Below are 56,364 nucleotides of genomic sequence, written 5' to 3' on the forward strand. Positions count from 1 at the left end.
CAGCACGGTCTGCCGACGGCTATCGTGCAGGCGATTGAAAATCCGGATCGCGAGCTGGTGAATCAGCTGCTGAAGCTGGATCGCTACGTCGATATGCTCATCCCGCGTGGCGGAGCCGGGCTGCACAAGCTGTGCCGGGAAAACTCCACTATCCCGGTGATTACCGGCGGCATCGGCGTCTGTCACATCTACATTGATGAGACGATGGAGATTGAACCGGCGCTTGATCTGATCGTCAACGCCAAAAAACAGCGTCCCAGCGCCTGTAACTCGCTGGAAACGCTGCTGGTGGATCAGGCGATGGCCGAACGTTTCCTGCCCGCTTTCAGCGCGCGTATGGCGCAGGAAGGCATCGCGCTGCATGCTGACAGCAACGTGCTGGCGCAGCTGCAGCAGAGCCCGGCTTCGGTCATCCAGGTTAATCCTCAGCAGTACAATGATGAGTGGCTGTCGCTGGACCTTAACGTCAAATTAGTGGCGGATATGGATGAGGCGATCGATCACATCCGTACGCACGGCACGCAGCACTCGGATGCCATCCTGACCCGCGATACCCGCAACGCCGCGCGGTTTGTTCGTCAGGTCGACTCCTCAGCAGTCTATGTTAACGCCAGCACCCGCTTCACCGATGGCGGGCAGTTTGGCCTGGGTGCCGAAGTGGCGGTCAGTACCCAGAAGCTGCATGCACGCGGCCCAATGGGATTAGAGGCGCTGACCACCTATAAATGGATTGCCTGGGGCGACGACACGCTCCGGTCATAGCTACGATAATTTTTAACAAAACGGGAGTCTTTCAGAGACTCCCGTTTTTTTTAGCCCGGCTTTCCGGTCCAGTGAAAGATAGAGTTTTCTGCCCATCTGATCAATTTTCATTCCGATCCTGTCACCGTTGCCCGTTATGCTGGCTGAATTTCACGCAATTTCTTACGGAACATTCCTGAAAGGCGGGGCTGTATGCGGCCTGAGGCAATATTTTTTGTTCAGCTGCAGGCCGAAGCGGATAATGATAATTAGAAATGCTTGATAAAGCGGTTAGGTAGTAAACGAGCGGTAATATAAAATGAACTGGTAGCAATAATGAAAATAACATCCAGTATCTCTTCTATGGCTGATTATTAACTAATGGTTAAAAAAGAAAGTACAAGACAAGCTTTCACCACCAGGCTGATAGCGGCCTGTGAGAGTGCCGGCATTGTCGGACATGGACGAAACAAACAGGTTGCCAGAGCCCTGCAGCAGCAGGGCTGTAAGATTTCAACACCAGGAGTGTGGAAGTGGTTTAACGCGCAGTCAGTGCCTGATGGCGGCAATTTACTGGCGCTCAGCCAGCTGCTGGGAGTCAGGGTAGAGTGGCTGCAATACGGTATGGAACAACCCACAGACCCGGTAACGCTGAGTACGTTTACCGGCCATAAGAATGTGTTTCGGGTGGATAGCCTTGATATCGGGCAGCGAAGCGCTGCGGGTCTGCCCGCGCGTGATGAGTTTGTAGAGACCATCCAGGCGATCGAATATGGTCTGGATGAGGCGCGGGTGCTATTCAACGGGCGGCCGGCGGAGAACATCCGGTTAATTGCCATCAATAGCGACTCTATGGCTGACACCTTTGCACCGCGCGATCAGCTGTTTGTGGATATCAGCGTGCGGATGTTCGACGGGGATGGCATCTATATTTTTACCCTCGATGAGCAACTCTATCTCAAGCGTCTGCAGCTGCAGCATAAGAAAATTGCTGTAATTTCAGATAATAAACGCTATGAAACCTGGTATCTCAATCACGACGACGTTACCAGCCTGAAGGTCCTGGCAAAAGTGATCATGAGTCAGGCGCGTCACTATCAGATCCTTGGCTAAGGCCGCTTTTGCCGCCTTTCTCAGACAGGCTGCAAAAAAATAATCGGCATAAATTCATAAATTTAACCAGCAGTAAATAAAAAATTAACCAACAGTGTTTGATAAAGCATAAGAACCTGTTAATAATTTGGATATGGATGAACGAAGCAGTTCTTTCACGGATGAGCCGCTCTTAAACAATTGAGGCGCTGCACAAGCGCGAATCATACCACCCAAAAGTCAGTGAACTTTGGGATGGGGTGGATGCGCAAAATGCAGCGTCGTCAGATGCCGTTTATTTCCCCTCGCTTACTTTCCACCTGGCTGCTAACGCAGCCGGGCGGCGAGCGTGCGAGCGCGATACACGTCATTCGGGCCCGTTCGGATCACCGAAAGCTCGCGCCTGCCACCCCATCGCCAAAGACTCATTCACAGGAGGAGTTATGGCGATAATTCACTATGGCAAAAGCGTTTTTGTGGGCAACGCACGTACTCGTCGCCATCGGCGGCGCCAACCTCTCAGCAGCCTGACTCAGAGCATCGACCAGGCCCTGAACTTCCCAACTGAACCCCCCGTCCTGAGACGTGCAGAGCAAATCTGCCAGCGTCAGGTCGCCCCGCGCGTTGATCGCGCAATCACTGCACCCCGCGTCACCAGTCAGGAAACACCCAGTTTCGACAATTGCTGTCTTCCGCATGTTCACCTCTACGCCGTGAGCTGAAGCGCGAAGAAAGCGTGCATTTCCGTTCCGGCTAACTCTTCGTTATCTCCAGCTCTCACTGGACGCAATTTGCTGAATTACTGTTCAGTTTTGCTGCAGGGTCAGTCAGGCCTCTTGCCGCGCCTGAACGGGTAATGATCAGCAGGCGTTATGTATTTCTTTTCACAATGGTGAATTGCTTTAACCCGTCATTAAGGAGTCGTTATGAGCCAGATAATTGCAGTACTGAATTTTGAAGAGGGATATGTCGACACGCCTTATCTCGACACGCTGGGCTTTCCCACGGTCGCGGGCGGTATCCGCATCGGGCCTAAGGGGGCATCGCTGAGTAATTACACTTTCCGCGTGCCACGGCGCGTCGGGGATGTCTGGAAGCAGTGCATTCTTGAAAACAAAGTTCAGGAGATGCAGGGCAGGGATCTGCTGCGTAACGCGCTGGCAAAGTGCAATGACGCCCGCACGGATGTGTTGCTGAGCATGACCTATCAGCTGGGCGTCGAAGGCGTTATGCAGTTCAAAAACATGCTCACCGCCATCGCTGCTGAACAATTCAATGAGGCAGCTGACGCGATGATGAACAGCCTCTGGGCCCGCCAGACACCGGGCCGCGCCCGGCGTCATGCGGAGATGATGCGCAGCGGAACCTATGCGGTTTACAGGGGGCTGCTATGAGATGGCTCATGTTTCTCGTCGCCGTACTGACGGCGATCATCATCCTGCTGCTGTTGCAGCGCTTCACCACCCTGCAATTTGTCTCTCATGCTCGCCTGCTCTTCAAAACCTGGTCCGTCTGGCTCGCGTCGCTGGGATCCATGCTCAGCGCCTGGGCACAGTCATTCCCTTCTGCCGCCGTTGATGCCTGGAACGTGCTGCCGGAGGACGTGAAATCGATTCTGCCACACAACTACCTGGGGTTTGTGGGGGCGTTCATGGTGGCGATGGGCGTGATTGCACAATTTGTTCGTCAGAAAAATCTGCTTAACGCGAAAGAGCAAACGGAAGGAGCGAAACCATGACGCTGATTACCACTTTACTGGGCGGCAGCTGGCACTGGCTTGCTGCACTGGCCGGCATCATTGCGGCACTGGGCGCCAGTTATTTCGGCGGCAGGAAAATCGGCAAAGTGCAGCAAAAAGCGCGATCTGACGTCGCAAACGCGCAACAGGAGGCGTCCCGCGTCAGCGCAGTGGCGCAACAACAACAACATAACCGCGAGGAGGCTAACCGTGTGGCGACTGACAACCATAGCCTTGATGACGCTGCTGCTCGCGACAAGCTGCAGCAGTCGAAATACCACAAACCCTGAGCCGGTGGCGATCACCGACTCTGCCTGCGTACTTTTTTCCCCTCTTTATACCTACGGCGATGACGCGCAAAAAATGGACGTCAGGACAGTGCGCGCCATCAACACCCACAACGACATGTGGGACACCCTTTGCGGCCATCCGGCTGCGGCTAAGTAGTGCGCTGATGGTCAGCGCGATATCTCAATGATCCTGAGGAGGATTCTATGATCGAAGTTAACTCTTTTGCTGAACTGCGCACCACTGTTCCACCAAAATCAGGTGAAGTCGCGAGCCTGAAACGCTATTACGACAAAGACTCCAGCTTCCGTGGCGGCGCAGACTTTGTCGGTTTCCTCACCACCACGCCGCTGAAAGATGATGGCGGTACAGTGGCGGTGGGTAACGGTTTCTACTGGAAGCGCACCATCAACGATCCCGCCGAAGTGAATATCCTGCACTTTGGCGCGAAAGGGGATGGCGTCACCGATGACACTGATGCCTTTAAGCGCATGCTGGCATGGACGCAGAGCTACAACACCTATGCGAAAGCAATTCCGGTACGTTTTCCGGGTGGTCGCTTCCTGATTTCACCTATCGATATCAGCGATACAGAGTTGCCGTTCTTTGGTCTGGCAGGTGACGATATCGAACTCGGCTCGTCACCGCGCACCACTATTATTTCTGACAAAAGTGCTACTCCGGTGTTTAAGGTTAATGCGCGTAAAATCGCCATCAAAGGCATTTGCTGGCACGGACAGGCTAATGCCGGGACTGTCGACACCACACTCAAAGTCACCGTCACGCCTGAACAGTGCAGCAACGTTCAGCCGTTCTTCGAAAACACGATTGTCGGCGGCCAGATCGTCAATATCTTCTGCTTCAAGGCGCAAAGTACCGGGGGAACCGTCTTTAAGCTGCAGGATACGCTCGACAGTAAGTTCGATCAGATCTACACCTCCACGACCTATTCACGCGTGTTTGATGTCGGCTGGTCAAACACACCGAAGGGGAACTGGGACCACTCAACCGCCATTGAGCTCTGTAATGCCAACTTCCAGTCGGGCTACGGCGACGCCACGCTCTACATGCCGCGCGTTACGCAGGGCGTCATGCGCAACGTCTGGATTGAGCACACGACTAACCCGGGGGATCTGTCGGACGGCGGCTGGAACATTGAGACGCTCAACATTGAAGATTGCGCCACGCCGCTCAATCTCAACAATGCCCGCGTGGTAATGCGTCATATTAACCTGCAGGCGGGGGCGAAAATTACTAATGATCTGGCCGGGAGTAAGTGGTTATCGACCTTTGAATATGGCTATCGTCGGGATGAGAACTACGGCACGTTCATGACCGGTTCGCTGCGTGCTGGCTATTACAGCGGCTATAAAGTGGTGAATAACACTGCGACTGACAACTGGTATCGGCTGGGGCAGCTCTATTTCCCGGCGCCTAACCAGCAATGGGTGATGGAACTGATCAGTAAAGCGGATGCCACCACGCCGTCCGGCACCGCCGGTTCACCGGTCAATATGCCTGCCACTGGTAAAACCCTGATCAACCTGCAGCGACTGGAGACGGTCTGGGCCGATGCTTACCACATGGGACAGCCTTCCGTGCTGGACATTCGTTATGGCCGGGTAGGGACCACCTATGCCGTCATCTGGGTCAAGCTGAAAGCCAACAGCGGCGAGACCATGTTCAACCTGAAGACCACCGGTCCGACCCGTTTCGACACCGGTTCCTGCTCGCTGTTCCAGTCGGATATGTCGGTGGTGACGGACATCACCAATATCAGCAACCTGAAACCTGCGGCACGCTTCGGCATGCACAATGGACTGGCAGGTATTGGTGCTAACGAGAAGGGCGTGGTGACGCTCGCGACCGCTGCGGGTACACCGACCAATAAAACCGCGCCAACCGGTTTTGTGCTGATCAATATCAACGGCGTTGACCGCAAGGTTCCTTACTACGATTGATGATCGGCATGTTTTGGGCGAGGCTCCGGCCTCGCCCTTTTTTAACCGGTAACAAAAGTCAGGTGAAAATATCATTGTCATATGGGGAAATATGAATGCTTTTCAAACAAGTGCACTTGACGTAATAACGGCTCTTTTTTACCGTAGCACCCGTACTTCTCACCCTTGCCGGTGTAGCTCAGTTGGCAGAGCAGCGCATTCGTAATGCGAAGGTCGCAGGTTCGACTCCTGTTTCCGGCACCACTCCGCTCTTTTTCAGCCTCACGCCGGAATAAATTTCTGCAGGCCATTCTTAAGCCTTCATTCTGATTAAAGAACCCACACTGAGAATTTACCGTCGCCAGCCGCTATCTGCTGGTGCGGCAGGGTTTGTCTGCCATAAACAATGCGCGCTCTGGCCAGGTTGTCAGTCCGGAACGCTGAACCGTTCACTCATCGCCGCTAAGTTCAGGCCACGCTATTTGCGTTTAATTTGAATAACGGCTTGCGTCGCCTGGTGAAGTGTGGCCTAATGAATCGTCGGTTTGATTAACAGACACTATCAAAGTAAGTAACCAAAGCAGTTCTCATCTCTAAGTTTGTCGCGAGACATCCCTTCTTTTTGAGTCTTCTCTTACGTTCTGATTAAAATCTGTTCTCAGGCCATTATGCCGGAAGGCTCGATATATTAAGGATTTAAGCATGTCTAACAAAATTCGCGGTACCGTTAAATGGTTTAACGCAGAGAAAGGCTTCGGTTTCATCTCTCCTGCAGACGGCAGCAAAGATGTATTCGTACATTTCTCTGCAATCCAGGGCACCGATTTCCGTTCATTAGACGAAGGTCAGCAAGTTGAATTCACAGTAGAAAATGGCGCTAAAGGCCCAGCTGCTGCGAACGTTGTTGGTCTCTAAGGACTGAAAATTACTTTTAAATGTCCTCACTGTAATGGCTCACAGTTTCGTACATCACATTTTGATGTTACAAGAGCCAATCCGCATGGAGCGAAATGCATTTTCTGCAAATCTGTCGTTGTTCAGGTGAACGCGGCGAGGATTGCAATTCAGAGCCAGCTTCGCGCTCTCTGATAAAGGCTAGTGAGCTTTATAGCGTTGTTGCATTTACAGTAATAAAAGGCTGCCTCTGGCAGCCTTTTTTGTTTTCTGCTGTTTCCCCTCCGCCATCCCTCATCCTTTCTTCTGTACCCGCCGGAATACCTTAGCTTCCCTGCGTAACTTTTTGCTCAACCACCTGTAACCTGTTCGTTTACTGTCACCGATCTGAAACAGGCCCGCCGGAGCAGGCCATTAAAGGGAATCAGCGAAGCACGGGTTGCAGTGCGAGCTTGCCGGTATTAAACACGCTCATCGCCTGCGCCATACGCTCAGCCTGATCCTGCAGTGCCTGTGAAGCAGCTGATGCTTCCTGAACCAGCGCGGCGTTCTGCTGCGTTACCGCTTCCATCTGAGTAATCGCCTGATTGATCTCATTGATGCCGCTGCTCTGCTCGCTGCTGGCAATGGTGATTTCGCTCATGATGTTCGCCACGCTCTGCACGCTGTTTACCACCTCACCGATGGTCGAACCCGCATGAGTGACCAGTTTGCTGCCTTCATCGACTTTAGCGACCGAATCTTCAATCAGTACCTTAATCTCTTTGGCCGCGGAGGCTGAGCGCTGTGCCAGATTACGCACTTCACTTGCAACCACCGCAAAGCCGCGACCCTGTTCACCCGCCCGCGCCGCTTCAACGGCGGCGTTCAGTGACAGAATATTGGTCTGGAAGGCGATGGAGTCGATAACGCTGATGATATCGACAATTTTGCGTGAGGAGAGGGCGATCGCTTCCATCTTCTCGATCACTTTTTCCATGACCACGCCACCTTCACGCGCTACGCTGGAAGTCGTCGATACCAGGTGATTAGCTTCACGCGCGTTGTCGGCATTGTGTTTCACGGTCGACGTCATCTGCTCCATGGCAGAGGCGGTCTCTTCCAGTGAACTGGCCTGCTGCTCAGTGCGGGTCGAGAGGTCAAGGTTACCACTGGATATTTGATTAGAGGCGACTGCGATAGTGTCGGAGCCGGTGCGTACTTCAGTCACAATCGACAGCAGGTTATCGTTCATGCGCTGCAGCGCCTGCATCAGGACGCCGGTTTCATCGCGCGAGGTGACCTGCATCTGGGTACTCAGATCGCCCGCGGCAACGCGTTCAGCGACGTCAACCGCAGCAACCAGCGGACGGACAATAGAGCGGGTCAGGAAGTAGCCCAGCATAATCGCGGCCAGAATCGCCAGAGCGGAGAAAATCAGCGTGATGGTGATGGCAGACTGACCATTTTCCACAATACCCTGACCTTCGCTGCGCAGCTGCGAGTCCTGAGAGTTGGCAAAATTTACCGCATCCTGCAGGAATTTGTTCTGGGTGGCGGTCATCGATTTCAGGACATAGGCGCTGGCTGCATCAAAATTGCCCGCTTTGATCAGGCCGATCAATTCAGTTTTGACCTGCTCAAATGCCTGAGACGAGGCCAGCAGACCGGCGATCTTTTTCTTACCGACGGGTGTAACCTGGATGTCCTCAATCTTTTTCATCGCGATGTTAGTGCGTTGCGTGGCTTCATCCAGCTGCCCATAACGTTTCACATTCATTTCCGGACGGTTTGTGTCGATCACCATGCCGCGCAGGTATTTGATCTGATCGTTGACGCCATCGCGCACATCAAATGCCAGTCGTACTTTCACATAGCGATCGTCAACGATCGATGAGATCGCGGTATTAATACTGTTAATTCTGGTAATGGATGTTACGCCAATCACTATCAGTAACGTCACAATAATACCGAAGGCTGCTGCGAGCCGCATTCCCACCTTCATATTCTTGATACTGAACATGTTCTCTTCCCCGTTTTATTATTAATCAGTTTGTTAGCAACACTCAGGTTCTCTGCTGTTGTGCGCAGTGCCTTGCTGATGTCTGTGGTCACAGCCGCAGGCAAAAAGGTGATCTCGCGCATACAGTTATCGGAGCACAAACATGTACCTTTAATAATTTTTAAGTAATAACGGTGCGTGAATAAATAGTCACTGAAAAGCTTCAGAAAGGGTTAACAAATAAACAAAGGGGAAACTCAGGCAAAAAAAAGGGCCGTCAGCAGGAATGCTGACGGCCCGATCCAGACAAGCATGACCGGATTCAGAAAACTAAGAAGTAGAGGCCTACCCAGAATGCGACACTTAACATGACGGCGGTAATCCAGGCCAGCTGGCGTAAACGGCCACGCAGCACTTTCTGAGGAGAAGGGGTAGCAGGTGCCGGTGTAACAGGTAAAGTTTCAATATGCATAGTCGGTTCCTGATCAGGCCAGCCATTCTGCTGGCTAAAAAGTAAAAACATACCGGGCATTCTTCGCGGCCCGGATTTGTTTAGCGGGCAGTGTCGAGAACGTTGAAAATCACGTCTGACAGCTCATTCAGTTCAAACTTCGCCACATAACCGTCGGCACCCACTTTGCGCACATGATCTTCGTTGGCGCTGCCAGAGAGTGAGGAGTGAATGACGACCGGCAGAACCTTGAGAATCGGGTCCCGCTTAATGTTGCGGGTCAGCGTAAAGCCATCCATCTCTGGCATCTCCAGATCGGTCAGGACCAGCGCAATTTTGTCTTGAATCGACTCGCCCGCAGCCTGTGCTTCCTGGCTCATCTGCTTAATTTTTTCCCACGCTTCCAGACCGGTGTTAAACATCAGCGCCGGAATGCCCATGCTCTTCAGGCCCTGCTCCAGCAGCTGACGCGCCACTTTAGAATCTTCTGCCACAATGGCCACCGCCCCAGGGCGATAGTTGAAGGCACGCGGTCTGGCCGCTTCCGGTTCAACGCCGCGCACTGAAGGAATGATGTCATACAGAATCTGCTCAACATCCAGCACCATCGCCAGCTCGTTGCTCTGCTTGTCGCTGTCCAGGCAGGCGATGCTGGTAATATTGCGGCCGCCGATACCGGCTTCAGCGGTATGCACCTGGCTCCAGTCGAGACGCACGATGTTCTCAACTGACTCCACGGCAAACGCCTGGGTGTTACGGGCATATTCGGTCACCAGCAGCAGGTTAAGACCGGTTTCCGGCACACAGCCCGCTACTGCAGGCAGGTCGATCACCGGAATGAACTGACCACGAATACTCGCCATCCCCAGCAGCGGCGAACGCATGCCCGCGGCTTTAGTGATGGTCGGCATCGGTACAATTTCACGCAGCTTGAAGACGTTAATGCCAAACAGTTCAGACTTGCCTTTCAGCTGATCGGAACCTAAGCGAAACAGCAGCAGCTCAAACTTGTTCGATAACGCGAGGTTCGCTCTTTCATCGATCTCTTTTTGAAAATTATCCATGGTTGCCTCTGCATTAACGCAGCTGGTGAAATAGGGTGTTAACAGGTTATCGGCAGCAAACGGAAAAAGGTGAGAAGAGAAGGGTGAAATAAAACGGATGCCAATTATTGTGCCAGGCTTAACCCTGAAGGTTCAACATGGACACCTTTCCAATAAAGGAGTGTGAAATGAAAAAAGTGATTTTAGCGTCGTTGCTGGTGATGATGAGCGCGGGCGTTTCAGCTGAAGAGGGCGGATACAAAGCAGGCGATACGCCGCCGCCGCAACACAAGCAGGATGCCGGCTATAAAGGGTCAGAAGATACCGGCCAGACCCACATCGATCAGATCCGCGATTTCCGTCAGGGCGGGTATGTCACGCTGGAAGGTTACATCGTGAAGAAAGAGCAGGGTGAGCGGTATCAGTTCCGAGACAACACCGGGACATTACCGATTATTGCCCCGAAGAAGACCTTTGATGGTAAAACCTACACCGCTGAGGACAAAGTACGCGTCAGTGGCAAGGTACAGGGTAAAGGCGATAAAACCACGCTGCATGTGTCACGCATCGAAGAGCCATAACAGACCGGGCGAGGTCATGACCTCGCCCTTTTTTATTTAGTCTTTCAGCAGAATCGCCCGGCAGGTTTTGCCTTTGATTTTGCCCTGCTTAAGTTTCACCAGCGCCGCTTTGGCCTGATTTGCCTCAATCGCTACGTAAGCATGGGTCGGGGTCAGGACAATTTTCCCAATCTGCTCAGCGCGATAACCCGCTTCACCCGTCAGCGCACCCAGAATATCTCCCGGACGTATCTTGGCTTTACGGCCACCATCAATGCACAACGTCATCATGGCGGCAGGCAGTGGCTTACTGCTGCCCTTTTTCAGCGTGCTGGCCGAGACCCACGGCAGTTTCTGCTGCAGGAAATCTTCCAGCGCATGCGCACGTGCCATCTCATCGGCCGCGACCAGGCTGACGGCAACACCATGCTCGCCTGCACGCGCCGTACGACCAATGCGGTGCAGGTGAACTTCAGGGTCCCAGGCGAGCTGATAGTTGACCACCATCGCCAGCGATTTGATGTCGAGTCCGCGCGCGGCGACATCGGTGGCGACCAGCACACGACCGCTGCCGTTCGCGAAGCGAATCAGCACGCGTTCACGATCGCGCTGCTCAAGGTCGCCATGCAGTGGCAGGGCGCTGATATCACGCGCGTTAAGTGCTGCAGCAACATCATCACACTCACGTTTAGTGTTGCAGAAGACCACGCAGGATGAAGGCTGACGATCGCTGAGCAGGGCTATCAGCAGGCCCAGTTTTTCATTGTGGCTGGCTTCAAAGAACTGCTGGTCGATTGACGGCAGCTCGCTGACATCTTCAGTGACAACGCTCAGTGCATCACGCTGAAAGCGGGTGCTGATAGCGGTGATGCCGTCGGGCCAGGTAGCGGAAAAGAGCAGCGTCTGACGCGAGGCGGGCGTCGCTTCAATGATCGTTTCCATATCATTGAGAAAGCCCATCTCCAGCATCCGATCCGCCTCATCCAGCACCAGCGTGCTGAGCTGGTCCAGCTTGAGGTTTTCGCGGTTGATGTGGTCGAGGATACGACCCGGCGTGCCGACCACAATATGCGGTGGATGCACCAGTGAATCACGCTGTGCGCTCATCGGCTGTCCGCCACACAGGGTGAGCACTTTGATGTTGCGGGTGAAGCGTGCCAGCTGGCGCAGCACGTTACCCACCTGATCCGCCAGTTCACGGGTCGGACAGAGGATCAGTGCCTGCGTCTGAAAGCGGGTGCTGTCGATATGGTGCAGTAAACCAATACCAAAGGCAGCCGTTTTACCGCTGCCGGTTTTCGCCTGCGCGCGCACGTCGCGTCCCTGCAGAATGGCGGGCAGCGTAGCGGCCTGCACGGGCGTCATGCTGGTGTAGCCCATCTCGCGCAGGTTATCGAGCTGGCTGTCGGGAAGCGAATTGAGGGTAGAAAAAGCGGTCACGGGCGCGGCCTCTGAGGCTGAAAGTGTCGGGCATTATTGCGGGGCAAGTCTGGCAGAAAGCACGCCTGACAGCAACGGGAACCTCGATGGTTAGCGGTATGAAACTAAATCTGCCGGTGCGCTTAGGAATAAGCTGAAGTTTACTGAAAAAAGGTGGTTTATTTTTATAGATTAACGCCGGCTTAACGTGGTTGTTCCAGAGTGACGATCGGTTAATACCAGTAATTATTTTATAAGTGACCGTTTTTAAAAAAATATTTCATTGTTAATCAGATAAATCCTCAACTAAGACTCCAGTAATAGAATTAATCATTAAAAAATATCACCACTGGTGCCGATAAAAATCCTGATCTAATTGCTTTATATTTATCGCGCCATATTCCTGGTACAACGACCGGTAGAGGGTATTTGCATTGAGTAATAGCATCCAGGGACCACATGAAAATGTGCTTAAAATAGTAGGCCGCGCCGTACTGACACTGCATGTTCATGGCGAGAGTTTATCTGCGGATAAAATCGCATCCATGATCGGCTGTTATGCGGAAGATGAGCCCTGTGATCAGGAAGATCGTCGCTTATACGCGCTGGCAATGGAATTAATGTCGAATGATCAATGGGCCAAAAGCGCGTAACCCGCACTCCGCTCAGGTAAATGCAGAGCCTCCCGTGTGGAGGCTCTGTTGTTTTTAGGGGGCGTATGAGGGGGACAGGTTCAGGCAGTAAGGTCGCTGCTGGCAAATCCTGAGCAGGTATGTGTTAGCCGCAGCACAGGCTTCAGGGAGCATACGCCCTCCGCAAAGACGCTAAACCGCCATCCCTGCCAGGCTCAGCGCGGGCGATTACGCACCTCATCCCTGAGGTGCACCCGTAGCCGGGCCAACGCTTTGCATTGTTCAAAAACGATCCCGGCGTTTTTGTCCGCAGCCCTGCTGTGTCAGGCCGAGGCCAGCGCAAAGACCGGCTTACCGCGTGAGAAGGTCGCCACTACCGGTGAAATGCGCGCCACGGCTTCAGCGGAACAGCTCGCTGCTACCAGTATCATGCTCGCATCATCGCCCGGCGCAGGCCACTGACGATCGCCCTGAGCAGAGAGCGGCAGCCGATCGTCTGTGGCGATGGCCAGCGCTCGCGACAGCGAGAACTCGTCCGAACCACGATAGAGCTGTGCATAGAGATTCGCTTTTTCCAGCATGCTGCCGGTGCCAAACGGGGACCAGTGATCGATCACGCTGTCGGTGCCGGTCATCACCTTTATGCCCGCCGCCTGCAATTGAGGAATCGGCATAGTGAGCCTGCCAATCGGCAACGTGGAAGCGACGCTGAACTGCTGCTCCGCCAGCCCTTCGATCATGTTATCCAGCGCACTGCCGGTAAGCGTCGCCAGCGCAAAACCGTGGCTCAGCGTCACTTTACCTTTCAGCACCGGATTCTGCGCAACTGTGTCAATCATGTACTGAATCGCCGCCACGCCAGCCGGTGAGGTTTCATGCAGATGAATATCCACGCCGCGCTGATAATCGAGCGCAATCTGAAACATGGCATCCAGCGACTTCTCCATCGCGCCATCCACGTTAGTGGGATCCAGCCCGCCGACATACTCAACGCCGTTCTGCATCGCCTCACGCATCAGGCCATCAACCTGCGAATGCAGCAGGCCGTGCTGCGGGAAGGCAACAATTTCACAGGAAAAAGCAGGATGACGGGCTAATGCCGCCTGCAGATGTTCCAGACTTTTCAGGCCGCTGACCGGATCGATATTGCAATGGCTGCGGGCGCGGGTAGTACCTTTGGCGTGCAGCAGGGCGATCAATCCTTCGGCACGGGCCTGGGAGTGCGGCAGTAGCTGCGGAATCAGCACCTGCTCGCGCGCAATCATATCCATGATGGTTTTGCCCTGACGTGGACGTGGAGCCTGCCACGGACCGCCGTAGAAGGTTTTATCAAGATGGATATGCATATCCTGCGTCGCGGGCAGCAGCAGCGCCTCCTGCGCATCCCACGACGATAGCGTGCTGTCACCCTGGCCCGCCGAGGTCAGTTGGTCAATTTTGCCGTCGCGCACGCTGATGTCGTAAAGACCGGTCCGGGTCGCGACGACGTCGTCACCCTCGCGGATAAAACTCTCTTCCAGTCGCACATTGCGCAGCAGATAGTGGTCCTGTCGGGGCAGGGCGGCGGGCTGGTCGGGATTGATGGCGGACAACGATGAGCGGGTGGCGGCACTGGCCTGACCGAGACCGGCGGCCAGCAAGCCGCCTGCGGCGGTCCAGCGAACGCTTTGCCCCAGGAAATCACGGCGGCTCGGCGAAGAGGAAATAGGCATCAGAGGCTCCTGCAAAGTGAACAAGGTCTTAATCTGACAAACGACGCGTCACCCTGCTGCGTTATTTTCCACTGACGGCTATTCGATATTTCACTGCCAGCGCAGCTTGCCGAATGCCGCCAGTGACGCCGCCAGTTCGCGCTGCAGCGGATCCTGCGGATGACGGCAGAACAGCGCCAGTTCAAAGGTATTAATCACCGGCAGACCCTGTTCAGGACCCAGAACCCGGTGCTCCGGCAGACGGCAGCTGGCAGGCAGTAACGTCAGCCCCAGCCCCTGTGCACTGGCGGCGGCCAGCGCGACCAGGCTGGCGCTGCTGTAGCTGATGCGCCAGCTTCGGCCCAGCGCATCAAGCGTCTGACAGACCTCATCGCGATAGAGCCCCTGCTGGGGAAACAGCACCAGCGGCACCGGCGTCTGCTCAAAGCAGGGCCACTCTGCGCTGTCGAGCCACAGCAGCGGTTCAGGACGCGACGCCAGCGGACGGTCGCCAGCGGGCTGTTTAATCAGCATGATGTCCAGCTCTTCACGCTTCCAGGCACGACGAAGCTCCACCTGCATACCGCTCATCACATCCAGCCGCAGTTGCGGATGATCACGACTGAAGTGCGCCAGCAGACCGGCCGTGGGGGCGGCAAAATCTTCCGGCACGCCAAGGCGCAGCACGCCATCGCGCCACTGGTCACTCAGTACATCGTGCGCTTCCCCGTTCAGGGCAATAATCCGCCGGGCGTAACCTAAAAGTTTTTCGCCTTCTTCGGTGATCTTTACCTGATGCGAGGAGCGGACCAGCAGTTCTTTACCGACCATCTCCTCCAGCCGCCGCACCTGCTGGCTGACGGTAGACTGCGACAGGTGCACTCTGTCGGCGGCGCGGGTAAAGCTGGCGGTTTCGCACACCGCCACAAAGCTGAGCAGCTGTTGCGGAGTGAACATCGGCTGACGATTCATTTTTCCACTACCTGGCAGAGTAATATTTCATTTCCAGATAGTAGCGACTGCTGTCAGGCTGGCAACTTTTAATGGCGTAGATTTCATATGAAGAGAGAGAACAACCTGCTGCTGGCGGCGCTGGTGCTGGCCGGGCTGAATATGCGGCCACTGATGACCTCGGTCAGTCCGTTACTCGGTGAGCTGCGGCAGAGCATCGGTCTGTCGCCATTGGCGGCCTCGCTGCTGCCTGCGGTGCCGATGATGATGATGGGTGCCATTGCCCTGGTCAGTGCGCCGCTGATGCAGCGCTTTGCGGTGCGCAAATTACTGCTGGGCGGGCTGTTACTGCTGTTGCTGGCGCTGGTGAGTCGATGGTTTGTGACTGACGGACGCGAGCTGGTGCTGACTGCCGTGCCGGGTGGGGCGGGCATTGGTATCGTCCAGATGGCGATGCCGGGATTGATCCGTCAGCGCTTTGGCAGCCGCAGTGCGGGCGTGACCGGACTATGGGCAGCGGCGCTGATGGGCGGCGGCGGGATTGGCGCGGCGATCTCGCCGTGGCTGAGTGCACATGCTGGCTGGCAGGGGGCACTGAGCAGCTGGGCGCTGCCGGTGGTGCTGGCTATCCTGCTCTGGCTGTTGATCACCACCATGCCACCCGCAGCCCGCACGCAGGCTGACGCAGTGCCTTCGCTGTGGCGAAAAACCCGCGCCTGGACGCTGGCGCTGAGCTTCGGGCTGGTGAACGGTGGTTACGCCATTTGTGTTGCCTGGCTGCCCGATTTTTACCATCAGCATGGCTGGAGTGCGCAGGCGGGCGGTTCACTGCTCGGCATGATGATCGGCTGTCAGGTTACCGGTGCGCTGCTGCTGCCTTTGCTGGTGCGGGGCCGCGATCGTCGTCCATTGCTGCTGCTGACCCTGGCCATGCAGTTCTGCGGCATGCTCGGCTTCCTGTTTGCACCACAGCTGGCACCGTGGTTCTGGGCGGGGATGGCGGGCTTCGGGCTGGGCGGGGCGTTTCCGCTGGCACTGGTGCTGGCGCTGGATCATCTGGAGCAGCCCCAGGCTGGCGCGCGGCTGGTGGCCTTTATGCAGGGCGTCGGCTTTATTATTGCGGGCAGCATGCCGTTTATCGCCGGTCAGCTGCATGCGCTCACCGGAAATTTCACCAGCGTCTGGATTCTGCAGGCGACGGTCACGCTGCTGCTGATTGTGCTTAATCTGCGTTTTCATCCGCACAGCTATCAGCGCGCCTTCCCGGAGATAAATCGCTGATTTTGGTCCGACCAATTCCGGTAATATTTTTCTCTGGTTCACACTCCGGGAAAATTCGCCCAACTTCTGTTGCCATAGATTAACAATGCATTAACTATCTGTTGCCATAAGCCCCAATACAGTGGTTTGGTCTGACCAATCCGGGGGCAGATGGCATACAGTACTGCATCTGCATGCCACATCACCTTTTCCTCTGGAGATACTGGCATGCAGATCTGGCAACAAAACTACGATCCGCTGGGTAATATCTGGCTCTCAAGCCTGGTCGCGCTGATCCCGATTCTGTTTTTCTTCTTTGCACTGATTAAGCTGAAGATGAAAGGCTATCTGGCCGCCACCACCACCGTGGTGCTGGCGCTGCTGGTGGCGCTGTTTCTCTATCAGATGCCCGTTGCCCAGGCGCTGGCCGCCGTGGTGTACGGTTTTCTCTATGGGCTGTGGCCGATTGCCTGGATTATTGTCGCCGCCGTGTTCGTCTACAAAATCTCGGTCAAAACCGGTCAGTTCGATATTATCCGTGCCTCTATCCTCTCCATTACCCCCGATCAGCGTCTGCAGATGCTGATTGTCGGCTTCTCGTTCGGGGCGTTTCTGGAAGGCGCGGCAGGCTTTGGAGCGCCGGTGGCGATTACCGCGGCGTTGCTGGTGGGGCTGGGATTTAATCCGCTCTACGCTGCCGGGCTCTGCCTGATTGTGAATACCGCGCCGGTCGCTTTTGGCGCAATGGGCATTCCGATTATCGTTGCGGGTCAGGTCACCGGACTGGATAGCTTCGCCATCGGCCAGATGGCCGGACGCCAGTTGCCGCTGCTGACGCTGATTGTGCTGTTCTGGATTATGGCGATTATGGATGGCTGGCGCGGCGTGAAAGAGACCTGGCCAGCGGTCGTTGTGGCGGGTGGATCCTTTGCCCTTGCCCAGTTCCTCAGCTCCAACTTCCTGGGGCCGGAGCTGCCCGATATTATCTCGTCGCTCGCCTCGCTGATTTCGCTGACGCTGTTCCTGCGGGTCTGGAAACCGGTGCGCATCTTTCGTTTTGCCGATGCAGAGGCGAAGAACGGCGATGTGCTGCAACCGCCACAGAAGTATCGGCTGGGGCAGGTGATCCGCGCGTGGATGCCGTTCCTGTTTCTCACCGCCACCGTCACGCTATGGAGCATCCCGCCTTTTAAAGCGCTGTTCGCCAAAGGTGGTGCACTCTATGAGTGGGTGCTGGCGGTGCCGGTGCCGATGCTGAATGAGCTGGTGGCGCGGATGCCGCCCGTGGTCGGCAGTGCAACGCCTTATCCGGCGATCTTTAAGCTGGATCTGGTTTCCGCCACCGGCACCGCCATTTTAATTGCGGCGATTATGGCGATGCTGTTCCTGCGCATGAAGCCAAAGGCAGCGCTGCAGACCTTTGGTGAAACGCTGAGAGAGCTGGCGCTGCCGATCTACTCCATCGGGATGGTGCTGGCCTTTGCGTTTATCTCCAACTATTCCGGTCTCTCTGCCACGCTTGCTCTGGCACTGGCGCACACCGGCCATGCATTTACTTTCTTCTCGCCGTTCCTGGGCTGGCTGGGCGTCTTCCTGACCGGATCCGATACCTCATCGAATGCGCTGTTTGCCGCGTTACAGGCGACTACCGCCCAGCAGATCGGCGTTTCCGATGTTCTGTTGGTGGCGGCTAATACTACCGGCGGTGTGACGGGTAAGATGATCTCGCCGCAGTCGATCGCCATCGCCTGTGCGGCGGTCGGGCTGGTGGGAAAAGAGTCCGATCTGTTCCGGTTTACGGTTAAACACAGCCTGATTTTCACCTGTATGGTGGGGGGGATTACCACACTTCAGGCCTACGTCTTCCCCTGGATGATCCCATGAGCAACACTGCCGATCCGCTGGTGACACGCCTGCGGGCCTATATCACCGAACATCAGCTCGAGCCGGGCATGCGCCTGCCCGCCGAGCGCCAGCTCTCTGCTGAACTCGGCGTCTCACGTTCCTCGCTGCGTGAAGCGATACAGCAGCTGATCAGCAGCGGCATACTCATCAGCCGGCGCGGCGGCGGCACCTGGATTCGTCAGCAGCTGGCACCCTGGTCGGAACAGCGCATCGTCGAACCGATTCGCCAGCTGCTGCGCGACGATCCCGACTACCGCTACGACATTCTGGAAGCGCGCCATGCCATCGAGGCCAGTACTGCCTGGCATGCGGCACTGCGCGCCACCGATGCCGACAAAGAGAAGCTGCAGTACGCCTTTGACGCCACCCTGAAGCTGAAAGAGAGTGACGATCCCGACCTCGCTGCCCAGGCGGATGTGCGCTTCCATCTTGCGATTGCCGAGGCGTCACACAATGTAGTTCTGCTGCAGACCATGCGCGGCTTTTTCGAGCTGCTGCAGTCGTCGGTGATGCAGAGCCGTCAGCGCATGTACACCCAGCCAGCCATTTTTGCCCGCCTGACGGAACAGCATCGGGCACTGCTGGATGCGATCCTCGCGGGCGACGCCGACGCGGCCCGTCAGGCGGCGATGCAGCATCTGGGCTTTGTCCACACCACGCTGAAAAGTCTCCATGAAGATGAAGCGCGCCAGGCGCGCATCACCCGCTTACCGGATAACGACACACGCAACCCAAAGGAATCTGACTGATGATTATCTCAGCTGCCAGTGACTATCGCGCCGCCGCGCAACGTATCCTGCCGCCGTTCCTGTTTCACTACCTTGATGGCGGGGCTTACGCCGAGCACACCCTGCGACGTAACGTAGAGGACCTTTCTGACGTGGCGCTGCGCCAGCGCATTCTGAAGAACATGTCGGAACTTAGCCTCGAAACGAAATTATTTAATGAAACCCTGTCGATGCCGGTTGCGCTGGCACCGGTCGGCCTGTGCGGCATGTATGCCCGTCGCGGCGAAGTGCAGGCGGCGCGTGCGGCAGCCCTGAAAGGCATTCCGTTTACCCTGTCGACAGTCTCGGTCTGCCCGATTGAAGAGGTGGCCCCGCAGATCAATCGTCCGATGTGGTTCCAGCTTTACGTGCTGCGTGACCGCGGCTTTATGCGCAATGCGCTGGAGCGTGCAAAAGCCGCTGGTTGTTCAACGCTGGTGTTTACCGTGGATATGCCGACGCCGGGCGCGCGCTATCGCGATGCGCACTCCGGGATGAGCGGTAATCACGCGGCGCTGCGTCGTTACTGGCAGGCGGTCACCCATCCACAGTGGGCGCTGGATGTGGGACTGCAGGGCCGTCCGCACGATCTGGGGAACATCTCCGCCTATCTCGGCAAGCCGACCGGGCTGGAAGATTATATTGGCTGGCTGGCGAACAACTTTGATCCCTCGATCTCGTGGCGCGATCTGGAGTGGATCCGCGAGTTCTGGGACGGGCCGATGGTGATCAAGGGCATTCTCGATCCGGAAGATGCACGCGACGCGGTACGTTTTGGCGCGGATGGCATCGTGGTCTCGAATCACGGCGGACGCCAGCTGGATGGCGTGCTCTCCTCAGCCCGTGCGCTGCCAGCGATTGCCGATGCGGTCAAAGGTGACATTACTATTCTGGCAGACAGCGGTATTCGCAACGGGCTGGATGTGGTGCGGATGATTGCGCTGGGGGCAGATAGCGTGCTGCTGGGACGTGCATTTATCTATGCGCTGGCGACCCATGGACAGCGCGGCGTGGAAAACCTGCTGAATCTTATTGAGAAAGAGATGCGTGTGGCCATGACGCTGACAGGCGCAAAATCGATAAGTGAAATTACCCGCGATTCGCTGGTGCAGGCGGAGGCGCTGCTGACACCAACAGGCATGGTATCACGTCCCCGCGCGGTGAGTTAGCCTGCGAAAATGAATGTATTGTCTATACTTAGCTTCTTTACCAACAGGAGGAATGACATGACCATTCATAAGAAAGGTTCGGCGCACTGGGAAGGCGATATTAAAGGCAAAGGCACCGTCAGCACCGAAAGCGGCGTGCTGAGCCAGCAGCCTTATGGCTTTAATACCCGTTTCGAAGGCGTCAAAGGCACCAACCCGGAAGAGCTGATTGGTGCAGCGCATGCGGCCTGTTTCTCTATGGCACTGTCGCTGATGCTGGGCAATGCGGGCCATAAACCGGAAAGCATTGATACCACGGCTGATGTGTCACTGGATAAAAAAGGCGAGGGCTTTGCCATCACCAAAGTGGCGCTGACCAGCACCATCTCCCTGCCAGGCATTGATGAGTCGACCTTCGACGAAATCATCAACAAAGCCAAAGCGGGCTGCCCGGTTTCTCAGGTACTGAACGCGGAAATTACGCTGGATTACACCCTGAACAACTGATGCCGGCAACGGGTCGCCTTTTGGTGGCCCGGACGTTATGCTATGCCTCCCGGTCCTGTTGCTGACCGGAACAGATGCGCCTTCTGGCGCATCTTCGCTTTCTGATTAGGGGAGACCGAGGTGACAAGATACCGGGCGGCCAAAAAGTACTGGAAGATGGTGCTGGTTCTGTTGTGCATTTGCGGCGCGCTGCTGCTGATACGCTGGGCTGCCATGATCTGGGCCTGAGCAGATGAAGTGGATTAGTCGCCACTCGCTGGGCATATTACTGATGGTAATTATCGTACTGGAAGTGGTTTATTTTCTGCTCACCGCCTCGTGGCTGCCGTGGCGATAAACGCATTCAGACAAAGGCATCCTCGCGCCGTTTAGTCCGCACATCGCTGCGCGCAATGCGATAAGCCTTACGCGGATCGCCCACCACAAACTCAAAAGTTGGCGTGTAATAAAATGGCAACCAGCCGCCATAGCTGCTCTCCCACTCCCATCGGACGGGGCAGGGCCACAGAATGCCATCATACAAAAGATAGTAAACCCAGCGTCCACCAGGACGACGGGGGCGTGATGTTTTCATGGGATTCACAACGGTAATGGGTAACAACAGCTTATATTTTGTACGCTAAAGCGCCAGCTTGCAATGTTGCAGCCCTGCTTTATTGAATCTGGTCCTGAATCAGCGATGGACCTCACCACAAAGCAGGACCACATTCGGTCTGACTTTATGAATACGGTTTGCCATCGTTTCACAGTCCACCTTCGTCGGATAAATGCGCTCCGAGACCGGCAGCGCTTCGCAGGCGTCGTAGCCACACGCGCTCACTAACAACACAAATCCTATCAACATAGATCCTCTCCTTTACACGGTCTGGTGGTCCGGACTGTGGTGCTTTTTATCCCTTTTTAACATCCAGTATAGACAAACGTGACGGGGCGGCATTGTCAGTGTGAGCTATGACCTGCCGGGCAGCGGTCTGCGGCAGGATGAGAGCTGGGTAAAACGAAGGCGCAGGCGGGGAGTCAGCCTGCAAAATACCAGGCGGGCAGCAGCGCAATCAGGTTATTCAGAGTGTGCAGGAAGATGGGCAGCGCCAGACTGTTACTCCGCAGCCGCGCATAGCAGAGCAGCAGTGAAAACAGCGTCAGAGCGATAAGAGTCTGCCAGTGCACATACTGTGTATGCATCACCGCAAACAGCAGTGAGGTCAGCAGCATGCAGGCGAAACGGCTGCGCGGCGCCCACAGCAGAAAACCCTGTAACAGGAAACCGCGGAACAGCACCTCTTCAAACACCGGCGCCAGCAGTACGGCGGTCAGCAGCAGGATCAACAGCGAATTGCGTCCCTGCTGGGCCTGCATCACCAGCCAGCCTTCCGGCTGCATGAACTGCATCTGTGCCGCCATCAGCACAAACAGCGCGCCGGTAAACAGCAGGGTTTGCAGCGTATAAAGTTCACCCAGCGGCAAATCGGTGCGGCGCTGGCAGTAGAAGCGATAAAGCGGATAGATAACAGCAAATTCAAACAGGCAGAGTACGGGCACCAGCAGGCCGTCATTACGCAGCACGCTGTAATTAGGGAACAGCGTGATCAGCATGGTAACCAGGTAATAGACCACAAAGCTGCCGACGTAGAACAGCGTCAGGGTCACTCTGTCGGAATTGGTGTTCATAGGCGACTCAGCCAGCGAAGGTAAGCGCATAGTAGCAATGCACCCGATCGCTGTCGAGTGAGCCTGTTACACATTATTTAAGCGCAAAATGTTAGCCGCAGACTAAACACCAGAGCACCCAGGCCGATAACTGATGAAACTAATCTGGCCAGCAACGCATGTTGTATTGCAGGTCTGTGATCTCAACCCCTGGCTGTGTAGTGAGCACTCTTAATGACTTTTAACCCTCCGGCGCCGCCGTCGCCGCCATTCAGACATGCCGCTGAAGATCGCACTGTCCGCTTTACGCGGCGCAGCCTGCGTACGCTTTCGCTGTTGCTGTCTGGTGTGCTGGTGCTCTCGATGCTGATGGTGCTGACGATTGCGCAGCGTCAGAACAGCGCATCGGTTGAGCATGACCGCATGCTGATGCAGCAGACGTGGCAAAATCGTCAGGAGGCGATGGTCACCGATATCCGGGATTATGCCTTCTGGGGAGAAGCCTGGCGCAATCTCCATGTCAGGGTGAACAAGGTCTGGGCGTTTGACGAAGAGAACTTCGGACCGGGTCTTTACGAAGAGTATCACTATGAAGGCGTGTTCGTGGTTGACGGCAAAGGCCGCACTACCTACAGCGTGATTAATGGGCAACTGGCGGATACGTCGCTGGAAGCCTGGCTGGGTAATGAAACACCGGTGCTTATTGCGGCAGCGCGTCAGCTCAATAATAAAGCGATGACCCGCAATGCGCTGATCAATCATCTGCCCGCGATTGTGGTGGCTGCACCTATCAGCAGCGGTAAACTGCCGAACGTGCCGCCTATGGCCGGACCTGCGTCTATCATGGTGTTCGTGAATCTGTTCACACCCGCCAAATTACAGGCACTCGGCGCGACGCTGGATGTGCGCGAACTGCGTCTGCCCGCCAGTGAAGAGGATGCCCTGCGTGAACCGCGAATGGTACTCCCGTTGCCAGGCGGCGAGCCCATTGTGCTGCGCTGGACGTCAAAAATGCCGGGCATGGGCCTGATCGGGTTGCTGTTGCCACTGCTGCTGCTGACGGCGATCATCATCGGCATCATCACCCATCGCGTCAGCCGCCATGCGCTCTCTAATGCGATTCTCTCTGATCGCCGCTTTGCCATGCTGGCAATCAGTCAGCAGGAGCTTGCCAACAGTGAAGCGCGGTTTCGCGATCTCGCTGAGGCGGCGTCAGACTGGATCTGGGAAACGGATGAAGAGGGCCGTCTGATCTATCTGTCAGCGCGTTTTCATACCCTTACCGGCCATGACATCACACACTGGCTGGGACGTCACATCGATCACCTGCTGACTCATCCCAGCCATTCGCTGGTCGCCTGGCTGCTGCGGCAGGAGGCGGAAGAGCAACAGATGCCGCTGCGCTGTCAGTTTATGTCGGCTCAGGGTCACCGCCGCATCGGTCAGCTGGTAGCGAAAACCATCTGGCATGATGCGCGACGTATCGGGTTTCGCGGCACGGTATCGGACATTACCCAAGGCATGGAAGCGGAGGCTCGCATTCAGTTTCTGTCGCGTCACGACGTTTTAACCGGTCTCTCGAACCGCGTGCAGCTGCTGGAGTTTCTGACGCTGCACCTTGCGCTGCCTGATGGCGCTGCGCCGCTGACGCTGATTACTCTCGATCTCGATCAGTTCCGGCCAATCAATGAAACCTGGGGCCATGCGGCGGGCGATGAGGTACTGAGCCAGATAGCGCAGCGTCTGAAGCACTGTATCGGCCCGCAGGAGCTGGTGGCGCGGCTGAGCGGAGATGAATTTGTCCTGGTGTTGCGGGAAACGAATCGTGAGCGGATCGATCAGCGTTGTGCTCAGCTGGTGCACGAGATTCAGCAGCCAGTCAGCACCGGGCAGCATGTCCACTATCTCACCATCAGCATGGGCATTGCCTGTGTGCCGCAGGATGCCAGCCATCCGGAAGCGCTGCTGCAGATGGCGGATATCGCACTGAATGAAGCACGCGATGCGGGACGTAATCAGTGGGTCTGGTATGCCAATGAAATGGCGAGCCAGCGCGAAGATAAGCGTGAAATGGCGCGGCGCATTGAGAAAGCGCTGACTAACAACGAATTTCGTCTGCACTATCAGCCCCGTTATCAGCTGCTGACCGGTCAGCTGGCCGGCGCTGAAGCACTGATTCGCTGGCAGATTGCCCCGGATCAGTGGATTACGCCTGACCACTTTATTCCGCTGGCGGAAGAGAGCGGTCTGATCGCCACTATCAGCGACTGGGTTCTGATGCGCGCCTGCCAGGATGCGCTGGGCTGGGGCGGCGATCGCTATGTGTCAGTCAATATTTCGCCGATGGAGTTTCGTACCAGCGATCTGGTGCAACGTGTGGCAGATGTTCTGGCGAAAAGTGGTCTGCCAGCGACAAGGCTGGAGCTGGAGATCACGGAAAATGTCACCTTTGAACATCCACAGCATGCGCTGGAGGTGATGCAGGGCTTACGGTCACTGGGGGTGAGGTTAACCGTTGACGATTTTGGCACCGGCTATGCCGCGCTGGGCTACCTGAAGACCTTCCCGTTCAACGGTCTGAAGATAGACCGCTCCTGGATGAAAGATTTCCCGGAGTCGCAGCAGGCGCAATCGGTCGTGGCGGGCATTATTGCGCTGGCACGCGCTTTTGCGCTGACGATTACGGCGGAGGGAATTGAGACAGAAGCGCAGCTGAACCAGCTAAAACAGCTCTCGTGCGAAGAGGGGCAAGGCTACTTCCTCGGTCGGCCGATGCCGCTGGCTGCATTCAGTACGCTTCTGGAAAGAACAACGCAAAATCAGGCTGAGCCGGTTTAACGGACGTTGACCGCCACGGCGGTCATCAGTATTGCGCAGACAACAAAAATAATCAGTTCCATCATGACCTCCACAGCGCTAAGAATAGTCTTAAGATAGTGTAGCGGCTCAATGTGTTTTTTTTAGGCAGTGAGTGCGATTAATCTTAAAAAATGCCCCTGTGTGACACCCGGATCCGCGCTCACTGTAACAACTTTACCTTTTCCGGCTTCTGGTCAGCAGGCACGCTTTGCTACTCTTGGGGCAGGTTTTACACGTCCAACAGGAGAACAAACGTGAAATTTTATGGAAAAGGGCTGCTGGTAGTGGGTCTGTTTGCATTAACCGCCTGTCAGTCTGCCAGTAAACCTGACACCGCCAGTGTGCCGCAGGATCCTGAAGCCGACCGCTGCGGTGCCTCTCAGTTTCAGAACTATGTCGGCAAACCGTTAACCGTGCTTCAGGGTCAACACTTTGAACAGCAGGTGCGTCCAATCCCCTATAATTCTGCGGTCACCATGGACTTCAACCTCAACCGGCTTAACTTCCTGGCCGACAAAAATGGCAATATCAGCTCAGTTTATTGTGGCTGACGGCCGGTCTGTCATAGGCTTGTCATAACGGCAGGCGAGGATAGCAGCGCGTTTAAGAAACTTCCTCGTCACACAATAAATAGTGCTCGTCTTGTTTATTCCCGCCCCGGCGGGAATTTTTTTAGCGCCTTCGGGCCGGAACAGGAGCGGAGAAGATGAAACGCATCATCGTGGCACTGCTGCCCACGTTGTTACTCAGCAGCACGCTGGCACAGGCCTCCAGTGAAGAGGCCTGGCAGAAGAGCCGTCAGATCATGACGCAGGCGTGTATTAACGCCAGCCACCTGAGCAAAGTAAAAGTGCTGGGCGAGCCGATTGAGTATGACGACAACACAGGTTACAGCGCACTGTTGCTGGAAGGACGCTATTCCCAGCAGCATATGAAAAACAGGCGTGGACGGGAGCTCTGCCTGTTTCAGCGCAGCAGTGGACGGGCCAGCGTCAGCGAAGCGGATAAACTGCGCTGGGTGAAGTAAACCGCCGTTTTATACCGCCGGCTGCGTGTCGATGAGCTGTGCCAGCAGGGTGCGATACCGCTGCAACTGCGCTTCATCGCCTTCCACTTCCAGTTTGTCAATCACCCGCGCAATCAGCGCCTTACTGGTCGCGGGTTCTCCCGCCTCCATAATTTCACGCAGAATAACCGCCAGCAGATCGGACTCTGGCGGTGTTCGCCAGTTCGGGCTGTTGAAATAGTCACTGATAGCGCGGCTGGCACTGTTCGTTTGCACTCTCATTTCCCTACCTCCGCTGAAACACTATCCCGACCCTTACACAGGTGTAAGAGCATCTATGCATGTCATAAGCTGAACTGCCTCAGCGTAGCCGGATGGTCTGGACCGTTTTTTAGCGGAGGACGTCGCGCCAGGCAGAATGATCGCCACATCGCCACGACTGGCGATTTTTTAAACATAGAAGCGGCGTGAATCGTTGTCAGTAACAGAATGACATATTTTTCCATATTGATGAGGCATAGTTGAGGAAGAGGGTGCCAGGGCAGGCTATCGGCCACGGGATTCACGCTGTAAACCGCTGGTCAGAGAAAATTTTCGCGGGTAATTGCGCTGAATCAAGAGGAATCCGGTCTTTTGCCGTTTGTGCCATGTTATGTCGGTCACGTAAAGAATCGTCGCGTTAAACTAAGTACTCCCTCTCTTTGAATTATCTGCTCATGCCACGCATTATTGAACCCTGGAAGATAAACCTGATCTCGGTCTGGTTTGGCTGTTTTTTTACTGGCCTGGCCATCAGCCAGATTATCCCGTTTCTGCCGCTCTACCTTGAGCAGCTTGGCATCACCGGAGGCGAGTCCCTGAGTCTCTGGTCGGGGCTCACCTTCAGTATCACCTTCGTGGTTTCGGCGGCGGTCGCCCCGCTGTGGGGCAGTCTGGCCGATCGCAAAGGCCGTAAATTGATGCTGCTGCGTGCGGCGTTTGGTATGGGCGTGGTGATCCTGCTGCAGGCTTTTGTCACCGAAGCCTGGCAGTTGCTGCTGCTGCGCGCCCTGATGGGGCTGACCTCCGGCTATATCCCCAACGCGATGGCGCTGGTGGCGGCTCAGGTGCCGCGTGAACGCAGCGGCTGGGCGCTGAGCTGTGTCTCCACCGGACAGATTGGCGGTGTGATTCTGGGGCCGATGCTGGGTGGGCTGCTGGCTGACTGGGTCGGTTTGCGCACGGTATTTATCGTCACCGCGGCGCTGCTGATGGTCAGCTTTCTGGTGACGCTGTTCCTGATTAAAGAGAACGGTTACACCCCGGTGAGTAAAAAAGAGAAGCTCAGCGGACGCGAGGTTTTCCGCTCGCTGGACAACCCCAGGCTGATGCTCTGCCTGTTTTTCACCACCATGGTGATCCAGATGTGCAATGGATCGGTGAACCCGATCCTGACGCTGTTTGTGCGCGAGCTGGCGCCCACCGCAGAGAATATCGCGTTTCTCAGTGGCGTAATTGCGGCACTGCCCGGCGTCTCTGCACTGCTGGCCGCGCCACGTTTGGGACGACTCGGTGACCGCATTGGTACGCAGCGTATCCTGCTGGCGACGATGGTTATCTCGCTGCTGCTGTTTATCGCGATGTCTTTTGTAACCAGTGCCACGCAGCTGGGCGTCTTACGTTTTCTGCTGGGCTTCGCCGATGGCGCGATGATGCCTGCGGTACAGACGCTGCTGGTACGTCACTCGCGTGACAATATCACCGGCCGGATCTTCGGTTATAACCAGTCGTTTATGTATCTTGGCAATGTTGCTGGCCCCTTACTGGGCGCAGCAGTATCGGCGGTGGCAGGTTTCCGCTGGGTCTTTTGTGCCACCGCCGTTGTGGTGCTGATTAACGTGCTGTTTCTGAAACGCTTTTACCGGCGTCCGAAGACTGTGTTGCCCGCGTCGGCTGACAAATCGTCAGTTCAGCCTGCCAGCGCTGCTGAGTCAGCAAAAACTCAGGACTGACGCTGGGGCTCCAGGAGTCATCACCGCCGACGCCCATATGGAAGGCATCCAGGTGCAGCCAGCAGCCCGCCTCCGGACGCAGAAGGTGGCGGTGGGATGCCTCACGCAGCTGTTCCAGACTGAAGCGGCTCAGCGAAAAAGCGAAATCACCGCTGACCTGCCAGCTGCCGCTGTCGAGCTGGCGGGTGCCGCCACGCAGACCATTCTCACCAGGGAAAACGTAGGGCGTTGAAAGCTGATCCAGCGGCAGTTGCCAGCGTGAGAACTGCGCGGCCATCTGGCGATCGGGATAGTTTTCATGCGGTCCCAGGCCGAGCCAGCTTACCTGCTGCGGGATCTGCGCCAGCTCACAGCGTAAGCCGATGCGCGCGGGCGGTGGCAATCCGCGTGACTGCTCAACGGAAAGCTGTAACTGCAACTCCCCCTGCGCATTGATCAGATAACGCTTACGGCTGATAAAGGCAAGCTTGCCATTGGCGAGCCAGCTATGCAGCGTTTCGATCTGCACCGCCTGCGGCAACGCATACGCGGCTATCGACACCAGTTGGCTGCTCATCTGGTCATATCCTGCCGCCTTCCAGCGTTCGACCCACGCATTGGGATCTACCCGTTCCGCTTCGCTGGTGCCGATGTCATTGTCCAGCGGCGCGCGAATAAAGCAGTCCTGAAGCGGCGAGAGTAGCGTCGGTGTCTCATTGATGAACCACTGCGTCAGCTCACCGCTGTGGCGTGAAAAATGCCAGCGTTGCCGCTGATGGGTGACGATAATCTCACTGGCGTCATCATGGAGGACAGGTGCTTCAGCTTTTTCCGGCAGCGGGGGCAGCGCCAGCAGCGAAGGCAGCGCCCACTGATGCCAGGCGACACGCCAGCCAGCCTCGCTCCAGCGTGTCGGGTGAATCTGATGAACAGCAACATTAAGCCAGCATTCGCCCTGTAAGGCGGGCGGTGACGGCAGAGTGATCCGCTGCTGACCCTGTGGGCCGATATCCAGTAAAACTTCACCTTCCGTCACCACCTGGCCTTCCTGCTCAATGCGCCAGCGCAGCACTTCATTGTCACTGTGACGGAATAAGTAGTCGCTGCTGACCGTAACGCTCAGCGGGTCGCCGGGATCGACGGTGAACTGCCAGAACTGCTGGGCGCGCTGCGCCTCATACAGCGCCGGATGCGGCGTGCGATCGGCAAACACCAGCCCGTTCATGCAGAACTGGCGGTCGTTGGGCTTATCGCCAAAATCGCCGCCGTAGGCCTGCCAGGGTTGACCCTGATCGTCATAACGGGTCAGGCTCTGATCCACCCAGTCCCAGACGAAGCCGCCCTGGAGGCGCGGGAACTGGCGGAAGGCCTCCCAGTATTTCGCGAAACCGCCAAAGCTGTTGCCCATGGCATGCGCATACTCACACAGGATCAGCGGACGCGTTTCGCCCGGCAGGCCGATCCACTTTTTCAGCGACCACTTCGGCACCGCCGGGAATGGCTGATCTTCATCGACCCTGGCATACATCGGGCAGATGATATCGGTCGCGGCGGTGTCCGCACCGCCGCCTTCATACTGAACCGGACGGGTAGGATCGCTGCTTTTCACCCAGCGGTAGAGCGCGTCATGCGTGGCACCATGTCCCGACTCATTGCCCAGCGACCAGATAATAATGCTGCAGTGATTACGATCGCGCTGCACCATACGCGTCACACGTTCGCTAAAGGCAGCGAACCAGCGGGGATCGTCGGAGAGTCGGTTCATCGGCTGCATGCCGTGAGTTTCGATATTCGCTTCATCCACCACATAAAGCCCATACTGGTCGCACAGCCGATACCAGAGCGGATGATTGGGGTAGTGCGAACAGCGCACCGCGTTGAAATTGTGCTGCTTCATCAGCTCAATGTCGCGGCGCATCGTTGCCTCATCCACCACCTGACCGCGCTCCGGATGGTGTTCGTGGCGGTTGGTGCCACGGATAAGTAGCGGTTTGCCATTGAGACAGAGCAGGCCGTTATCGATAGTGACCTGACGGAAGCCGACATCATACGCCTCCACCTCGATCAGCTGATGATCCCCATCCAGCAGCGCCAGCGTGGCGCGATAGAGGTGTGGCGTTTCAGCGCTCCACAGCGCGGGCCGTTCCACCGGCAGGCTGAGCAGGGCGCGTTCAGGATAGTGGCCCCGTTCGTCAATAATGGCGCTGCCCAGCGGCTGCTGACACTGCGCAACCGGCTGTTCACCCTGCCATAGCGTCAGGCGCAGCTGATAGCGCGAGGTGAGGTCAGACGGCAAGGCTACGCGGACCTGGGCGCGCAGCTCGGCACGGGTAAACTCCGGGCTGAGCCGGGTTTCCAGTTGCACGTCAGCCAGATGCACCTGCGGCTTATGCAGTAACGTGACATCGCGGAAAATGCCGCTCATCCGCCACATATCCTGATCTTCAAGATAGCTGCCGTCGCTCCAGCGCAGCACCATCACCGCCAGCCGGTTTTTGCCCGGTCGCAGATAAGGGCTCAGGTCGAATTCGGCGGGCAGGCGGCTGTCCTGAGAGTAGCCAATCCACTGTCCATTGCACCACAGATGAAAGGCTGAATTGACGCCGTCAAAGATGATGCGTGTCTGCCCGGAAGTGAGCCAGGCGGCGTCCGTGCTGAATGTGAGCGAGTAACATCCTGTCGGGTTCTCTTTGGGTACAAACGGGGGATTAACCGGAATGGGATACTGCACGTTGGTGTAAATAGGCGCATCAAAGCCGTGCATCTGCCAGTTTGCCGGCACCGGAATCGTGCTGGCATCCGGTAGATCCTGCAGTAACCAGCTGGCCGGGACCGCCTCAGGCTGCGCAAAGTAACTGAAACCCCACTCCCCATTCAGGCTCTGCAGTGACACCGAGGGCGTGTCATCACGCGCCGCTGCTTCGTCCCGCCAGCTGGCAAAAGGCGGGTGCGCATCCAGCCGATGCAGCGAGGTCACGACCGGATTTTCCCAGTCGCGCCGGGAGAGGATGTCACTGAAAGCAGCCTGTGAGAGAGTCATGGTTATATCCTGTAAATGTGATGCGCTCACAATGCGCAAAATTGTTCAGGCTGTAAAGCGTTCGCCATCCCGATTTGCACAAATAGTTTTCCCCGAAAGCGGGCCGCAGTGTTGAGAATGTGGCGGCTTACTGACTGTAAAACGTTAAGTCTGGTCAGCAAAGATAAATAGCGACCGGATGCGGAGGAATCTCACTTGTCGCCATGCGGGTGGCTTCATACACTCAGCCCGATTTCATCACCCTGAGGTAAATATGGTACGAATCGTTAAGCTGGCTGCCGTTGTGGCATTAGTGACTGCATTAAGCGGATGTCTTTTCCCGCCTCCTGGCGGCGGCGGTGGAGGAGGTGGTGGCTGGGGCGGACCTGGCGGCGGACCGGGCCGCGGATTTGTCGATCCGCGTTAAGTCTGCTTATTGAATGCTGGCAGGCGAAACGTTTAACAGCGGTGATGTTTGTCCGCAAAACGTTTCGCCTGCAAAGTTAGCCGGAAATCGCCGTGAAAAGCGCAGCGGTGCAGGCTAACTCGCTGAAAAAAGGTGAGTTGCCCTCTGTTTTTTAGCCAGCGTGGTGATAGTTTCAGCTTTTCTTCACCGCTGAGACAACAGCATGAAAAACCTGATTGCTGAGTTACTGGTTAAGCTGGCTGAAAAAGAAGCGACAGCGAAAGAGCAGGTGGCGCAGATTGAGGCGCTGGAAATTGTCGTGACCGCACTGGTTCGCAAGCTGGATCCGCAACAACATCTGGACATGACGACTACGATTGAAACCGCCATGGACAACGTGGCCTGTGCCGATGACAACGATGCGCTGTTGCTGCGTAATTACATCGAAAAGCTGCTCCGGCATCCCCGCCAGTAACGAGCCCGGTACCAATCTGGAATGGGATCTTCACATCACTTTGACATGAAACATTTTCCGCTTTGCTTATTCGCTGCCAGAATAACAGGGGACAATCCATTGTGGAGATAACAAGATGAAAGTCGGTTTAATGGCGATGATGATGGCGGGCCTGCTGGTCAGCGGGCTGGCGGGTGCGGCGGAGAAGACCCCGCAGCAGGAAAAGATGACGATGTGTAACCAGCATGCTAAATCACAGGATCTCAAAGGGGATGCACGTAAAACCTTTATGAGTGAATGCCTGAAAAAAGACAGCAAACTGTCGCACATGTCGCCGCAGCAGATGAAAATGAAAAGCTGTAACGGCGAAGCTGGCGATAAAAAGCTGGCAGGCGATGCGCGTAAAACCTTTATGAGCCAGTGCCTGAAAAAAAGCTGATCATCCCCTACGGCCACGCAGGTGGCCGCTTCTTCTTTCTGCGCAACGGTGATTCAGTTCCGTTTAACGCTGATTAAATTACCTTCCACAACAAAACCTTAACCCCTCTGACAAACATTCCTCATCAGGCTTCCCGGTTCCTTTGCCACACTTACTGTTTGTGGGGATTTGCGCAGGCTTTGTTTTACCGCGCAGCACCAGACCCGAAACAGCGAAAGGAGCCATGCCGTGAACTATCAATTTACCGCCGACCTGAACGATCTGCCGCAGCGACAGCCGGTTAAGAAAACGCTGGGTGAGGTAGAGGTGTTACTGATTCGCGACGGGGACAACGTACGCGCGTATCAGGCGAAATGTCCGCATGCGGGCGCGCCGCTGGAGCAGGGCGCGATTTGTGGCGACCGGCTGGTCTGCCCGTGGCACAAAGCCGCGTTTCATATCGCCGATGGCAAAATGTGTGAACCGCTGGCGCTGGCCGATCTTAAGCAATATCCGCTGCGCATTGAAGAGGGCCGGGTGCTGGTAAACCCAAAAGCGATGTCTCCCGCTGCACCCATTGGCAGCGGAGCAGACGCACCGGTTTATGTAGTGCTGGGTGGTGGCGCGGCGGGCAGCGCAGCGCTGTGGCGTCTGCGTCATGACGGCTTCAAAGGCCGCCTGATTCTGGTTGAGCGGGAAACGGACGCGCCTTACGACCGCACTGCGCTGACCAAATTTGTGCCGTCGGGCAAAATGGACATCAGCGAGGTGCCACAGCTGCTGAAAGCGGATGTGATGGATCACGTTGAACGCGTGCAGGCTACCGTGAGTCGCCTTGATACGCAGCAGCAACGGCTGATCTTCGACGATGGCGAAACGCTTGTCTTCGACAAACTGCTGATCGCCAGCGGCGCAAAGCCTGTCCGTCCCGATTTGCCAGGCAGCGATCTTGAAGGAGTTTATTTGCTGCGCAGCAAAGCGCAGACCGATGAGCTGCTTAAAGCGGTGGATGCCAGCCATAAAATCGTGATTATCGGCAACAGTTTTATCGGCACCGAGCTGGCGTCGGCACTGCGTAATCGTGACATCGACGTTACGGTGATTGCCCGTCAGGCGCTGCCCTTTGCAAAACGGTTTGGCGATCAGATAGGCCGCTATTTCTACCAGCTGCATGAGCAAAACGGCGTGAAGTGGGTGCAGGGCGAGATTGAAGCTATACAGGGCGACCAGCAGGTGAGTGGCGTACAGCTTAAGGGTGGACGGCAGCTGGATGCGAACGTTGTGCTGTTTGCTACCGGCGTAAAACCGGCTACCGACTTTATCCACGATCTGCCGCTGGCAGAGGATGGCAGTCTGCAGTCAGACGAGCATTTACGGGTCGCTGACAATATCTGGGTGGCGGGTGATATCGCCACGTATCCGTCGGCACAGGGTACGCTGCGCATTGAGCACTATCGCGTCGCGCATCAGCAGGGACAGACCGCCGCATGGAATATGCTGGATCAGAACGTTGCCTTTGATCGTGTGCCGTTCTTCTGGACCACGCAGTATGGCACCCGTTATGAGTATGTTGGCCATGCGGCAGAATGGGATAATTTCGAGCTGATCGGCTCGCTGGAGGACAAAAAGTTTATGGCGTTTTATGGTCAGCAGGGGCAACTGGCGGCGATCTGCTCATGCGGTATGTATACGCTGACTGCTGAGCTGGTGGAGCGGATGCAGCAACCGATGTCGCTTGCCGACGCGGTGGCGCTCGCTCAGGCGCACATCAGTTAAGTTGCGCACAAGGCGGGCCGCGAGCCGGTCCGCCCTGCGCAGTGCCTGAACGCTTAGCTGCGGCTTAGTTTTTCGGACTTCGCCATGCACTGCTGCATTGCTTCAATCACCGCCGAGCGCATCCCTTTCTCTTCCAGCACCTTCACGGCTTCAATGGTGGTGCCGCCAGGCGAGCAGACCATATCTTTAAGTTCAGCCGGATGTTTGCCGCTGGTCAGCACCATCTCCGCCGCCCCTTTTACCGCCTGTGCAGCAAACTGATAGGCCTGGGCGCGCGGCATGCCGCCCAGTACGGCCGCATCCGCCATCGCCTCGATAAACATAAAGACGTAGGCCGGTGCAGAACCGCTGACGCCGACCACGGAGTGAATCAGATATTCATCCACCACGGCCGCTTTGCCGAAGCTCTCAAAAATCGCGACGACCTCGTCGATCTCCGCCTGCTCAACCAGCACGTTGGGCGTGACCGAGGTCATGCCTTCGCTGACCAGCGAGGGCGTATTCGGCATCGCCCGGACAATTTTACGATCGTAGCCCAGCACCGATGAAAGCGAATCCAGCGTCACGCCCGCCGCAATCGACACTACCAGCGCCTCTTTTTTCAGGCTGCCGGCCAGCTCTTTTAATACTTTCAGAATCACATTGGGTTTTACCGCGCCGAACAGGATGTCCACCTCACGCGCCAGCGCATCCGCGCTCTCAGCTGCGTTGATGCCATACTGCTCTGCCATCGCCTGGTTGGTCTCTGCTTTGCGATCGTAAACGAAGATATCAGACGGGGCGATTTTGCCGCTGTTGACCAGTCCGCCGATAATGGCTTTCGCCATGTTTCCCCCGCCGATAAACCCGATTTTTTTTGCCAGCATCGCCATCTCCTTAGGACATTATTCGGTTTTCTCAGTGGGCTAGCTTACTTCAGCCAGCCCGAATAACAAGTCAGCCGGATGCGGGCTGGAAAGCGTGCCGCAAATAAAATTTGCCATTCAGGGAGAACCCGGCAAGATCTCAGGCTTCTCTGACTGTAAGGAATCATGATGTTTATCTGGGTCGATGCCGATGCCTGTCCGAATGTGATCAAAGAGGTGCTCTACCGTGCGGCGGATCGCACCTCCACCACGGTCACTTTTGTGGCAAACCAGTTTCTGCGCGTGCCGCCATCACCTTATCTGCGCACCCTGCAGGTGCCAGCCGGATTTGATGTGGCGGACAATGAGATTGTCAGGCGTTGTCAGCCTGGCGATCTGGTGATCACCGCCGATATTCCGCTGGCGGCTGAGGTGATTGAGAAGGGGGCGGCAGCGCTGAATCCGCGCGGTGAACGTTACTCACCGGCAACGATACGTGAACGCCTGACGATGCGGGATTTTATGGATACTCTGCGGTCAAGCGGCGTGCAGACCGGCGGCCCCGCGACGATGAGTCCGCGTGACCGCCAGCAGTTTGCGAATGAGCTGGATAGCTGGCTCACTCAGCAGAAGCGCTGAATTTAAACGAAGCTGTCGTCATCGTCGAAATCACCGCCGCCAAAATCGTTCAGATCGCTGTTGTCAGCATAATTACTGTCCCAGCCTGAGTTCTGATCGAGGAAGGCGTTATCGTTACCGCCGTTAAAGGCATCGGCGTTGTCATCGCCACCGTTAAAGGTGTTGAGATTATCATTCACCTCCGGCAGCGGCGGCTCATTGATGATGTTCACAATCTCTTCCGGCTGTGAATGGTGGAACATGCTGGTCAGCATATCGGCCATCACCACACCCCCTGCCACGCCCACTGCTGTTTGTAGTGCGCCGCCAAGAAAACCGGTGCCGCGTGGCGCTGCTGCCTGAGCAGGGGCATATTGCTGCTGTGCCGGTTGTTGCGGCGCACTGTTCCACGGCGATGGTTGCTGTTGCTGCTGCTGAACGGGCTGCTGCTGGCGCGAACCGCTGCCAAACAGTCCCGACAGAAAGCCGCCGCTGCTCTGTGCGGGTTGCTGCTGCAACTGTGCAACCTGGCTTTCCAGCGCTGACACTTTCTCATTGAGTTTTTTCAGCGCCGCTTCCTGAATCAGGATCGCCTGCGCCATGTAGTAAGGCGCGCCCGGCTGCGCCTGAAGATGCTGGTTAATCAGTTGTTCGGCTGCGGCATCGCGTGCCGAGGTCTGGCTTTCAGCCTGTTTCAGACGGCTGAACAGCCCTTCAATCAGTTGTTGTTCTTCGCGTTGCATGATGACTCTCCTGTGGCGATTGTTACCAGTATATGGGGGCGCCGGTAAGAAAAGTAAAATCGCGGCGGTAAGCAAATATTGCCAGCGCATTCCGGACGCTGTTTAGCGCGTTTTTTATCGTCCTGTTAGCGCCGTGATGCACAAAACGTGCATGCTTTTCCCGTTGAAAACACAAAGATTATCGCTGTTCAGGTAACGAAAATGCGTAAATCATGCCTGACAGGTGGAGGCAATAATAATTTCCAGTTATCATGCGTCGCATTATTAAGCTAACCATGCAGCCGCATCGCGCGGTCAGGCGGAGGAACGGCCCTGATGTCACTACCCATCTTTTTGATTGGCGCTCGCGGTTGCGGCAAAACCACGGTCGGCGAAGCGTTGTCGCAGGCGCTGGGCTACGCCTTTACGGATACCGATCATCATCTGCAACTTAGCACGCAGCGCAGCGTGGCCGAGATTGTTGCGGCAGAAGGCTGGGACGGTTTTCGCGCCCGTGAAACGGAATCGCTTAAAGCGGTGACGGCACCCGGGACTGTGATTGCCACCGGTGGCGGGATGATTCTGGCTGAAGAGAATTGCCGTTTCATGCAGGAGCAGGGCCGGGTGATCTGGCTCAGCGCGTCGCCCGAAGTGCTGGCAGAACGACTGGAAAGCGAACCTGAAGCGGCTCAGCGTCCGACGCTGACCGGACGTCCGATTGCCGATGAAATGAGTGATGTGCTGCGTGAGCGCGCGCATCTCTATCAGTCCGCAGCCCATCATCAGGTGAATGCCATGCAATCGCCTGAGTGCGTAGTGGAAGAGATTTTGCTTTCCCTCTCTCTGGCGCGCGCCAGCTAACCCTCAGATTTTTCCCGCTTTGATCCCGCTTCGGATGGCATTGTCTATACTGATCCTATGACAGGCAGCAGCCTGTCCTGTGGAATGTTATTCAGACAAGAGGGACACACTATGCCGACCAGACCACCATACCCACGTGAAGCGAAAGTTGTGCCTGTTGAAAAGGGTCCTGAGGGAAACAAAGTAACCTCCTACGAATTGCGTGCTGATCATCCCAAACCGAATTCATTAATCAGTGAGCACGAAACGGAAGAAGAAGCGCAAGACGCCAAAGAGCGTTACGAAGATGTCGAGAAAGAGTAAAGCTTTGCTGCTGGCAGGGATGCCAGCCTGTCATGTCTGATAACCCTGTCTTTTTCAGCGCAACGCTGTTCCAGTACAACGCCTTTTTGCCCTCAGAGCGACCTGATTATTAAAGAAGCGAAATTTACGCAGATTTACTGTCGTATGCTTTCTGCTCATGCGTCTGTTCTGCACTCTCTTCACATCGCCATATAAAGCCCCGCTAATCATTTCTGTCACATTATTTTCTCTGCTGCCGATAACGGTAAGTGTTGAATTGTCGCTTGACCGATTCAGCGTCACGTTTTACTTTCGTCAAACCAATAGAGGAACTTAGTTCCATATAGTGGAACACGTTACATGACCACACTTGAAAATGCGGCTGCCGTACTCCGATTGTTTCAGCACAAAGGTGTGACGCAGGGGCATGTTGGTCTCTCATTCAGTGAGGTGGTTGAGGCGCTGACGCTGCCGAAGAGCACCGTTTCACGTCTGCTGGCCACGATGGAAAGTCAGGGGCTGCTGGAGCGGGATGCGGACACACGCGGTTATCATATTGGTCGCGTGTTGCTGGCTGCCGCCGGTCATTATCTCTCGGCACCGCTGGTCGATAGCGTTTCAGCGGCAATGGTCCGGCTGGCTGCTAAGACCGGCTGCATGGGATACGTGTCGAAGCTCGATGGACGGGAAGTATTAGTAATGCGCATGTTTCATGGGCGTCACTTTACGCAGATGGTTACACCGCCTGGCAGCCGAATGCCTGCCGCCGCGACGTCAACCGGTCGGGCGCTGTTAGCGCAACTCAGTGACGAAGAGGTCATAGCGCGCTTCCATGATCACTGGCAGGCTGGCCCGGCGAACTCGCCGCAAAGTCCCGAGGCGCTCTGTGCCAGACTGGCTGAAATCCGCCAGCACGGCTGGTCACTGGCCCGCAATGAATCGCTGCCAGGCATCAGCTCGCTGTCGGTCATTGTTCATAACAAACATCATGGCGAAACGGTGGCACTCTGCCTGTCGTTTCTGTCACAGGAGAGTGAACCGGGTTTCCCGCCAGCGCTCCTTGAAGCATTGCGTGCAACGGCCACAGAGATGGCCGACAAATATGGCGCGTAACTTCACTACGATTTTATCGGCGTAATACTTTCGCCACACCAGGGAAAACCAGGGCCTTCGGGCCTTTTTCTTTCAATCTGATCGCTACGTTGTCCGCAGCAACCCGGTTGCCTGTGTTCGTCTCCCCCTGTCTCCTGTATCGGTTCAGCATCCGGGGTGACGACCATCTGCAATGGCTGTTGCTATGCGGCGCGCATCAGGGCAGTGAACCAGAAAACCGGCGTAAACCTGACATCAGGCAGGCGGACGTTATTTCATTTCTTCTCAACAAGGACTGGCGGGGACATATGGAACGGGTAAATCCAATCAGGCACGTTGGCGTGGCACTGGTTTTAATTTTTCTTTCTATCGCGGGTGCCATTATTGGCATTCAGCTGATTACGACGATTGGCGTAACGCCTAACACCTCCATTATCGGGGCGCTGTTTGCCATGCTGCTGGCGCGTATTCCGCTGCAGGCATTTCGCCGTTATCGTTCGATTGAAATCCAGAACCTGGCGCAGACCGCCATCTCTTCAGCGACCTTCGGGGCGGCTAACAGTCTGCTGATGCCGATTGCCGTACCCTGGGCGCTGGGTGAGCCTCAGCTGGTGCTGCCGCTGTTCTGTGGCGTCAGCGCCGCGATGCTGCTCGATGCCTGGCTGCTCTATCGGCTGTTTGATACCCGCGTCTTTCCGGCCAGTAATGCATGGCCACCAGGCGTTGCAGCAGCAGAAGCGATTAAAGCGGGGGATAAAGGCGGACGCCAGGCGTGGCTGCTGGTGGCGGGCATTGCCGGTGGCGTTGTCGGCGCCATGCTGAAGATTCCGATGTCCGCTTTTGGCACCGCGTTTATTGGCAATATCTGGGCGCTATCGATGCTCGGCATCGGTTTTCTGCTGCGCGCCTACGCGCAGCCGGTGGCCGGTATTGATATCAATGCGCTCTATATTCCGCATGGGGTCATGGTCGGTGCCGGTCTGGTGGCGCTGATTCAGGTGGTGATGGTCATCCGCAGCCGTAAAAATGATGCGCTGACGGTGAGTCGCAACGGTAATGAAGTGCAGCGGGCGCTGGGTTTCGGCAGCGTGGGGTATATCGTGATTTCGGCGCTGCTGGCCCTGGCGGGGGGCCTGTGGAGTGAGATGGGCATCGCGATGCTGCTGCTGTTTGTTCTCTATGCTGCGTTTGCCGCTTTCGCCCATGAACTGATAGTCGGCATTGCCGCCATGCACTCCGGCTGGTTCCCGGCCTTTGCCGTGGCGCTGATTACGCTGATTATCGGCATTCTGATCGGCTTTCCACCGCTGGCGCTCTGCCTGCTGTGCGGCTTTACGGCCGCTACCGGCCCGGCGTTTGCTGACATGGGTTACGACCTGAAGGCGGGCTTTATCCTGCGCGGTAACGGGGCGGATCTGCAGCAGGAGTTGTGGGGACGTCGTATTCAGCTGATCGCGGCCATGATCGCCTTTGTGGTGTCGATTCCCCTTGTCTGGTACGCGCATACTCTTTTCTTTACAGACAATCTGCTGCCGCCGGTGGCGCGTGTGTATGCCAAAACAATTCAGGCGGGTGCTGAACCCGGTATCGCCGGAAACCTGCTGATGTGGGCTATTCCGGGTGCCCTTATCCAGCTGATCGGCGGGCCGAAACGCCAGCTGGGCGTGCTGCTCGCCACCGGTTTATTAATTAATAACGCGATGGCGGGCTGGGCGGTGGTGGTGGGGATCGCCTTACGCATTGTGATCATTCGCATCTGGGGCGAACGCGGCCGGTCGCCCATGGAGGTCATGGCGGCAGGCTTCATTGCCGGTGATGCTCTCTATAGCTTCTTTCATTCGCTGTTTGCCAGCAGCAGCAAAAAATAAAGGATAAAGCATGAGCTTGCAGCAGACCCTGGCGGTTTTTGAGTTACTGGATAGTGCCCACATTGACGGGCAGCAGGTCGTGGATCTGTTTACCTCTTATCCTCACGTTATGGCCCGCTTTACCCGCGTCACCGGCCCCAAAGGTCGTACTGATTTTGTGCGCATTGATATCCCGGGTACGGAGGGTAAATCAGGCGGCGGGTCTGCACCGACGCTGGGCATTATTGGTCGCCTGGGTGGCATTGGTGCCCGTCCTGGGCGTATCGGCATGGTATCCGATGCGGATGGCGCAATAGCGGCGATCGCCAGTGCGCTTAAACTGGCGCAGATGCAGAGCAAAGGCGACAGGCTCGCCGGCGACGTAATCATCACTACTCATATCTGTCCCGATGCACCGACACGGCCGCATCAGCCGGTCGATTTTATGGATTCGCCGATTGATGATGTCACCATGAATGATAATGAAGTGGTGGCGGGCGTGGATGCGATTCTGTCGATCGATACCACCAAAGGTAACCGCATTATCAATCACAAAGGATTTGCCCTGTCGCCGACGGTGAAAGAGGGCTATATCCTGCGGGTTTCGGAAGATCTGCTGCGCATTATGGAGATGACCAGCGGCCGTCCGGCGGTGACCTTTCCTATCACTACGCAGGATATTACCCCTTACGGCAACGGTGTTTATCACCTCAACAGCATCCTGCAACCCTCGACCGCCACCGATGTGCCGGTGGTCGGTGTGGCGATCACTGCCGAGTCGGTGGTGCCGGGCTGCGGAACCGGGGCCAGTCATGAGGTGGACATTGCGGCAGCGGCGAAGTTTGCAATTGAGGTGGCGAAGGAGTTTGGTCGTGGAACCTGTCACTTCTATGACGCTGAAGAGTATGCGCGGCTGATTACGCTCTATGGCAGCCTGGCGCACCTGCGCCACCGGAACCACTAAGATGGCGAAATCACTGGCGACCCTGACAATCGGGCAGTCACCACGCAGCGATATTCTGCCGTTGCTGCGTCAGCATCTGCCGGATGCGGTGACCGATCATGCCGGTCTGCTGGATGGACTGGACGCTACTGAGATTGCCGACCACTTCACGCCAGCCGCAGGCGACAGGGTTCTGGTGTCTCGGTTACAGAGTGGCGAACAGGTGCGGCTATCGACGTCGAAGGTGGAGCAGGGATTACAGCGTAAAATCAGCGCGCTGGAGCAGATGGGGTATGACACCATTCTGTTGCTATGCACCGGTGAATTCAGCCAGCTCGTTACCCAGCGTGCGCTGCTGCTGGAGCCGGAACGCATCATTCCTCCGCTTATACGCGCCATGGTGCAGCAGCAGCGGGTCGGGATTGTGGTGCCGGTTGAGGAGCAGATTGTTGAACAGGCTGGCAAGTGGCAGCCACTGCCCGCGCAGCCCTGTTTTGCGGTCGCCAGCCCCTATCAGGGCGATGAGGCAACCTTCTCCGATGCCGCAAACCGCCTGAAAGCGCAGGGCGCAGAGCTGGTGGTGCTTGACTGCATGGGCTATCACCAGCAGCATCGGGCATGGTTACAGCAGCGGCTGGACGTGCCGGTTCTGCTCTCTAATCAGCTGGTAGCCCGACTGGCGGCGGAGCTGCTGCCCTGACGCAGGCGATCACAAACCGCCATCATTTCGCGTGACAGATCAGCGGGTTCCCTTCTACACTGCCTGACACACAACATGTGCTCTGGAGAACTATTATGCTCAACGTAAGTGAGTATTTTGACGGAAAAGTTAAATCTATCGGTTTTGACAGTGCGAGCACCGGCCGTGCCAGCGTGGGCGTGATGGCTGAAGGTGAATACACATTTGGTACCGGCCAGCCGGAAGAGATGACCGTGGTCAGCGGCTCGCTTAAGGTGCTGCTGCCAGGTGAGACCGAGTGGAAATGGTTTGAAGCGGGTTCGGTGTTTAACGTGCCGGGCCACAGCGAATTTCATCTGCAGGTTGGCGAGCCAAGTTCCTATCTCTGCCGTTACCTGAAAGATAAAGATTAAAAAAGGGCCGCTAAGCGGCCCTTTTTGACAACTTCTGACCCGAACCGTGGTGGGATCATGCCCCAGCTCAGGGAACAGGGTCAGATCGGAAAGACGCTAAAGCCAATCCCTGGCCGCTCGGCCCGCGCGATTACGCACCTCATCCCTGAGGTGCGCCCGTTGCCGGGCCAACGCGTTGCGTTGTTCAAAAACGCTCCCGGCGTTTTTGTCCATGGCGCGGGACGCTTTCCTCTTCTGACCCTGTTCCCAGCGCTTTATGCTTTTCCGCTGCTGTCAGATCGACCTTGTTAGCATAGGTGCTTAAATGGCCGCTAAGCGACCATTTTTTTGGCATAAAACGTTTTTTCTGGCAACCCTGCCTGTTGAATTAACGCTGGGCTTCGCCGCCTAACGCTTCCACCAGATTGCTGGTCAGTGCCGCCAGTTCGCTGGTCATCAGAATAAAGTCTGCATCAAAGCGCTGGGCAAAATCTTCGCGATCGATATCGTCGTTCTGGTCGCGCAGCGTGTCGCTGAACTTCAGACGTTTTACCGAACCGTCATCCGCCAGCACGAACTGAATGCGCTCCTGCCAGTCGAGTGCCAGTTTGGTCACTACCTTACCGGCTTCGATATGGTTGGCGATCTCGTCACACACCAAATCCTGTTTCTTACAGCGGATGACGCCGCCATCTTCCAGCAGGGCTTTCAGCTCCGCTTCATCCATCAGCGCAAACCCGGCTGGCAGGTCGCCAGAACGTACCCATTGGGTCAGCGTCAGCTCAATCGGATTTTCCAGCGTCAGCGGCACCACCGGCAGTGAACCCAGGCTTTTGCGCAGCAGCGCCAGAGTATCTTCCGCTTTTTTCGCGCTGGCACAGTCCACCATAATCAGGTTATTGACCGTGTCGATCCACAGATAAGTCTGGCTGAAACGGCTGAAGGCGCGCGGCAGCAGGCTGTGCAGCACTTCATCTTTCAGCGAATCTTTTTCGGTCTTTTTGAGCTTGCGGCTCTGCTCAGATTCCAGCTTGTCGATTTTCGCTTCCAGCGCCTGTTTCACGACCGGCGACGGCAGGATTTTCTCCTCTTTGCGGGCGCAAATCACAATCTGGCCTTTGTTCTCGTGGGTCAGCGCATCGCTGCGGTTACCCATCGGCGGGACCCAGCCGGTCTTGCTCATATCCTGACTGCCACACGGTGAAAACGTGAAGGCGTCGAGCTGTTTTTCCATCTCATCTGCGGACAACGGAATGTCACGATTCAGACGATAAACCATCATATTTTTAAACCACAACATCGGGATTCCTTACCGGGGCGCGATCGGGCGCACAAGTCTGCGAGAGTCAGCGCGCATGATAGCGAAACATCGGAGTGGTTTCATTGCCTTTAAGGCAGCCGCCTTCTACTGTATCTCTCACCTGAACGAATAACGAGGACGTAACCTTGCGCATAGGCATAGATCTGGGTGGCACCAAGACAGAAGTGATTGCATTGTCGGATAAGGGACAGGAGCTGTTCCGCCATCGGGTGAATACCCCGCGTGACGACTATCAGGCCACGGTGCAGGCGATTGTCGATCTGGTCACACTGGCCGAGCAGAAAACCGGCGAGACCGGTACGGTCGGCCTTGGGATCCCTGGCTCGCTTTCGCCCTTCAGTAAGCGGGTGAAAAATGCCAACTCCACCTGGCTCAACGGCCAGCCGCTGGATAAAGATCTGGCTCAGGCGCTGAACCGGGAAGTGCGCATCGCCAACGATGCTAACTGCCTGGCCGTGTCGGAAGCGGTTGATGGGGCGGGAGCCGGACAGTCGCTGGTGTTTGCCGTGATCATCGGCACCGGGTCGGGCGCGGGAGTGGCGATCAACGGGGAATCGCGCATCGGTGGCAATGGCAATGCTGGCGAGTGGGGCCACAATCCGCTGCCGTGGATGGATGAAGATGAGCTGCGCTACCGCCAGGAAGTGCCCTGTTATTGCGGGCAGCAGGGCTGCATCGAGACCTTTGTTTCCGGCACCGGTTTTGGTATCGACTATCAGCGGCTGAGCGGCGTGCATCGCAAAGGCGCAGAGATCGTTTCGCTGCTGGCACAGCAGGATCCGATCGCCGAACTGGCGATGAGCCGCTATGAGCTGCGGCTGGCCAAATCACTGGCGCAGGTGGTGAACCTGATCGATCCCGACGTGATCGTGCTGGGTGGCGGGATGAGCAATGTGGATCGTCTCTATCAGACCGTGCCGGTGCTGATGAAGAAGTGGGTGTTTGGCGGGGAGTGTGAAACGCCGGTGCTGAAGGCACAGCATGGCGACTCCAGCGGCGTGCGTGGTGCGGCGTGGCTCTGGCCGCTTAACGGCTGATGCCGTTTCTGCCTGCGGTTCAGCACCTGAAGGTCGGGCGCTGAACCGTTAACCTGTGGCGCAGCATCCTGCCGCGCCGCGGTTATTCTCCAGCCAGCATCGTGTCCTGCGGTGCCCGATCGCGCTGCGCTTTGGTGGCGAGGAAGTAGAGATAGCCGACCACCATGATGGCGACAAACAGCGCGCCAATCACCGGATTAAACCACAGCATCGCCAGCAGGCAGCCGACTGACAGCAGCAGGGCGATGCCCGGCACAATCGGATAACCCGGCGCGCGGAAGCTGCGCACCATCTCGGGCGCGCTGCGGCGCAGTTTAAACAGGCTCAGCATGCTCATGATGTACATCACAATCGCGCCAAACACCGCCATGGTGATCATCGCTGCCGTCAGCGTCATCCCCTGCAGATTAATCACGCCATCGCTGTAAATCGCCGCGATGCCCAGCAAGCCGCCGACAATAATTGCGCGATGGGGGGTCTGAAAACGCGACAGCTTTGCCAGCGAAGGGGGCAGATAGCCCGCGCGGGCCAGGGCAAAAAACTGCCGTGAGTAGCCGAGAATGATGCCGTGGAAGCTGGCAATCAGGCCAAACAGCCCAATCCACACCAGCATATGCATCCAGTTAGAGTGTTCGCCAACGATCATTTTCATCGCCTGCGGCAGCGGATCGTTAATGTCAGCAAGTTTGCGCCAGTCACCTGCGCCGCCTGCCATCAGCATCACGCCAATTGCCAGCACCACCAGCGTCAGGATCCCGCTGATATAGGCACGGGGAATGGTCCGGGTGGGATCTTTCGCCTCTTCAGCCGCCATCGCGGCGCCTTCAATAGCAAGGAAAAACCAGATGGCGAAAGGAATGGCGGCGAAAATGCCGGAGAAGGCGGGCAGTCCGAAGCTGTCGCTGCCCGCCCAGCCGTGCGCAGCAAAGTTTGCCAGGCTGAAGCCAGGCGAGACCACGCCCATAAACACCAGCAGCTCAATGACCGCCAGCACGGTGACAACCAGTTCGAACATCGCTGCCAGTTTTACGCCGAGAATATTCAGCGTCATAAACACCAGGTACGCGCCGACCGCCGCGGTTTTCGGGTTCAGTTCGGGATACTGCACATTGAGATAAGCCCCGATCGCCATGGCGATCGCCGGTGGCGCAAAGACAAACTCAATCAGCGTTGCCAGACCGGCAATCAGCCCGCCGGTTTCGCCAAAGGCGCGACGGCTATAGGCAAAGGGGCCGCCCGCATGGGGGATCGCGGTGGTCAGCTCGGTGAAGCTAAAAATAAAGCAGGTGTAGAGCGTGGCGATCAGCGCCGTGGTCACCAGAAATCCCAGCGTGCCTGCCACAGCCCAGCCGTAACTCCAGCCAAAATATTCGCCTGAGATCACCAGGCCAACCGCAATCCCCCACAGATGCAGGGTGCCCAGCGTGGGCTTGAGTCTGTTTGTCATACTGTTATCCCCGTCGTTGTTGGTCTCACGCGGCGTTTCACCGCCTTAACTACTAAAGTAAGGGGATAATGCCGTTGCATTACTCACCACGACTTGACGCGGGCGCAGTGACTTCTGTCCTCCACGGTCAACTCACAGGCAACAACCTGGCCAGCTGCACGCTGCGGTCAACTTTGTCTCTTCTGAGGTCAAGCAGCTCACCTTCTGGCAACGCATGCTGAGATAACGCAAGTGAAAAGGAGCCGGATGATGAGCGCTAAACAATATGACAACCTGACTGATTCCCAACTCACTCTGATGGCGCAGCAGGCGCTCGCCTGCTATCCCGCCGCACTGCAGGGTCAGCTCAGCCTGCTGTGCCGCTCAGAGAACGCCACGTTCCTGGTGAAAGCGGCAGGCCGGCGTTATGCGCTGCGGCTGCATCGCGGCGATTACCATCAGAAAGCAGATATCCTCAGCGAACTGCTGTGGCTCGATGCATTGCGTGAAACCGGCATTATGGTACCGGAAGCGGTGCCGGACAACGCGGGCGAAACGGTGCTGACGCTGCGGCTGCCGGATGGCAGTGAGCGCTACGTGGTGCTGTTCCACTGGATCGACGGCGAGATGCCGACCACCGACGTTGATCCCCGCGCCTTTCAGCAACTGGGCCAGATTACCGCGCGGCTGCATCAGCACAGCAAACAGTGGCAGCCGCCCGCGGGTTTCCAGCGGATTATCTGGGATCACCACACCATGACCAGCGCTGAGAGTCACTGGGGGCGCTGGCAGGATGCGCCGAATCTGCCTGTTGCCGATCACAGCGTCGTCGAACAGACGATTGCGCAGGTCGGCGCGGCGATGGCGCAGTTTGGTAAGGGATCGGATCGCTATGGCCTGATCCACGCCGATCTGCGGCTGACCAATCTGCTGCTGCACAAGGGCGAAACGCGGGTGATCGACTTCGATGACTGCGGACTCGGCTGGTATCTGCACGATCTGGCGGCCGCGATCAGTTTTGTTGAGCATCACCCGCGCGCGCCAGAGTGGATCGATCACTGGATACGCGGTTATGAGCAGGTGGCGCATATCAGCGATGCGGAGATGGCCATGCTGCCCGCACTGCTGATCCAGCGTCGTATTCAGCTCACCGCCTGGGTAGGATCGCATGCTGAAACCGAAATGGCGCGTAGTCTCGGCCCGGCGTGGGCCAGTCACTCGGTCCGCCTCTGCCGCGATTATCTGGAGGGTAAAGCGCTGCCGGTCGGTGTCTGATGCACCAGCGGCGGGCGTGGCTGCGCCGCCGCAGTGCCGGATGCCGTGTCCGCGCGCAGTCCGGACCGCCCGCAGGCGGGGCTTAGCGACCTGGTATGGAATTTGCTCTGATCTCAGGAACGGGTGATCCACCTGACTTCTGACTGAGGCGACCATGAATCCGACACTGATCAAGCCCAATGCGTTTGCGGCCTGCTCTGCCGCGGCAGGGACAGGCAATCACGGCGTACTGGCAGCGGCGGCGACCGGCTTAAGCGAGTTTATTCATACTCAGGGCGGCGATGTTGATCGCATATTTGGCATCAGCGGCATCGATCCGGAACGTCTGGCCAGTCCGACGCTAAGCCTGGGGCTGGTGAACTACTGTCGGGTGCTGGAAGAGGCGGCGCGCCACTCTGGTTTTGATAACTTCGGTTTGCACTACGGCAGGCAGTTTAAACCGCAGTCATTAGGCCTGATCGGCTACATTGGCTTGTGCTCCGCCACGCTGGAACAGGCGCTGCACAATGTGGTTAACGCGTTTCCCTGGCATCAGCACGACACCTTAACCCGGCTGGTGGATAAAGGAGAGTGCTGGCGGCTCGACTATCAGGTGCGCCACGGGGCTATTCTGTCGCGCCGTCAGGATGCCGAGCTGACGCTGGGGATGTTTATGAATCTGATCCGGCACGTCGCGGGCAGACACTGGGCGCCGAGCGAAGTCCATTTCGAGCATCCGCGTCCCGGCCAGTGGCACGATCACTGCAAAGTGTTTGATGCGCCGGTCTGGTTCGATCAGCCGTTTAATTCGCTGGTGATCCCGAAACGCGATCTGCTGCGCGCGATGCCGGAGAGCGATCCGATCCTGTTGATGGTGATGCAGGATGCGATACGGCGGCTGAACCGCGGGACGTCTCAGCAGAGCATGATTGATCAGGCGCGTTCGCAGGTTAATTTATCGCTGATGCAGGGCGAGCCGGTGCTGGAAGAGGTGGCGGATAAACTCGGGCTGTCGAGCTGGTCACTACAGCGGCGGCTGCGCGAAGAGGGCAGCAGCTTTACTGCGCTGGTGGATCAGGTGCGCTGCGAAATGGCGACGTACTATCTGCAGCAGAAGCAGCTGCCGATCTCGGAGATGGCGCTGCTGCTGGGCTACTCGGAAGTCAGCGCGTTCTCACGCGCATTTCGCCGCTGGTTTGGCATCAGTCCGCGCCAGTGGCGCCAGGAAGGTCTGGCCAGCTAACCACGCGGCGCAAAGCCAAACCACGCCGGTTGTCCCGGCTCCGGCGGCGGGGGCAGATCGCGCGTTTGTGCCACCAGCTGCCAGGCACGCAGGCAGAGCGCCTCATCCCCCTGAGTCTGCGTCACGGCATAATGTCTGCTGTGTTGTTGCCACTCCATCCGTACCAGACATTGCTGACCGGCGTAACGCGCCGCATCAGTAAACTGTCGATTCAGTACCGGCTGCATTTGATTAGTCCAGTGACAGGATTTGCTGTCCGGATCCTTCGCAGGCTCACACAGGTTTGCCACGCTATCCCGTTGCTTTGTCAAAGGTTGCTGACAGGCGCTGAGCGCCATTGCAATAATCACACCTGGCAATACTCTCACTATTGTATTAATTAAATTCATTAAATTAGCCACTTTTTTCTAAAGATCTTCCGGTCTGCTGCCGACAGTCTACAGACCGGCCTGCTGAATGCTATGGCATTCCTCCGACTGTCGGCAGAACCAGAATTTACCGCCCCTGTGCGGATGATGTCTTTTTTCACTTCATGGATTAGAAATGCAGAAAAAATATGCCTTTGCGGCACTCTCCTTGTTAACCACCTCGCTAATCAGCGGCTGTGCTACCGAATCTTCCCGTGCTATTCAGGCTCCGCAGGTTCGTGCAGCCAGCCAGCCGGTTTATCAGGGCGTGCGCAGCCCGATTGCGGTAGGTCAGTTCGATAACCGCTCCTCGTACATGAACGGCATCTTCTCTGATGGTGTCGATCGGCTGGGTAATCAGTCGAAAACCATTCTGATTACCCATCTGCAGCAGACCAATCGCTTCAGCGTGCTGGATCGCAGCAATCTGAAAGAGTTGCAGCAGGAGTCAGACTTCAAACGCAGCCAGCAGAATATCAAAGGCGCGAACTACATCATCACCGGTGATATTACCGAGTTTGGCCGCAAAGAAGTGGGCGATCAGCAGCTGTGGGGCATTCTGGGCCGCGGCAAAACCCAGATCGCCTATGCCAAAGTGAATCTCAACGTGGTGGATGTCACTACCTCTGAAGTGGTTTACAGCACCCAGGGTGCAGGCGAGTACCAGCTTTCGGCGCGTGAAGTGATCGGCTTTGGCGGCACCAGCAGCTATGACTCGACGCTGAACGGCAAAGTGATGGATCTGGCGATTCGCGAAGCGGTCGATCATTTAGTGGATGGAATCAACAACGGCGCATGGCGTCCGGCTAAATAAGGAAACAGTAAATGAAAATGATGACACTGAGCAGCCTGCTGATGGCAGCGGCGCTGCTGGCCGGCTGTGCGCCAAAAGCGCCGAAAACGATCTACTACTGGGGCGACTATCAGGAACAGATTTATAGCTACTATCAGCAAAGCGGCGATCCGCTGAAGCAGATCGATGCGCTGAGTCTGGATGTGGAAAAAGCCCGTGCTGCGGGTCAGCCCGTACCGCCAGGCCTGCATGCGCAGCTCGGCCTGCTCTACGCTAAAACCGGTGATACCAATAAAGCGTTTGGTCAGTTCGCCACCGAGAAGCAGCTGTTCCCCGAATCAGCACCTTACATGGATTTTCTGATGAGTAAAAAACAAGGAGTGGTACAGTGAAAAAATGGATTGCCCTGAGCGGCGCGCTGATGGTGCTGTTGCTGACTGGCTGTGCGCAGCCAAAAAAACCGTACGACTACACTGCGTTTCGTGCCAGCAAGCCTGCCTCGATTCTGGTGCTGCCTGCCGCTAACACCTCGCCGGATATCAACGCCGCTCACAGCCTGAACTCGCTGGTGACGCGTCCGCTGGCCGAAGCCGGTTACTACGTCTTCCCGGTGGCGGTGGTTGAAGAGACCTTTCATCAGAACGGCCTGACCAGCGCCAGCGACGCCCAGGCGGTCAGCGCGAAACGTCTGAATGAGATCTTCCACGCCGACAGCGCGCTCTATATCTCGATCAGCGACTATGGCAGCAGCTATCGGGTGATCGACAGCGTGACCACCGTGACCGCCAAAGCACGGCTGGTGGATTTACGCAGCGGCAAAGAGATCTGGCAGGGTTCCGCTACCGCTACCGACAATGATCAGGGCAATAATAACAACAACGGCGTGATTGGTATTCTGGTCAGCGCGGCGATCAAGCAGATTTCCGACAACGTCACTGACAAAGCCCATACCGTGGCCGGACTGACCAGCAATCGTCTGCTGTCACAGAACGAGCAGGGCGGATTACTTACCGGCCCTCGCTACAAAGTCGTCAGCGCCCGCTGATCAGACTCAGACGGGCGCTCTGGCGCCCATTATCCCTGCGGCAATTCCAGCTGGCTGTACCCTAATCCATTCATCTTGCGCACTTTAATCTGCACCGGGATACGCTCTTTCATCGCTTCCACGTGGCTGATCACCCCGATGGTTTTGCCGCTGGCGTTCAGCGCGTCGAGGGCATCCAGCGCGGTGTCCAGCGTCTGGGCATCCAGCGTGCCGAACCCCTCATCCAGAAACAGCGATTCGATGCGCGTTTTGTGGCTGACCAGATCCGATAACGCCAGCGCCAGCGCCAGACTGACCAGGAAACTCTCGCCACCTGACAACGTGCGGGTATCGCGAGCCGCGTCGGCCTGCCAGGTATCGACGACATCCAGCTCCAGCAGATCCTGCGCCCGGCGCTGCAGCAGATAACGGCCATGCAGCCGATCGAGCTGACGGTTGGCAAGCGCTACCAGATGATCCAGCGTTAACCCCTGGGCGAAGCGCCGGAATTTATCGCCGCTAGCGGAGCCGATCAGATCGTTGAGCAGGCTCCACTGCGCCAGCACAACACCATCCTGTTCAATCTGCGTCATCAGGCTCTGTTGTCGGGCGCGGAGGCTGGCGTCGCTGTGCAGCTGCTGCTGAATCTGACCCTGCTGGCTGGCGTTGTCGCGCAGGGCCAGCCGTAACTGCTCCAGCTGCTGCGCCAGTGCTTCGGCGGATTCCGGCATCGCATCGGGTTTCGCCTGCTGATGAACGCTGAGCCGCTGCTGCAGATCCGCTAGTCGCGCCTGCTGCTGCTGGCATTGCTGATCGAGTTGCTGCAGTTGCTGACGCAGTTGCAGCGCGGTCTGCTCATCCAGCAGCGCCGCGCGCAGGCTGGCTTCATCGGTAAATCCGGCGCTCTCCAGTGCCTGCTGCAGCGTGCTTTCCGCCTCTGCCAGTTTGCCGCTGAGCGTCTGACGCTGATTTTCCAGCCCCGACAGCTCACCCTGCAGGCGACTGACCTCGGCCTGCGCCTGTTGCAGGGCGGTGAGCTGCTGTGCCAGCTGTTCATCAGTGTGCTGAACGCGGGCCTGCAGCAGCTGACGGGCGTGGGCGACATCGCGATCGCCAAACAGCGCCAGACGCTGCTGACGCATTTCGCTGAGCTGCGTCTGGCTCTGCTGCTGCTGCTGCTGACGGGTGGCGAGCTGCTGCTGTTCCTGCTCTGCCTGTTGTTGCAGGGCAGTGAGCTGGGTTTCCCCTTTTAACAGCTTCGGCTGCAGGTTAGCGAGCAACTGCTCACTTTCCTGCCAGCGCTGCCAGCGCCGCTGTTGCTCCGCCAGCCACGCATCGCGATCGGCAGCATCGGGCAGGGCAAGATGGTGCGCGCTGAACTGCTGCTCCAGACGGCTCTGCAACTGCTCCCAGGCCTGCTGTTCCTGCTGCTGACGCTGTTGCAGCGCATCCAGTGCCTGTTGCAGGCTGGTCAGCGACTGCTGCGCCAGCTGTTCGGCCTGCTGGTGCTGCTGCCAGGCCTGTAGCTGCTGAAGATGGTGATCTTTCGCAGCCTGACGCGCCTGTTCAGCGGCCTCCTGAGCCTGTCGCTGCTGCTCAAGCTGACTTTCACGGTCGCTTTGCTGCTGCTGCCACGTGGCTAAGGCCTCGCGATCGGCAAGCGGGATGGTAAGTGCCAGCTCACCGCTCAGCGCCTGCCATTGCTGCTCAAGCTGCTCAAGCTGTTGCTGCATCCCGGCGATTTCATCGCGCAGGGCCTGCTGCTGCACTACTGACTGCTTCAGCTGTTCATTTTTTGCCGTGCCCGCTTCACGCAGTGCCTCGGTTTGCTGCTGCAGCGCAGCCCGGCGCTGCTGGTTAGCACTCACTTCCAGTGTGCTGTAGGCCTCAACGGCGGGATGGGTGCAGGAGCCGCACAGCGGGCAGGGCTGATCGGCGGTGAGCCGGGCGCGGTAATCGCTGAGGTCGACAATCTGCTGCTCCAGCGCGCAGATTTTTTCGACATCATCCAGCTGCTGTTTTTCGCGTTTCCACGTCTCGCGCAGGCTCTGGAGTTCCGCTTCACTCTGCTGATGCGCTTTTTCCAGCGCGCTCAGCCTTTGCTGGCGCTGGCCCAGCTGCTGGTGCAGCGGCTGCCACTGCGTTGAGAGCAGCAGCAGTTGCTGACGCGCCGGACGGCTGTTCTGCAACTGGCTTAATGCCTGCCGCAGTGCGGCAGGCGGATGCTGCTCCTGAAGCGAAGTGAGTACCTGCTCCGCCTGCGACAGCGCCTGGCGGGCCTGTTGCTCTGACAACTGGCGCGGCAGTGCCTGTTGTGCCTCTTGTTGCTGTTTCGCCTGTTGCGCATCGATCTGTTGCTGCTGCTGTTCGCGCTGTTGCGTCAGTCCCGCCAGTGTCGCCTCACGCTGTGCCAGCAGGGCAAAGTTCTCCTGCCATACCGGCAGCGAAGCGCCCCAGTGCGCCAGATCGGCCAGCTGCTCACGTAACTGATGCTGTTCGGCAATCGCCTGCTGCCAGGCCGCGACCTGCTGCTTCTGCTGCGTCAGGCTGGCCTGGGTCTGGTCGGCATGCTGCTGCTGCCGGGCATTTTCCTGCTGCTGCTCTGCAAGCTGTTGCTGCAGCGTCGTGATGTGCTGATCCAGCGGCAGCACCTGTTCCGTCAGCAGGTTCTCCTGCTGCTGCTGTTCCTGCTGCGCCAGCTGGCGGGCGGTCTGAGCGGCCGCATAATTCTGCTGATGCTGCTGCTGCTGGTTCTGCGCCTGCTGCTGCGCCGCGGTAAGCTGCTGATAGCGGCTCTCAGCCTGCTGCTGTTCACTGCGCAATGCGTCGCGCTGCTGCAGTTTAATCCTCAGTTTTTCAGCCGGTTCGCTGCGAGCCAGCTGCTGGCGGTCGGTTTCAGCCGCCTGTGAGGCGGCCTGCGCCTGCTGCAGCGCCGCTTCAGCCTGCTCACACTCCTGCTGTAACTGCTGTGCCTGTTGCTGCCACTGCTGCTGTTGCTGCGCCTGCTGATAATCCGCGCTGAGCTGCTGTTCAGCCCTGGTCAGATCGCTGAGCTGCTGTTGCAGCGCGTCGCGGGCGTCGCTATCCAGCAGCGCCATCGCTCCCGCCTGGCTGCGCAGCAGATCCAGCTGGGTTTTCGCCTCTTTATGACGCTCGTAGATGGCTGAGGAAATCAGGCCGTAAATTTCGGTGCCGGTCAGCTCTTCCAGCAGTTCGGCGCGTTCACTGGCTTTGGCGTTGAGAAAGGCGGCGAATTGTCCCTGTGACAGCATCATTGAGCGGGTGAAGCGTTCGAAATCCAGTCCGGAGAGGGTTTCGATCAGCTTCAGCTTGTCACCGACCTTATCGGCAACAATGGTGTTGTCGTCACAGCGCGCCAGCTCAACGCGTGGTGCCTGTAGCTTGCCGTCAGCGGTGCCGCGCGCGCGGTTCTGGCTCCAGAAGGCGCGCCAGGCTTCACCTTTGATCTCAAACTCGACCTCAGCCAGACATTCGGCGCAGTCGCGTGTCATCAGCGCATTCTGGCTCTGGGAAATCGCGCCCAGGCGCGGTGTCTGGTGATAGAGCGCCAGGCAGATGGCGTCCAGCAGCGTGGTTTTACCTGCCCCGGTGGCCCCGGTTATCGCAAACAGGCCGTTGCTGGCAAAAGGCTCGGCGCGGAAGTCGATGAACCATTCACCGCGCAGGGCATTGAGGTTTTTAAACCGTAGCGTAAGGATCTTCATTGGGTCTCTTCCATGGCGGCCAGCGTCTGGCGGAACAGGATGATCATCTCGTCGATTTGCGCCGGTTGCAGCTCCTCATCCAGCGCCAGGCGGCGGGCAAAGACCTCTTCCACCTTCAGCTCACTCAGCGTTTCGTTGTCGAGCTGCGCCAGGCTCTGCTGCCGCTGTTCACGGCTGCGGCGCAGCAGCAAGACTTCGACCGGCAGCGTAGCGGTCAGGGTTTCGACCTGACGTTGCAGATCGCTGAGGTACTCCTGAGTGGTGACTTCGATATCGAGCCAGGTCGGTTTTTCCTGCTCTGCCGAACTGAAGGCATTTAGCTGTTCCGCTATCTGCGCCAGCGACCCTTTCAGCACCTGCATCGGCTGCGCCTGTGGCACCATCAGCGGCGTGACTGACTGCAGGCCGCTGGCCGCCAGTTCCAGCAGGAAGACGCTTTTTTCAGTCCCCAGCTCATCAAAGCTCAGCGGAATCGGCGAGCCGCTGTAGCGGATATGCTCGCTGCCCGCCACGCGCTGGGCGCGATGAATATGGCCGAGCGCAATATAATCAGCAGCGGGAAACGCGCTGGCGGGAAACGCATCCAGCGTGCCGATATAGATGTCACGCACTGAATCGCTCTGGCTGACGCCAACGGTGGTGAGATGCCCGGTAGCAATGACGGGCAGCGCATAGCCCAGCGCCTGGGCGGCGGCGAAACGCTGCTGATAGTGGTGGGCAATCGCCTCCAGCAGCGAGGTCTGCTTGTCGCGTCCCGACTGACCCGCCCGGCTGCGCAGGATATCGCGCGGGCGCAGATAGGGAATGGCGCACAGCAGGGCACCCGGCTCGCCCTGGCGGGTGTTGAGCAGCAGCACATCATCCTGCGCCTGCGGTGTAGCGATTACCCGCGTGTTGAGACAGGCCAGCAGTTCGCGTGACTCGTTCAGCGTTGCCACGGAATCGTGGTTACCCGCCAGCACAATCAGCTGACAGCCCGCAGGCTGCAGCGCCACCACGAAGCGGTTAAACATCTCGCGGGCGTAGCTGGGCGGCGTGCCGGTATCAAACAGGTCGCCTGCAATAATCAGCGCATCCACCTGATGCTGTTCAATCTGGATCAACAGCCAGTCGAGAAACGCCTGATGTTCCGCCGCCCGACTTTTGTTGTAGAAGAACTGCCCCAGATGCCAGTCCGCAGTATGAATGATGCGCATGATGAGTCCCTGCCGTTGTGATTCGCCGGGCGATTATACTGGCTCTGCGGCCAAAGCAAAAAAATGTCGCTGCGCTGTCATAAATGATTACCAG

General features: G+C 57.1%; 56 protein-coding genes and 1 tRNA gene (1 of these 57 cut by a window edge). 39 read left to right on the forward strand and 18 right to left on the reverse strand.

Annotated elements, in window-relative coordinates; all coding sequences use genetic code 11:
- The 10 genes from proA to FA92_RS23540 form a co-directional block, all read left to right on the forward strand.
- On the forward strand, positions 1-762 hold the 3' portion of the coding sequence (gene proA, locus FA92_RS02500) for a glutamate-5-semialdehyde dehydrogenase (RefSeq protein WP_033781985.1). 492 nt of this gene lie to the left of the window's left edge; only the last 762 of its 1,254 coding nucleotides appear in the window; its start codon lies off the left edge, out of view; it ends in the stop codon at positions 760-762.
- A 360-nt stretch (positions 763-1,122) separates the two neighbouring features.
- On the forward strand, positions 1,123-1,854 hold the full coding sequence (locus FA92_RS02505; protein WP_033781987.1) for a S24 family peptidase: 732 nt from the start codon (positions 1,123-1,125) through the stop codon (positions 1,852-1,854).
- A 422-nt stretch (positions 1,855-2,276) separates the two neighbouring features.
- Entirely contained in the window at positions 2,277-2,555 is a 279-nt protein-coding gene (locus tag FA92_RS23820) for a hypothetical protein (RefSeq protein ID WP_033731690.1), read from the forward strand.
- Between the two features lie 204 nt (positions 2,556-2,759).
- Complete coding sequence (locus FA92_RS02515; RefSeq protein ID WP_013356911.1) at positions 2,760-3,227, forward strand: glycoside hydrolase family protein; 468 nt, start codon at positions 2,760-2,762, stop codon at positions 3,225-3,227.
- The gene (locus FA92_RS02520) at positions 3,224-3,571 is read left to right on the forward strand and encodes a hypothetical protein (protein WP_013356912.1); all 348 of its coding nucleotides are present in this window, start codon (positions 3,224-3,226) and stop codon (positions 3,569-3,571) included. The genes FA92_RS02515 and FA92_RS02520 overlap by 4 nt, the downstream gene beginning before the upstream one ends.
- A complete protein-coding gene (locus tag FA92_RS02525; protein ID WP_013356913.1) occupies positions 3,568-3,861 on the forward strand; it encodes a hypothetical protein in 294 nt (97 codons plus the stop codon). Before FA92_RS02520 ends, FA92_RS02525 begins: the two co-directional genes overlap by 4 nt.
- Positions 3,862-4,065: 204 nt before the next feature.
- A complete protein-coding gene (locus tag FA92_RS02530) occupies positions 4,066-5,820 on the forward strand; it encodes a glycosyl hydrolase family 28-related protein (RefSeq protein ID WP_033781989.1) in 1,755 nt (584 codons plus the stop codon).
- Positions 5,821-5,987: 167 nt separating this feature from the next.
- Positions 5,988-6,063, forward strand: a tRNA-Thr gene (locus FA92_RS02535).
- A gap of 438 nt (positions 6,064-6,501) precedes the next feature.
- Entirely contained in the window at positions 6,502-6,714 is a 213-nt protein-coding gene (locus FA92_RS02540) for a cold-shock protein (RefSeq protein WP_003854408.1), read from the forward strand.
- Between the two features lie 3 nt (positions 6,715-6,717).
- The gene (locus FA92_RS23540) at positions 6,718-6,888 is read left to right on the forward strand and encodes a cold-shock protein (protein ID WP_098053076.1); all 171 of its coding nucleotides are present in this window, start codon (positions 6,718-6,720) and stop codon (positions 6,886-6,888) included.
- A gap of 229 nt (positions 6,889-7,117) precedes the next feature.
- Here the strand turns inward: FA92_RS23540 and FA92_RS02545 are convergent, their stop codons facing one another.
- The 3 genes from FA92_RS02545 to FA92_RS02555 all read right to left on the reverse strand — a co-directional run bounded on the left by FA92_RS02545 (position 7,118) and on the right by FA92_RS02555 (position 10,189).
- On the reverse strand, positions 7,118-8,695 hold the full coding sequence (locus tag FA92_RS02545) for a methyl-accepting chemotaxis protein (protein WP_013356915.1): 1,578 nt from the start codon (positions 8,693-8,695) through the stop codon (positions 7,118-7,120).
- Between the two features lie 301 nt (positions 8,696-8,996).
- Positions 8,997-9,146, reverse strand: coding sequence for a hypothetical protein (locus FA92_RS23400; protein WP_197061480.1), 150 nt, complete (start codon positions 9,144-9,146; stop codon positions 8,997-8,999).
- Between the two features lie 80 nt (positions 9,147-9,226).
- Positions 9,227-10,189 carry a chemotaxis protein gene (locus tag FA92_RS02555; RefSeq protein ID WP_033781992.1) on the reverse strand — a complete coding sequence of 321 codons (963 nt, stop codon included), beginning with the start codon at positions 10,187-10,189 and terminating at the stop codon, positions 9,227-9,229.
- Positions 10,190-10,356: 167 nt separating this feature from the next.
- Between FA92_RS02555 and FA92_RS02560 the strand changes: the two genes are divergently transcribed.
- Positions 10,357-10,749 carry a NirD/YgiW/YdeI family stress tolerance protein gene (locus tag FA92_RS02560; protein WP_033731697.1) on the forward strand — a complete coding sequence of 131 codons (393 nt, stop codon included), beginning with the start codon at positions 10,357-10,359 and terminating at the stop codon, positions 10,747-10,749.
- 36 nt (positions 10,750-10,785) lie between these two features.
- On the opposite strand, the gene dbpA is transcribed toward FA92_RS02560, so the two are convergent.
- The 3 genes from dbpA to FA92_RS02580 all read right to left on the reverse strand — a co-directional run bounded on the left by dbpA (position 10,786) and on the right by FA92_RS02580 (position 15,442).
- Positions 10,786-12,168, reverse strand: a complete 1,383-nt coding sequence (gene dbpA, locus FA92_RS02565; RefSeq protein WP_013356918.1) for an ATP-dependent RNA helicase DbpA — start codon at positions 12,166-12,168, stop codon at positions 10,786-10,788.
- 934 nt (positions 12,169-13,102) lie between these two features.
- On the reverse strand, positions 13,103-14,491 hold the full coding sequence (locus FA92_RS02575) for an amidohydrolase family protein (protein ID WP_033781993.1): 1,389 nt from the start codon (positions 14,489-14,491) through the stop codon (positions 13,103-13,105).
- Between the two features lie 90 nt (positions 14,492-14,581).
- A complete protein-coding gene (locus tag FA92_RS02580; RefSeq protein ID WP_033781994.1) occupies positions 14,582-15,442 on the reverse strand; it encodes a LysR family transcriptional regulator in 861 nt (286 codons plus the stop codon).
- 87 nt (positions 15,443-15,529) lie between these two features.
- On the opposite strand from FA92_RS02580, the gene FA92_RS02585 reads away from it, so the two are divergent.
- The 6 genes from FA92_RS02585 to yniD all read left to right on the forward strand — a co-directional run bounded on the left by FA92_RS02585 (position 15,530) and on the right by yniD (position 21,236).
- Positions 15,530-16,702: a cyanate transporter gene (locus FA92_RS02585; protein ID WP_033781995.1), complete on the forward strand. Its 1,173-nt coding sequence runs from the start codon at positions 15,530-15,532 to the stop codon at positions 16,700-16,702.
- 207 nt (positions 16,703-16,909) lie between these two features.
- On the forward strand, positions 16,910-18,565 hold the full coding sequence (gene lldP / locus FA92_RS02590; protein ID WP_033781996.1) for an L-lactate permease: 1,656 nt from the start codon (positions 16,910-16,912) through the stop codon (positions 18,563-18,565).
- Positions 18,562-19,335 carry a transcriptional regulator LldR gene (gene lldR / locus FA92_RS02595; RefSeq protein WP_033781997.1) on the forward strand — a complete coding sequence of 258 codons (774 nt, stop codon included), beginning with the start codon at positions 18,562-18,564 and terminating at the stop codon, positions 19,333-19,335. The genes lldP and lldR overlap by 4 nt, the downstream gene beginning before the upstream one ends.
- Positions 19,335-20,522 (forward strand): FMN-dependent L-lactate dehydrogenase LldD, encoded by a 1,188-nt coding sequence (gene lldD, locus FA92_RS02600; protein ID WP_033781998.1) that lies wholly within the window; start codon positions 19,335-19,337, stop codon positions 20,520-20,522. Before lldR ends, lldD begins: the two co-directional genes overlap by 1 nt.
- A gap of 57 nt (positions 20,523-20,579) precedes the next feature.
- Positions 20,580-21,008, forward strand: a complete 429-nt coding sequence (locus FA92_RS02605; RefSeq protein WP_013356926.1) for an OsmC family protein — start codon at positions 20,580-20,582, stop codon at positions 21,006-21,008.
- A 120-nt stretch (positions 21,009-21,128) separates the two neighbouring features.
- Complete coding sequence (yniD, locus tag FA92_RS23545; RefSeq protein WP_022625163.1) at positions 21,129-21,236, forward strand: small membrane protein YniD; 108 nt, start codon at positions 21,129-21,131, stop codon at positions 21,234-21,236.
- 115 nt (positions 21,237-21,351) lie between these two features.
- Here the strand turns inward: yniD and FA92_RS02615 are convergent, their stop codons facing one another.
- From FA92_RS02615 to FA92_RS02620, 3 genes are all read right to left on the reverse strand, one after another.
- Positions 21,352-21,582: a hypothetical protein gene (locus tag FA92_RS02615; RefSeq protein WP_033731707.1), complete on the reverse strand. Its 231-nt coding sequence runs from the start codon at positions 21,580-21,582 to the stop codon at positions 21,352-21,354.
- Positions 21,583-21,681: 99 nt separating this feature from the next.
- Positions 21,682-21,852 carry a hypothetical protein gene (locus tag FA92_RS23405; RefSeq protein WP_003850083.1) on the reverse strand — a complete coding sequence of 57 codons (171 nt, stop codon included), beginning with the start codon at positions 21,850-21,852 and terminating at the stop codon, positions 21,682-21,684.
- Between the two features lie 173 nt (positions 21,853-22,025).
- Entirely contained in the window at positions 22,026-22,676 is a 651-nt protein-coding gene (locus tag FA92_RS02620; protein ID WP_033732018.1) for a type II CAAX endopeptidase family protein, read from the reverse strand.
- Between the two features lie 213 nt (positions 22,677-22,889).
- Between FA92_RS02620 and FA92_RS02625 the strand changes: the two genes are divergently transcribed.
- From FA92_RS02625 to FA92_RS02635, 3 genes are all read left to right on the forward strand, one after another.
- Positions 22,890-25,493: an EAL domain-containing protein gene (locus tag FA92_RS02625; protein ID WP_033781999.1), complete on the forward strand. Its 2,604-nt coding sequence runs from the start codon at positions 22,890-22,892 to the stop codon at positions 25,491-25,493.
- A 275-nt stretch (positions 25,494-25,768) separates the two neighbouring features.
- Complete coding sequence (locus tag FA92_RS02630) at positions 25,769-26,065, forward strand: I78 family peptidase inhibitor (protein WP_013356930.1); 297 nt, start codon at positions 25,769-25,771, stop codon at positions 26,063-26,065.
- A 155-nt stretch (positions 26,066-26,220) separates the two neighbouring features.
- Positions 26,221-26,541: a hypothetical protein gene (locus FA92_RS02635; RefSeq protein WP_033782001.1), complete on the forward strand. Its 321-nt coding sequence runs from the start codon at positions 26,221-26,223 to the stop codon at positions 26,539-26,541.
- A 9-nt stretch (positions 26,542-26,550) separates the two neighbouring features.
- Here FA92_RS02635 and FA92_RS02640 read toward each other — a convergent pair whose 3' ends face one another.
- Positions 26,551-26,802, reverse strand: coding sequence for a biofilm development regulator YmgB/AriR family protein (locus tag FA92_RS02640; RefSeq protein WP_033782003.1), 252 nt, complete (start codon positions 26,800-26,802; stop codon positions 26,551-26,553).
- A 434-nt stretch (positions 26,803-27,236) separates the two neighbouring features.
- Here FA92_RS02640 and FA92_RS22410 point away from each other — a divergent pair, with 434 nt between their 5' ends.
- Positions 27,237-28,511: a multidrug efflux MFS transporter gene (locus tag FA92_RS22410; protein WP_072008995.1), complete on the forward strand. Its 1,275-nt coding sequence runs from the start codon at positions 27,237-27,239 to the stop codon at positions 28,509-28,511.
- Here the strand turns inward: FA92_RS22410 and FA92_RS02645 are convergent.
- Positions 28,393-31,530, reverse strand: coding sequence for a beta-galactosidase (locus FA92_RS02645; protein ID WP_033782004.1), 3,138 nt, complete (start codon positions 31,528-31,530; stop codon positions 28,393-28,395). The two genes, FA92_RS22410 and FA92_RS02645, sit on opposite strands and share 119 nt — an antisense overlap.
- Positions 31,531-31,783: 253 nt before the next feature.
- Between FA92_RS02645 and FA92_RS23410 the strand changes: the two genes are divergently transcribed.
- The 4 genes from FA92_RS23410 to FA92_RS02660 all read left to right on the forward strand — a co-directional run bounded on the left by FA92_RS23410 (position 31,784) and on the right by FA92_RS02660 (position 34,563).
- The gene (locus FA92_RS23410; protein WP_167493437.1) at positions 31,784-31,936 is read left to right on the forward strand and encodes a hypothetical protein; all 153 of its coding nucleotides are present in this window, start codon (positions 31,784-31,786) and stop codon (positions 31,934-31,936) included.
- 202 nt (positions 31,937-32,138) lie between these two features.
- A complete protein-coding gene (gene iraP, locus FA92_RS02650; protein WP_033782005.1) occupies positions 32,139-32,390 on the forward strand; it encodes an anti-adapter protein IraP in 252 nt (83 codons plus the stop codon).
- A gap of 115 nt (positions 32,391-32,505) precedes the next feature.
- The gene (locus FA92_RS02655) at positions 32,506-32,808 is read left to right on the forward strand and encodes a PsiF family protein (RefSeq protein ID WP_013356938.1); all 303 of its coding nucleotides are present in this window, start codon (positions 32,506-32,508) and stop codon (positions 32,806-32,808) included.
- Between the two features lie 228 nt (positions 32,809-33,036).
- Positions 33,037-34,563, forward strand: coding sequence for an FAD-dependent oxidoreductase (locus FA92_RS02660; protein ID WP_033782006.1), 1,527 nt, complete (start codon positions 33,037-33,039; stop codon positions 34,561-34,563).
- A gap of 53 nt (positions 34,564-34,616) precedes the next feature.
- Here the strand turns inward: FA92_RS02660 and proC are convergent, their stop codons facing one another.
- A complete protein-coding gene (proC, locus tag FA92_RS02665) occupies positions 34,617-35,429 on the reverse strand; it encodes a pyrroline-5-carboxylate reductase (protein WP_013356940.1) in 813 nt (270 codons plus the stop codon).
- A gap of 168 nt (positions 35,430-35,597) precedes the next feature.
- Between proC and FA92_RS02670 the strand changes: the two genes are divergently transcribed.
- Complete coding sequence (locus FA92_RS02670; RefSeq protein ID WP_033731716.1) at positions 35,598-36,047, forward strand: YaiI/YqxD family protein; 450 nt, start codon at positions 35,598-35,600, stop codon at positions 36,045-36,047.
- 2 nt (positions 36,048-36,049) lie between these two features.
- On the opposite strand, the gene FA92_RS02675 is transcribed toward FA92_RS02670, so the two are convergent.
- Positions 36,050-36,769 carry a DUF2076 domain-containing protein gene (locus FA92_RS02675; protein WP_033782007.1) on the reverse strand — a complete coding sequence of 240 codons (720 nt, stop codon included), beginning with the start codon at positions 36,767-36,769 and terminating at the stop codon, positions 36,050-36,052.
- A gap of 315 nt (positions 36,770-37,084) precedes the next feature.
- Here FA92_RS02675 and aroL point away from each other — a divergent pair, with 315 nt between their 5' ends.
- From aroL to ppnP, 7 genes are all read left to right on the forward strand, one after another.
- Positions 37,085-37,609 (forward strand): shikimate kinase AroL, encoded by a 525-nt coding sequence (gene aroL / locus FA92_RS02680; RefSeq protein ID WP_033782008.1) that lies wholly within the window; start codon positions 37,085-37,087, stop codon positions 37,607-37,609.
- Positions 37,610-37,720: 111 nt separating this feature from the next.
- Positions 37,721-37,912 carry a YaiA family protein gene (locus tag FA92_RS02685; RefSeq protein ID WP_033782009.1) on the forward strand — a complete coding sequence of 64 codons (192 nt, stop codon included), beginning with the start codon at positions 37,721-37,723 and terminating at the stop codon, positions 37,910-37,912.
- 339 nt (positions 37,913-38,251) lie between these two features.
- Positions 38,252-39,004 (forward strand): IclR family transcriptional regulator, encoded by a 753-nt coding sequence (locus tag FA92_RS02690; RefSeq protein WP_033782011.1) that lies wholly within the window; start codon positions 38,252-38,254, stop codon positions 39,002-39,004.
- A 287-nt stretch (positions 39,005-39,291) separates the two neighbouring features.
- Positions 39,292-40,851, forward strand: coding sequence for an OPT/YSL family transporter (locus FA92_RS02695; RefSeq protein WP_013356945.1), 1,560 nt, complete (start codon positions 39,292-39,294; stop codon positions 40,849-40,851).
- A gap of 10 nt (positions 40,852-40,861) precedes the next feature.
- Positions 40,862-41,794: a DUF1177 domain-containing protein gene (locus FA92_RS02700; protein WP_033782012.1), complete on the forward strand. Its 933-nt coding sequence runs from the start codon at positions 40,862-40,864 to the stop codon at positions 41,792-41,794.
- Position 41,795: 1 nt separating this feature from the next.
- The gene (locus FA92_RS02705) at positions 41,796-42,473 is read left to right on the forward strand and encodes an AroM family protein (protein WP_033782013.1); all 678 of its coding nucleotides are present in this window, start codon (positions 41,796-41,798) and stop codon (positions 42,471-42,473) included.
- Between the two features lie 95 nt (positions 42,474-42,568).
- On the forward strand, positions 42,569-42,865 hold the full coding sequence (ppnP, locus tag FA92_RS02710) for a pyrimidine/purine nucleoside phosphorylase (protein ID WP_013356948.1): 297 nt from the start codon (positions 42,569-42,571) through the stop codon (positions 42,863-42,865).
- 367 nt (positions 42,866-43,232) lie between these two features.
- On the opposite strand, the gene rdgC is transcribed toward ppnP, so the two are convergent.
- On the reverse strand, positions 43,233-44,144 hold the full coding sequence (gene rdgC, locus FA92_RS02715) for a recombination-associated protein RdgC (RefSeq protein WP_033782014.1): 912 nt from the start codon (positions 44,142-44,144) through the stop codon (positions 43,233-43,235).
- Positions 44,145-44,290: 146 nt separating this feature from the next.
- Here rdgC and mak point away from each other — a divergent pair, with 146 nt between their 5' ends.
- Positions 44,291-45,202: a fructokinase gene (gene mak / locus FA92_RS02720; RefSeq protein ID WP_013356950.1), complete on the forward strand. Its 912-nt coding sequence runs from the start codon at positions 44,291-44,293 to the stop codon at positions 45,200-45,202.
- Positions 45,203-45,284: 82 nt separating this feature from the next.
- Here mak and eat read toward each other — a convergent pair whose 3' ends face one another.
- Positions 45,285-46,649 carry an ethanolamine permease gene (gene eat, locus FA92_RS02725; protein ID WP_033782015.1) on the reverse strand — a complete coding sequence of 455 codons (1,365 nt, stop codon included), beginning with the start codon at positions 46,647-46,649 and terminating at the stop codon, positions 45,285-45,287.
- A gap of 249 nt (positions 46,650-46,898) precedes the next feature.
- Here eat and FA92_RS02730 point away from each other — a divergent pair, with 249 nt between their 5' ends.
- Both FA92_RS02730 and FA92_RS02735 read left to right on the forward strand, forming a co-directional pair.
- Positions 46,899-47,903, forward strand: coding sequence for a phosphotransferase (locus FA92_RS02730; RefSeq protein WP_033782016.1), 1,005 nt, complete (start codon positions 46,899-46,901; stop codon positions 47,901-47,903).
- Between the two features lie 154 nt (positions 47,904-48,057).
- Positions 48,058-49,125: an AraC family transcriptional regulator gene (locus tag FA92_RS02735; RefSeq protein WP_033782017.1), complete on the forward strand. Its 1,068-nt coding sequence runs from the start codon at positions 48,058-48,060 to the stop codon at positions 49,123-49,125.
- Here the strand turns inward: FA92_RS02735 and FA92_RS02740 are convergent.
- Entirely contained in the window at positions 49,122-49,514 is a 393-nt protein-coding gene (locus FA92_RS02740; protein WP_033782018.1) for a cell envelope integrity TolA C-terminal domain-containing protein, read from the reverse strand. The genes FA92_RS02735 and FA92_RS02740 overlap by 4 nt on opposite strands.
- Positions 49,515-49,668: 154 nt before the next feature.
- Between FA92_RS02740 and FA92_RS02745 the strand changes: the two genes are divergently transcribed.
- From FA92_RS02745 to FA92_RS02755, 3 genes are read left to right on the forward strand one after another with little or no spacing between them, the layout of a single operon-like run.
- The gene (locus FA92_RS02745; protein WP_013356955.1) at positions 49,669-50,346 is read left to right on the forward strand and encodes a CsgG/HfaB family protein; all 678 of its coding nucleotides are present in this window, start codon (positions 49,669-49,671) and stop codon (positions 50,344-50,346) included.
- Between the two features lie 11 nt (positions 50,347-50,357).
- A complete protein-coding gene (locus FA92_RS02750) occupies positions 50,358-50,717 on the forward strand; it encodes a DUF4810 domain-containing protein (protein ID WP_013356956.1) in 360 nt (119 codons plus the stop codon).
- Positions 50,714-51,370, forward strand: coding sequence for a DUF799 domain-containing protein (locus FA92_RS02755; protein ID WP_013356957.1), 657 nt, complete (start codon positions 50,714-50,716; stop codon positions 51,368-51,370). The genes FA92_RS02750 and FA92_RS02755 overlap by 4 nt, the downstream gene beginning before the upstream one ends.
- 29 nt (positions 51,371-51,399) lie before the next feature.
- On the opposite strand, the gene FA92_RS02760 is transcribed toward FA92_RS02755, so the two are convergent.
- Both FA92_RS02760 and sbcD read right to left on the reverse strand, forming a co-directional pair.
- The gene (locus tag FA92_RS02760) at positions 51,400-55,074 is read right to left on the reverse strand and encodes an AAA family ATPase (RefSeq protein WP_033782020.1); all 3,675 of its coding nucleotides are present in this window, start codon (positions 55,072-55,074) and stop codon (positions 51,400-51,402) included.
- On the reverse strand, positions 55,071-56,270 hold the full coding sequence (gene sbcD / locus FA92_RS02765) for an exonuclease subunit SbcD (protein ID WP_033782022.1): 1,200 nt from the start codon (positions 56,268-56,270) through the stop codon (positions 55,071-55,073). The genes FA92_RS02760 and sbcD overlap by 4 nt, the downstream gene beginning before the upstream one ends.
- Positions 56,271-56,364 lie beyond the last annotated feature (94 nt).

The sequence above is a fragment of the Pantoea sp. 9140 genome, assembly GCF_000745295.1.
GTDB classification, from domain to species: Bacteria; Pseudomonadota; Gammaproteobacteria; order Enterobacterales; family Enterobacteriaceae; genus Pantoea; species Pantoea vagans.

Coding starts and splice junctions, on each gene's coding strand:
- FA92_RS02520 (WP_013356912.1), top strand. CDS start 3,224: ATGAGATGGCTCATGTTTCTCGTCGCCGTACTGACGGCGATCATCATC.
- sbcD (WP_033782022.1), bottom strand. CDS start 56,270: ATGCGCATCATTCATACTGCGGACTGGCATCTGGGGCAGTTCTTCTAC.
- ppnP (WP_013356948.1), top strand. CDS start 42,569: ATGCTCAACGTAAGTGAGTATTTTGACGGAAAAGTTAAATCTATCGGT.
- FA92_RS02555 (WP_033781992.1), bottom strand. CDS start 10,189: ATGGATAATTTTCAAAAAGAGATCGATGAAAGAGCGAACCTCGCGTTA.
- aroL (WP_033782008.1), top strand. CDS start 37,085: ATGTCACTACCCATCTTTTTGATTGGCGCTCGCGGTTGCGGCAAAACC.
- FA92_RS02735 (WP_033782017.1), top strand. CDS start 48,058: ATGAATCCGACACTGATCAAGCCCAATGCGTTTGCGGCCTGCTCTGCC.
- FA92_RS02540 (WP_003854408.1), top strand. CDS start 6,502: ATGTCTAACAAAATTCGCGGTACCGTTAAATGGTTTAACGCAGAGAAA.
- FA92_RS02760 (WP_033782020.1), bottom strand. CDS start 55,074: ATGAAGATCCTTACGCTACGGTTTAAAAACCTCAATGCCCTGCGCGGT.
- eat (WP_033782015.1), bottom strand. CDS start 46,649: ATGACAAACAGACTCAAGCCCACGCTGGGCACCCTGCATCTGTGGGGG.
- FA92_RS02580 (WP_033781994.1), bottom strand. CDS start 15,442: ATGAATCGTCAGCCGATGTTCACTCCGCAACAGCTGCTCAGCTTTGTG.
- FA92_RS02585 (WP_033781995.1), top strand. CDS start 15,530: ATGAAGAGAGAGAACAACCTGCTGCTGGCGGCGCTGGTGCTGGCCGGG.
- FA92_RS02655 (WP_013356938.1), top strand. CDS start 32,506: ATGAAAGTCGGTTTAATGGCGATGATGATGGCGGGCCTGCTGGTCAGC.
- FA92_RS02640 (WP_033782003.1), bottom strand. CDS start 26,802: ATGAGAGTGCAAACGAACAGTGCCAGCCGCGCTATCAGTGACTATTTC.
- FA92_RS02750 (WP_013356956.1), top strand. CDS start 50,358: ATGAAAATGATGACACTGAGCAGCCTGCTGATGGCAGCGGCGCTGCTG.
- FA92_RS02745 (WP_013356955.1), top strand. CDS start 49,669: ATGCAGAAAAAATATGCCTTTGCGGCACTCTCCTTGTTAACCACCTCG.
- lldR (WP_033781997.1), top strand. CDS start 18,562: ATGAGCAACACTGCCGATCCGCTGGTGACACGCCTGCGGGCCTATATC.
- FA92_RS02685 (WP_033782009.1), top strand. CDS start 37,721: ATGCCGACCAGACCACCATACCCACGTGAAGCGAAAGTTGTGCCTGTT.
- proC (WP_013356940.1), bottom strand. CDS start 35,429: ATGCTGGCAAAAAAAATCGGGTTTATCGGCGGGGGAAACATGGCGAAA.
- FA92_RS02505 (WP_033781987.1), top strand. CDS start 1,123: ATGGTTAAAAAAGAAAGTACAAGACAAGCTTTCACCACCAGGCTGATA.
- FA92_RS02605 (WP_013356926.1), top strand. CDS start 20,580: ATGACCATTCATAAGAAAGGTTCGGCGCACTGGGAAGGCGATATTAAA.
- FA92_RS22410 (WP_072008995.1), top strand. CDS start 27,237: ATGCCACGCATTATTGAACCCTGGAAGATAAACCTGATCTCGGTCTGG.
- FA92_RS02635 (WP_033782001.1), top strand. CDS start 26,221: ATGAAACGCATCATCGTGGCACTGCTGCCCACGTTGTTACTCAGCAGC.
- lldD (WP_033781998.1), top strand. CDS start 19,335: ATGATTATCTCAGCTGCCAGTGACTATCGCGCCGCCGCGCAACGTATC.
- FA92_RS23410 (WP_167493437.1), top strand. CDS start 31,784: ATGGTACGAATCGTTAAGCTGGCTGCCGTTGTGGCATTAGTGACTGCA.
- FA92_RS02625 (WP_033781999.1), top strand. CDS start 22,890: ATGACTTTTAACCCTCCGGCGCCGCCGTCGCCGCCATTCAGACATGCC.
- FA92_RS02705 (WP_033782013.1), top strand. CDS start 41,796: ATGGCGAAATCACTGGCGACCCTGACAATCGGGCAGTCACCACGCAGC.
- FA92_RS02525 (WP_013356913.1), top strand. CDS start 3,568: ATGACGCTGATTACCACTTTACTGGGCGGCAGCTGGCACTGGCTTGCT.
- FA92_RS23400 (WP_197061480.1), bottom strand. CDS start 9,146: ATGCATATTGAAACTTTACCTGTTACACCGGCACCTGCTACCCCTTCT.
- FA92_RS02695 (WP_013356945.1), top strand. CDS start 39,292: ATGGAACGGGTAAATCCAATCAGGCACGTTGGCGTGGCACTGGTTTTA.
- FA92_RS23820 (WP_033731690.1), top strand. CDS start 2,277: ATGGCGATAATTCACTATGGCAAAAGCGTTTTTGTGGGCAACGCACGT.
- FA92_RS02700 (WP_033782012.1), top strand. CDS start 40,862: ATGAGCTTGCAGCAGACCCTGGCGGTTTTTGAGTTACTGGATAGTGCC.
- FA92_RS02560 (WP_033731697.1), top strand. CDS start 10,357: ATGAAAAAAGTGATTTTAGCGTCGTTGCTGGTGATGATGAGCGCGGGC.
- FA92_RS02670 (WP_033731716.1), top strand. CDS start 35,598: ATGTTTATCTGGGTCGATGCCGATGCCTGTCCGAATGTGATCAAAGAG.
- FA92_RS02690 (WP_033782011.1), top strand. CDS start 38,252: ATGACCACACTTGAAAATGCGGCTGCCGTACTCCGATTGTTTCAGCAC.
- FA92_RS02740 (WP_033782018.1), bottom strand. CDS start 49,514: ATGAATTTAATTAATACAATAGTGAGAGTATTGCCAGGTGTGATTATT.
- FA92_RS02575 (WP_033781993.1), bottom strand. CDS start 14,491: ATGCCTATTTCCTCTTCGCCGAGCCGCCGTGATTTCCTGGGGCAAAGC.
- iraP (WP_033782005.1), top strand. CDS start 32,139: ATGAAAAACCTGATTGCTGAGTTACTGGTTAAGCTGGCTGAAAAAGAA.
- lldP (WP_033781996.1), top strand. CDS start 16,910: ATGCAGATCTGGCAACAAAACTACGATCCGCTGGGTAATATCTGGCTC.
- FA92_RS02545 (WP_013356915.1), bottom strand. CDS start 8,695: ATGTTCAGTATCAAGAATATGAAGGTGGGAATGCGGCTCGCAGCAGCC.
- FA92_RS02615 (WP_033731707.1), bottom strand. CDS start 21,582: ATGAAAACATCACGCCCCCGTCGTCCTGGTGGACGCTGGGTTTACTAT.
- FA92_RS02530 (WP_033781989.1), top strand. CDS start 4,066: ATGATCGAAGTTAACTCTTTTGCTGAACTGCGCACCACTGTTCCACCA.
- FA92_RS02645 (WP_033782004.1), bottom strand. CDS start 31,530: ATGACTCTCTCACAGGCTGCTTTCAGTGACATCCTCTCCCGGCGCGAC.
- rdgC (WP_033782014.1), bottom strand. CDS start 44,144: ATGTTGTGGTTTAAAAATATGATGGTTTATCGTCTGAATCGTGACATT.
- FA92_RS23405 (WP_003850083.1), bottom strand. CDS start 21,852: ATGTTGATAGGATTTGTGTTGTTAGTGAGCGCGTGTGGCTACGACGCC.
- FA92_RS02515 (WP_013356911.1), top strand. CDS start 2,760: ATGAGCCAGATAATTGCAGTACTGAATTTTGAAGAGGGATATGTCGAC.
- FA92_RS02730 (WP_033782016.1), top strand. CDS start 46,899: ATGAGCGCTAAACAATATGACAACCTGACTGATTCCCAACTCACTCTG.
- FA92_RS02675 (WP_033782007.1), bottom strand. CDS start 36,769: ATGCAACGCGAAGAACAACAACTGATTGAAGGGCTGTTCAGCCGTCTG.
- FA92_RS02620 (WP_033732018.1), bottom strand. CDS start 22,676: ATGAACACCAATTCCGACAGAGTGACCCTGACGCTGTTCTACGTCGGC.